The organism is Xanthomonas codiaei (assembly GCF_002939785.1).
In the GTDB taxonomy this organism is placed as follows: domain Bacteria; phylum Pseudomonadota; class Gammaproteobacteria; order Xanthomonadales; family Xanthomonadaceae; genus Xanthomonas; species Xanthomonas codiaei.
This window is the reverse complement of the sequence record NZ_MDEC01000030.1, coordinates 1-57,671: the sequence shown is the minus strand read 5'-3', so window position 1 is coordinate 57,671 and position 57,671 is coordinate 1. Positions and strand designations below refer to the sequence as shown.

At 67.5% G+C, this 57,671-nt stretch carries 46 protein-coding genes, 1 other RNA gene and 2 pseudogenes; 28 read left to right on the top strand and 21 right to left on the bottom strand.

Annotated elements, in window-relative coordinates:
- Positions 1-333 precede the first annotated feature (333 nt).
- The gene (locus XcodCFBP4690_RS18125) at positions 334-1,791 is read left to right on the top strand and encodes an OprO/OprP family phosphate-selective porin (protein WP_104543116.1); all 1,458 of its coding nucleotides are present in this window, start codon (positions 334-336) and stop codon (positions 1,789-1,791) included.
- 406 nt (positions 1,792-2,197) lie between these two features.
- Here XcodCFBP4690_RS18125 and XcodCFBP4690_RS18120 read toward each other — a convergent pair whose 3' ends face one another.
- Positions 2,198-2,566 carry a winged helix-turn-helix transcriptional regulator gene (locus XcodCFBP4690_RS18120; RefSeq protein ID WP_104543114.1) on the bottom strand — a complete coding sequence of 123 codons (369 nt, stop codon included), beginning with the start codon at positions 2,564-2,566 and terminating at the stop codon, positions 2,198-2,200.
- A gap of 190 nt (positions 2,567-2,756) precedes the next feature.
- On the opposite strand from XcodCFBP4690_RS18120, the gene XcodCFBP4690_RS18115 reads away from it, so the two are divergent.
- Positions 2,757-3,740, top strand: coding sequence for a quinone oxidoreductase family protein (locus tag XcodCFBP4690_RS18115; RefSeq protein ID WP_104543112.1), 984 nt, complete (start codon positions 2,757-2,759; stop codon positions 3,738-3,740).
- A 60-nt stretch (positions 3,741-3,800) separates the two neighbouring features.
- Positions 3,801-3,876: non-coding RNA, sX9 sRNA (locus XcodCFBP4690_RS18110), on the top strand.
- A gap of 569 nt (positions 3,877-4,445) precedes the next feature.
- Here XcodCFBP4690_RS18110 and XcodCFBP4690_RS18105 read toward each other — a convergent pair.
- The 6 genes from XcodCFBP4690_RS18105 to msuE all read right to left on the bottom strand — a co-directional run bounded on the left by XcodCFBP4690_RS18105 (position 4,446) and on the right by msuE (position 10,161).
- A complete protein-coding gene (locus XcodCFBP4690_RS18105) occupies positions 4,446-5,447 on the bottom strand; it encodes an NADP-dependent oxidoreductase (RefSeq protein ID WP_104543110.1) in 1,002 nt (333 codons plus the stop codon).
- Positions 5,448-5,505: 58 nt separating this feature from the next.
- A complete protein-coding gene (locus tag XcodCFBP4690_RS18100; protein WP_104543108.1) occupies positions 5,506-6,366 on the bottom strand; it encodes an oxidoreductase in 861 nt (286 codons plus the stop codon).
- 159 nt (positions 6,367-6,525) lie between these two features.
- Positions 6,526-7,257 carry a TetR/AcrR family transcriptional regulator gene (locus XcodCFBP4690_RS18095; RefSeq protein ID WP_244183700.1) on the bottom strand — a complete coding sequence of 244 codons (732 nt, stop codon included), beginning with the start codon at positions 7,255-7,257 and terminating at the stop codon, positions 6,526-6,528.
- Between the two features lie 103 nt (positions 7,258-7,360).
- Entirely contained in the window at positions 7,361-8,392 is a 1,032-nt protein-coding gene (locus tag XcodCFBP4690_RS18090) for a methionine synthase (protein WP_104543135.1), read from the bottom strand.
- 29 nt (positions 8,393-8,421) lie between these two features.
- On the bottom strand, positions 8,422-9,405 hold the full coding sequence (locus tag XcodCFBP4690_RS18085) for a DUF1852 domain-containing protein (RefSeq protein WP_104543104.1): 984 nt from the start codon (positions 9,403-9,405) through the stop codon (positions 8,422-8,424).
- Between the two features lie 162 nt (positions 9,406-9,567).
- On the bottom strand, positions 9,568-10,161 hold the full coding sequence (msuE, locus tag XcodCFBP4690_RS18080; RefSeq protein WP_104543102.1) for an FMN reductase: 594 nt from the start codon (positions 10,159-10,161) through the stop codon (positions 9,568-9,570).
- Between the two features lie 178 nt (positions 10,162-10,339).
- Between msuE and XcodCFBP4690_RS18075 the strand changes: the two genes are divergently transcribed.
- The 3 genes from XcodCFBP4690_RS18075 to XcodCFBP4690_RS18065 all read left to right on the top strand — a co-directional run bounded on the left by XcodCFBP4690_RS18075 (position 10,340) and on the right by XcodCFBP4690_RS18065 (position 14,574).
- Entirely contained in the window at positions 10,340-11,254 is a 915-nt protein-coding gene (locus XcodCFBP4690_RS18075) for a LysR family transcriptional regulator (protein WP_104543100.1), read from the top strand.
- Positions 11,255-11,426: 172 nt separating this feature from the next.
- Positions 11,427-12,308, top strand: coding sequence for a methylenetetrahydrofolate reductase (locus tag XcodCFBP4690_RS18070; protein WP_410049738.1), 882 nt, complete (start codon positions 11,427-11,429; stop codon positions 12,306-12,308).
- Between the two features lie 316 nt (positions 12,309-12,624).
- Positions 12,625-14,574, top strand: a complete 1,950-nt coding sequence (locus XcodCFBP4690_RS18065; RefSeq protein ID WP_146091955.1) for a choice-of-anchor X domain-containing protein — start codon at positions 12,625-12,627, stop codon at positions 14,572-14,574.
- A gap of 211 nt (positions 14,575-14,785) precedes the next feature.
- Here the strand turns inward: XcodCFBP4690_RS18065 and XcodCFBP4690_RS18060 are convergent, their stop codons facing one another.
- The 6 genes from XcodCFBP4690_RS18060 to XcodCFBP4690_RS18035 form a co-directional block, all read right to left on the bottom strand.
- Positions 14,786-15,280, bottom strand: a complete 495-nt coding sequence (locus XcodCFBP4690_RS18060; RefSeq protein WP_146091954.1) for a hypothetical protein — start codon at positions 15,278-15,280, stop codon at positions 14,786-14,788.
- 125 nt (positions 15,281-15,405) lie between these two features.
- Positions 15,406-16,257, bottom strand: a complete 852-nt coding sequence (gene purU, locus XcodCFBP4690_RS18055; protein ID WP_104543094.1) for a formyltetrahydrofolate deformylase — start codon at positions 16,255-16,257, stop codon at positions 15,406-15,408.
- 212 nt (positions 16,258-16,469) lie between these two features.
- Positions 16,470-16,862, bottom strand: coding sequence for an XVIPCD domain-containing protein (locus XcodCFBP4690_RS18050; protein WP_104543092.1), 393 nt, complete (start codon positions 16,860-16,862; stop codon positions 16,470-16,472).
- A 783-nt stretch (positions 16,863-17,645) separates the two neighbouring features.
- Positions 17,646-18,521, bottom strand: coding sequence for an NAD(P)-dependent oxidoreductase (locus XcodCFBP4690_RS18045; protein WP_104543090.1), 876 nt, complete (start codon positions 18,519-18,521; stop codon positions 17,646-17,648).
- Positions 18,522-18,556: 35 nt separating this feature from the next.
- Positions 18,557-19,654 (bottom strand): NADH:flavin oxidoreductase/NADH oxidase, encoded by a 1,098-nt coding sequence (locus tag XcodCFBP4690_RS18040; RefSeq protein WP_104543131.1) that lies wholly within the window; start codon positions 19,652-19,654, stop codon positions 18,557-18,559.
- A gap of 83 nt (positions 19,655-19,737) precedes the next feature.
- A complete protein-coding gene (locus XcodCFBP4690_RS18035) occupies positions 19,738-20,619 on the bottom strand; it encodes an NAD-dependent protein deacetylase (protein ID WP_104543088.1) in 882 nt (293 codons plus the stop codon).
- Positions 20,620-21,128: 509 nt separating this feature from the next.
- Between XcodCFBP4690_RS18035 and XcodCFBP4690_RS18030 the strand changes: the two are divergent.
- Positions 21,129-21,227, top strand: a pseudogene (locus tag XcodCFBP4690_RS18030) (MerR family transcriptional regulator); the annotation flags it as partial.
- 72 nt (positions 21,228-21,299) lie between these two features.
- Here XcodCFBP4690_RS18030 and XcodCFBP4690_RS18025 read toward each other — a convergent pair.
- Positions 21,300-22,568: an MFS transporter gene (locus tag XcodCFBP4690_RS18025; RefSeq protein ID WP_430523614.1), complete on the bottom strand. Its 1,269-nt coding sequence runs from the start codon at positions 22,566-22,568 to the stop codon at positions 21,300-21,302.
- Positions 22,569-22,665: 97 nt separating this feature from the next.
- Between XcodCFBP4690_RS18025 and XcodCFBP4690_RS18020 the strand changes: the two genes are divergently transcribed.
- Positions 22,666-23,553, top strand: a complete 888-nt coding sequence (locus tag XcodCFBP4690_RS18020) for a LysR family transcriptional regulator (RefSeq protein WP_104543084.1) — start codon at positions 22,666-22,668, stop codon at positions 23,551-23,553.
- 154 nt (positions 23,554-23,707) lie between these two features.
- Positions 23,708-24,376 (top strand): VOC family protein, encoded by a 669-nt coding sequence (locus XcodCFBP4690_RS18015; RefSeq protein WP_167394697.1) that lies wholly within the window; start codon positions 23,708-23,710, stop codon positions 24,374-24,376.
- Between the two features lie 135 nt (positions 24,377-24,511).
- On the opposite strand, the gene XcodCFBP4690_RS18010 is transcribed toward XcodCFBP4690_RS18015, so the two are convergent.
- From XcodCFBP4690_RS18010 to XcodCFBP4690_RS18000, 3 genes and pseudogenes are all read right to left on the bottom strand, one after another.
- The gene (locus tag XcodCFBP4690_RS18010; protein WP_104543082.1) at positions 24,512-25,318 is read right to left on the bottom strand and encodes a TatD family hydrolase; all 807 of its coding nucleotides are present in this window, start codon (positions 25,316-25,318) and stop codon (positions 24,512-24,514) included.
- A gap of 361 nt (positions 25,319-25,679) precedes the next feature.
- Positions 25,680-25,793, bottom strand: a pseudogene (locus tag XcodCFBP4690_RS18005) (LysR family transcriptional regulator); the annotation flags it as partial.
- 285 nt (positions 25,794-26,078) lie between these two features.
- On the bottom strand, positions 26,079-26,996 hold the full coding sequence (locus tag XcodCFBP4690_RS18000) for a LysR family transcriptional regulator (protein ID WP_104543080.1): 918 nt from the start codon (positions 26,994-26,996) through the stop codon (positions 26,079-26,081).
- 140 nt (positions 26,997-27,136) lie between these two features.
- On the opposite strand from XcodCFBP4690_RS18000, the gene XcodCFBP4690_RS17995 reads away from it, so the two are divergent.
- The 8 genes from XcodCFBP4690_RS17995 to gvpU all read left to right on the top strand — a co-directional run bounded on the left by XcodCFBP4690_RS17995 (position 27,137) and on the right by gvpU (position 37,791).
- On the top strand, positions 27,137-28,189 hold the full coding sequence (locus XcodCFBP4690_RS17995) for an aromatic ring-hydroxylating oxygenase subunit alpha (protein ID WP_104543078.1): 1,053 nt from the start codon (positions 27,137-27,139) through the stop codon (positions 28,187-28,189).
- 17 nt (positions 28,190-28,206) lie between these two features.
- A complete protein-coding gene (locus XcodCFBP4690_RS17990; RefSeq protein WP_104543076.1) occupies positions 28,207-29,166 on the top strand; it encodes a PDR/VanB family oxidoreductase in 960 nt (319 codons plus the stop codon).
- Between the two features lie 258 nt (positions 29,167-29,424).
- On the top strand, positions 29,425-30,738 hold the full coding sequence (locus XcodCFBP4690_RS17985) for an NCS2 family permease (RefSeq protein ID WP_104543074.1): 1,314 nt from the start codon (positions 29,425-29,427) through the stop codon (positions 30,736-30,738).
- Positions 30,739-31,069: 331 nt separating this feature from the next.
- Positions 31,070-32,614, top strand: coding sequence for an adenosine deaminase family protein (locus tag XcodCFBP4690_RS17980; protein WP_104543072.1), 1,545 nt, complete (start codon positions 31,070-31,072; stop codon positions 32,612-32,614).
- Positions 32,615-32,763: 149 nt separating this feature from the next.
- The gene (locus XcodCFBP4690_RS17975; protein WP_104543070.1) at positions 32,764-33,948 is read left to right on the top strand and encodes a nucleoside hydrolase; all 1,185 of its coding nucleotides are present in this window, start codon (positions 32,764-32,766) and stop codon (positions 33,946-33,948) included.
- Positions 33,949-34,056: 108 nt separating this feature from the next.
- Entirely contained in the window at positions 34,057-35,517 is a 1,461-nt protein-coding gene (locus tag XcodCFBP4690_RS17970) for an AtzE family amidohydrolase (RefSeq protein WP_104543068.1), read from the top strand.
- Positions 35,517-37,097: a gamma-glutamyltransferase family protein gene (locus tag XcodCFBP4690_RS17965; RefSeq protein WP_104543066.1), complete on the top strand. Its 1,581-nt coding sequence runs from the start codon at positions 35,517-35,519 to the stop codon at positions 37,095-37,097. Before XcodCFBP4690_RS17970 ends, XcodCFBP4690_RS17965 begins: the two co-directional genes overlap by 1 nt.
- A gap of 226 nt (positions 37,098-37,323) precedes the next feature.
- Positions 37,324-37,791, top strand: coding sequence for a gas vesicle accessory protein GvpU (gene gvpU, locus XcodCFBP4690_RS17960; protein ID WP_104543064.1), 468 nt, complete (start codon positions 37,324-37,326; stop codon positions 37,789-37,791).
- A 286-nt stretch (positions 37,792-38,077) separates the two neighbouring features.
- Here the strand turns inward: gvpU and XcodCFBP4690_RS17950 are convergent, their stop codons facing one another.
- Complete coding sequence (locus XcodCFBP4690_RS17950) at positions 38,078-40,579, bottom strand: S9 family peptidase (RefSeq protein ID WP_104543060.1); 2,502 nt, start codon at positions 40,577-40,579, stop codon at positions 38,078-38,080.
- A 111-nt stretch (positions 40,580-40,690) separates the two neighbouring features.
- Entirely contained in the window at positions 40,691-41,578 is an 888-nt protein-coding gene (locus tag XcodCFBP4690_RS17945; RefSeq protein ID WP_104543127.1) for an alpha/beta fold hydrolase, read from the bottom strand.
- 365 nt (positions 41,579-41,943) lie between these two features.
- Between XcodCFBP4690_RS17945 and XcodCFBP4690_RS17940 the strand changes: the two genes are divergently transcribed.
- Entirely contained in the window at positions 41,944-42,885 is a 942-nt protein-coding gene (locus tag XcodCFBP4690_RS17940; RefSeq protein WP_104543125.1) for a LysR substrate-binding domain-containing protein, read from the top strand.
- A 416-nt stretch (positions 42,886-43,301) separates the two neighbouring features.
- On the opposite strand, the gene XcodCFBP4690_RS17935 is transcribed toward XcodCFBP4690_RS17940, so the two are convergent.
- Positions 43,302-44,195: a LysR family transcriptional regulator gene (locus XcodCFBP4690_RS17935; protein WP_104543058.1), complete on the bottom strand. Its 894-nt coding sequence runs from the start codon at positions 44,193-44,195 to the stop codon at positions 43,302-43,304.
- Between the two features lie 318 nt (positions 44,196-44,513).
- On the opposite strand from XcodCFBP4690_RS17935, the gene XcodCFBP4690_RS17930 reads away from it, so the two are divergent.
- The 9 genes from XcodCFBP4690_RS17930 to XcodCFBP4690_RS17890 all read left to right on the top strand — a co-directional run bounded on the left by XcodCFBP4690_RS17930 (position 44,514) and on the right by XcodCFBP4690_RS17890 (position 52,195).
- Positions 44,514-45,800, top strand: a complete 1,287-nt coding sequence (locus XcodCFBP4690_RS17930) for an allantoate amidohydrolase (RefSeq protein WP_104543056.1) — start codon at positions 44,514-44,516, stop codon at positions 45,798-45,800.
- On the top strand, positions 45,790-47,046 hold the full coding sequence (locus tag XcodCFBP4690_RS17925; RefSeq protein WP_104543054.1) for a pyridoxal-phosphate-dependent aminotransferase family protein: 1,257 nt from the start codon (positions 45,790-45,792) through the stop codon (positions 47,044-47,046). The genes XcodCFBP4690_RS17930 and XcodCFBP4690_RS17925 overlap by 11 nt, the downstream gene beginning before the upstream one ends.
- On the top strand, positions 47,043-47,933 hold the full coding sequence (gene puuE / locus XcodCFBP4690_RS17920; RefSeq protein WP_104543052.1) for an allantoinase PuuE: 891 nt from the start codon (positions 47,043-47,045) through the stop codon (positions 47,931-47,933). The genes XcodCFBP4690_RS17925 and puuE overlap by 4 nt, the downstream gene beginning before the upstream one ends.
- The gene (hpxZ, locus tag XcodCFBP4690_RS17915) at positions 47,930-48,325 is read left to right on the top strand and encodes an oxalurate catabolism protein HpxZ (protein WP_104543050.1); all 396 of its coding nucleotides are present in this window, start codon (positions 47,930-47,932) and stop codon (positions 48,323-48,325) included. The genes puuE and hpxZ overlap by 4 nt, the downstream gene beginning before the upstream one ends.
- Positions 48,322-48,813 carry a 2-oxo-4-hydroxy-4-carboxy-5-ureidoimidazoline decarboxylase gene (uraD, locus tag XcodCFBP4690_RS17910; RefSeq protein ID WP_104543048.1) on the top strand — a complete coding sequence of 164 codons (492 nt, stop codon included), beginning with the start codon at positions 48,322-48,324 and terminating at the stop codon, positions 48,811-48,813. Before hpxZ ends, uraD begins: the two co-directional genes overlap by 4 nt.
- On the top strand, positions 48,810-50,231 hold the full coding sequence (hpyO, locus tag XcodCFBP4690_RS17905; RefSeq protein WP_104543046.1) for an FAD-dependent urate hydroxylase HpyO: 1,422 nt from the start codon (positions 48,810-48,812) through the stop codon (positions 50,229-50,231). The genes uraD and hpyO overlap by 4 nt, the downstream gene beginning before the upstream one ends.
- Entirely contained in the window at positions 50,201-50,560 is a 360-nt protein-coding gene (uraH, locus tag XcodCFBP4690_RS17900; RefSeq protein ID WP_104543044.1) for a hydroxyisourate hydrolase, read from the top strand. Before hpyO ends, uraH begins: the two co-directional genes overlap by 31 nt.
- A 118-nt stretch (positions 50,561-50,678) precedes the next feature.
- The gene (locus XcodCFBP4690_RS17895; protein ID WP_104543123.1) at positions 50,679-51,152 is read left to right on the top strand and encodes a YehS family protein; all 474 of its coding nucleotides are present in this window, start codon (positions 50,679-50,681) and stop codon (positions 51,150-51,152) included.
- Positions 51,153-51,952: 800 nt separating this feature from the next.
- Complete coding sequence (locus tag XcodCFBP4690_RS17890; RefSeq protein WP_244183699.1) at positions 51,953-52,195, top strand: hypothetical protein; 243 nt, start codon at positions 51,953-51,955, stop codon at positions 52,193-52,195.
- Between the two features lie 341 nt (positions 52,196-52,536).
- Here the strand turns inward: XcodCFBP4690_RS17890 and XcodCFBP4690_RS17885 are convergent, their stop codons facing one another.
- Positions 52,537-54,654, bottom strand: coding sequence for a methyl-accepting chemotaxis protein (locus XcodCFBP4690_RS17885; RefSeq protein ID WP_167394694.1), 2,118 nt, complete (start codon positions 54,652-54,654; stop codon positions 52,537-52,539).
- A 183-nt stretch (positions 54,655-54,837) separates the two neighbouring features.
- Here XcodCFBP4690_RS17885 and hrpB point away from each other — a divergent pair, with 183 nt between their 5' ends.
- Positions 54,838-57,339 (top strand): ATP-dependent helicase HrpB, encoded by a 2,502-nt coding sequence (gene hrpB / locus XcodCFBP4690_RS17880; RefSeq protein ID WP_167394693.1) that lies wholly within the window; start codon positions 54,838-54,840, stop codon positions 57,337-57,339.
- Positions 57,340-57,671: the final 332 nt, after the last annotated feature.

The window sequence follows — 57,671 nt, the reverse complement described above, 5'->3', positions numbered from 1 at the left end:
ACGCTATGCCGGCGCGACCGCCACAGGCTGTGACCTCCCCGCCACGATGGCGGCACTGTTCCCGCACGCTGCCGGTCCAACTGGAGCGGACGGCGCGTGTTGCGCCGGTCGCATAACTGACACCGCACTGACACGCTGGTGACACAAGCGCCCCAAGGGATGCGCCGGGCCTGTCACCAAACTGACATCAAATCTAAATATAACTGCTGTCATTGCCGCGCCGTCAGGGACGACCGGGCATCTGGGTAGAGGGTCCACGCCGTGTCTGCAGCCTGCTGGCGCACCGGCCTGACCGCTCCACCGCCCTCGATTTCCCTTGTACGAGCCGGATCCATGAAAAAACGCAATCTCGCCACCGTCCTGTGCGCTCTCAGCGCGACTGCCAGCGGCAGTACGCTGGCCGCCGAGCTGGAGCTGTACGTCGACCGCAAGACCAAGCAGATCTTCGCCGAGCCGGCGCCGGGCCGCGACAAGCTGGGCAAGTTCGTGCAGGTGGACGAAAACGGCAAGCTGCCGGTGTCGGCAATGCCCGCCGCGCCCGCCCAGCCGCTGCCACCGGCGCCGGGTGCCACAACGCCGGCCGATACCGCCATCGCGCAGACCGCTCCTGCTCCCGCTGCGGCACCGGCGCCCGCACCGGCCAAGTCGGCCGACGCCAGCAAGAAGTGGTACGACAAGCTCAGCCTGCGTGGCTACACCCAGATCCGCTACAACCAGGGCATCGGTGGCGATGCGCAGGACCTGCGCGCACCGGGCGACCGCTTCATCGGCAACGACCAGAGCCTGGGCATCCGGCGTGCGCGCCTGGTGCTGAGCGGCGATCTCAATGAGCACGTGTCGTTGTATTTCCAGCCCGACTTTGCCAGCACGCCCTCCGGCTCGACCACCTCCAATTTCGCGCAGCTGCGCGATGCCTACGCCGACATCTTCTTCGACAAGAAGCGCGAATACCGCGTGCGCGTGGGCCAGTCGAAAATGCCGTACGGCTGGGAAAACCTGCAGTCCAGCCAGAACCGCCTCACCCTGGACCGTGCCGACGCGCTCAACTCCGGCCTGCGCGACGAACGCGATATCGGCGCGGTGTTCTACTACAGCCCCACCGTGGCCAAGGGCCGCTTCCAGGACCTGGTCAAGTCCGGCCTGAAGGGTTCGGGCGACTACGGTGTGATCGGCGCGGGCGTCTACAACGGCCAGGGCGCCAATCGCGCCGAGCGCAACGACAGCATGCATGCGGTGGTGCACGCCACCTACCCGTTCAAGTTCGCCAACGGGCAGTACCTGGAAGTGGGCGCCGACGCCTACAGCGGGCGCTTCGTGCCGACCGCGGCGGCAGTGAACATCGGTGGCCGCAGCTTCACCCCGGCCATCACCGACCCCAACGGCTACACCGACCAGCGCGTGGCCGCGCACGTCATCTACTACCCGCAACCGTTCGGCCTGCAGGCCGAGTGGACGGTGGGCCGCGGCCCGGAGCTGGATGTGGCGCAACGTCGCATCCGCACCCGTTCGCTGAGCGGCGGCTACGTGCAGGCGATGTTCAAGCACGACTTCAACTACGGCACCCTGCTGCCGTATCTGAAATGGCAGACCTACCGCGGCGGCTCCAAGTTCGACACCAACGCGCCGCGCATGCGCCTGGACGAAGTGGAAGCCGGCGTCGAATGGCAGCCGATGGATGCGCTGGAGCTGGTGTTCGCCTACGCGAAGATGAAGCGCACCGATGTCACCACTGCGCCCTATCCGGTGGTGGAAGGCGATCTGCTGCGGCTGCAGCTGCAGGTCAATTACTGAGCCACGTCACGTGGCCTGCGTCGCGCGCGCGCGATGCAAGCATCGGCATGAGGCAACACTGCCGTGCCGATACTGCAAACGCCCCGCTCAGGCGGGGCGTTCGTGTTGTGGCCTGTCATCGTCTCGCTGCGCTGTCGACACTCGCTGCGCGTGGAGTGCATGCATCGCGGTCGATTGCTGCCGCAAAAAGGAACCGTTCCATAACGCACAGCGTGTCAGCTACAGGCGCAAGACGCGTTGTACGGCGCGTCTTGCGTTGCGGTTGTCCTCGCCTGCCAGGTCGTGGCACGTGTGGATGCATCGCCACGCATTTCGATGCCTGCCATCTGGCATCGCAGCGGTACTGTCCATGCCTGAGCTGCATACCGCCACAGGCATGCCATGCTGCCTACCGCCACATCGGCGCCTACGCCGCTTCGCGGTCGAATGCTTCCCGCGCCTGTGCGATGGCATGCTGATTGTCGAGCGTCCAGGCGCATAACAACTGAATCGGCTCCTTCAACCGCAGACCGAGCGGAGTGATGCGGTATTCCACCGCGATCGGCGAACGCACGATCACCGTGCGCGCAATGATGCCGTTGCGCTCCAGCCGACGCAGGCACTGGGTCAACGCCTTCTGCGACACGCCCTCGAGATTGTGCTTGATGGCGTTGAAGCGCAGCGGCATCACCAGCAGGCAGGCCAGCACCATCACCGACCATTTGTCCGCAAGTTGCTCCAAGGTTTCACGGCCCGGGCAGTCGAATTTGAAGGCGGGTTGCATTGCTGTATTCATTGCAAGTGTCTCGTGGGATACCTAGTGGACAACTGGTATCTGATTGACATCAGGTTTACAGAAATACCGTGTGATGCGTCCCTCGACGATCGGCTGCACAGCCTTGCGCCCGGGACAGCATCGCCTGCCGATACACGATTGCGGCAGGCGGCTCCGGCCACCCGGCCTCCTGACACAGCGAGCATGCATCATGAAGGCAGTACGGTTTCACCAGCACGGCGACGCCAATGTGCTGGTCTATGAAGAGGTTGCGCAGCCGCAGCCCGGCAAGGGCGAAGTGCTGATCAAGATCGAAGCGGTCGGCCTGAACTTTGCCGACGTCATGCGCCGGCGCGGCGATTACATCGAGTCGTCTCCACTGCCGTACACCCCCGGGATCGAGGTGGCCGGTACGATCGACGCCCTCGGCGAGGGCGTCACCGGGCTGGAAGTCGGCATGGCGGTGCTGGCCACGCCGGGCGTAGGCGGCTATGCGCAGTACATCGCCTTTCCCGCTGCGCTGGTGATGCCGTTGCCGCCGGGCGTCAGCGCGATACAGGCCGCCGCCGTGGTCGCGCACGGGCTCACTGCAGGCGTTGCGCTGCGGCAAGCCGCGCGGCTTGCGTCGGGCGAGACGGTGTTGATCGAAGCGGCGGCCGGCGGTGTGGGCTCGTTCGCGGTGCAACTCGCAAAGCTCTACGGCGCCGGTAAGGTGATTGCCGCCGCCAGCACCCCGGAAAAGCGCGCACTCGCCGAGCGCCTGGGCGCCGATGCGTCGGTGGACTACACGGCGCCAGACTGGGCCGACCAGGTGCTGGCACTCACGGAGGGCCGCGGCGTGGATGTCGTCCTGGAAAGCGCCGGTGGCGATAGCGTGACCGAAGCGCTGCGCGCGCTGGCTCCCTTCGGCCGCATGGTGTTCCTGGGTCAGTCCAGCGGTGAGAACACCTTGCTGGACCCCTGGCAACTCACGTTGAAGAACCACACCGTCACCAGCTTCTATATCGGCGGCTACATGGCGCTTCCACAGCTGATGCAATCCACGCTGGGCGAGATCATGGGGTTCATCATGGCTGGCAAACTCGCGCTGCAGATCGGCACCGCATTGCCGTTGTCGCAGGCCGTCCAAGCACATCGCCTGCTGGAAAGCCGTCAGACCACGGGCAAGGTGGTGCTGCAACCCTGGGCGGAATAAGGGCAGCTAGCAAACCTACTGCGCGGCCGCCGGGCGGGCGCGGTCGGTGCTCGGTGCGGCATGTACCACTCGTACACTGCGGTTCCTCCGCGCCGTCCGCACCCACCTGACGACCGCTCGCTACGTTTTGTTAGCCGCTCTAAACCCCCGCTGACAGAACGACCGCGCCGGCCATCGGCTGCGGTCTTTGCCGGCAGTCGCCACGCAACAGGGCTGCATGGCGAAGCTGCCGCTGAGCTTCGACCTCATTGCAAGACTGGACGCAACTTGGGCATGGGCGACGGCACCGTAGCACGGTTGCTTGTACGACATGACGCCCGCAGCAACCGTCAGATGGGGGTTGCTGCGCATGTTGCGTATTGCGTCTGGCACGCGTCATCCGTACTGCACTGCGCGAAGGGCGACAAGCTGTACTGGAGTGTTGCGCGGCTGACGTGCTATCCGAAAGCAACCCGGCGTCGCTGCGTGTGCATCGGCAGCTGTTGCCCAAGCAGACCGCTGAGGTGACGGCCTTTGGCGCGCATTGCTGCAGAAGTGGCTCGCCTGGCGACCAGGGCGCAACACGCAGGCACGACGCGCGTGCAGCGAAGACGCACACGGCGTGGATGAATGCCTACGCCGTCATCGATGTCCATGTCCATGTCGTCATGTTTGCCGACACACTTCCAAAACCTGTCTCCGATGCCGCACCGCAAGGCCCCGCCACTACGCCAAGGTGACCACGACCTTGCCCTTGGCGCGGCCGGTATCCACGTGCGCAAGCGCTTCTTGCGCGCGCGCAAGTGGATACACCGAGTCGATCACTGGACGAAGCGCACCGCTGTCGAGCAATGCCGCCAACGTGCGCAGCTGCGCGCCATTGCCGCGCATGAACAGGAAGGTGTAGGACACCTGCCGCTTTCTGGCCTGCGCACGCACCTGACGGCTGAGCAGACGCATCGCCAGCCTGAGCGGAAACGCCAGCCCGAGCTGCTGCGCAAAGGCCGGCGTCGGCGGGCCGGACAGCGATATCAACGCACCGCCGGGCTTGAGCACCTGCAGCGAGGTGAGTAGCGTCGGGGTATCCAGGCTGTGCAGCACGACATCGTAGTCGCGCAACAGCGTCTGGAACTCCTGCTGCTTGTAGTCGATCACCAGATCGGCGCCCAGCGACCTGACCAACTCCACATTGGCAGTGCTGGTGGTAGCGGCTACATACGCTCCCAGATGCTTGGCCAGCTGGATCGCGATGGTGCCCACCCCACCGGAGCCGGCATGGATCAACACCTTCTGCCCGGGCTTGAGCGCAGCGGTCTCCACCAGCGTCTGCCAGGCGGTCAGACCGACCAGCGGAAACGATGCGGCTTCTTCCATGCTCAGGCTGGCGGGTTTGGGCGCCACCACCGCCGCATCGATCGCCACATACTCGGCCAGAGTGCCGATGCGGCCCGGCTCGATCTTGGCGAACACCGCATCGCCAACCGCGATGTCGCGCACTGCGGTGCCGACCTGCGTCACCACGCCGGCCACATCGTTACCCAGCACGAACGGAGTCTTGAACGGCAGCAGCAGTTTGAATTCGCCATCGCGCACCTTGGCGTCCAGCGGATTCAGGCTGGCGGCGCTGACCTTGATCAATACATCGTTGGGGCGCAGCTGCGGCATCGGCATGTCGCCGATCCGCAGCGGGCCATGTTTCTTGTACTGGTCGACCATGACGGCTTTCATGCGTGTCCCCGCCGGGCGCGTGCCCCTGGCTTGGCATCGGTGCGATCGGTCCTGTGCATCACGCGCGTGCTCCGGCAGCAGCCGAGCCGCTGCCGCGAGCTGGCGATGCGACCTGATCCAGCTTGAGTTCCTTGCGCAGCGCATTGCCGAGCATGCGATTGGGCAACAGGCGACGCAGCAGGCTCATCTGCCTGGCCACCTTGCCGGCGGTGTAGCGCACCTTCGGTCGTGGGTCCTGCGCTGCCTTCAGTACGACCTCGGCTACGACGCTCGGTGCATCGGCCTTCTGCATCACGTCAGCCACGTGTGCGGCCAGATGCGCGCGCATGTCACGGTAGATCTCCAACGGTGCATCCGGCTGCAGCGAATTGGCGTCGAATGGCGTCCTGGTGTACGCCGGCTCGATCACCGAGACCCGGATGCCCCAATCGCGCAGTTCGTGATCCAGCGATTCGCTATACCCCTCGATCGCATGCTTGCTGGCCACATACAGCGCCGTATACGGAATCGGCACCAGCCCCAGCACCGACCCGATGTTGAGGATGCGTCCACCGCCTTGCTTGCGCATCTGGCCGATCACCGCATTGGTCATGCGCACGGTGCCGAAGAAATTGGTGTCGAACACCGACTGTGCCTGCGCGATGGAGCTTTCTTCTGCCGCGGCGGGCGCGACGCTGAAGCCGGCATTGTTGACCAACAGGTCCAGGCGGCCCTGCTTGCGCAGCACGGCGTCGATGGCGAGGGCCACCGACTCGTCGTTGGTGACGTCTAGCGACAGCATCTGCACGCCGGGCGTGCTCGAGCGGCCACCACGGCGGCTGGTGCCATAGACGGTGTAGCCGGCCTTGGCCAGGTGGGCGGCGGTGGCTTCGCCGATGCCGGAGGAGGCTCCGGTCACGAGTGCGATCTTGCTGTTCATAGGTGCCTCTTTCTCGGGGTGAGGGGCTGCGGCAAGCCAGTGAGTGCTGCCGTCGCACGCGGTGATGGTGAGAAGCCGCGGACGCGGCGGACTGCGATCTGCACATCAAAATATTACGAACATCATATTTTTGGGCAGCACTCGATCCGGGCATTTTGCTCAGGCTGCGCCGAAGTGTTCGAGTGCCACCTTGCGCATCGCAGCCGACAGGGCGGGGTCGTCCACGGCGCGCGCCAGCATCAAGGTGCCCGCCATGGCGCAAACCGTCACCAGTGCACGCGCATGCGCTTGTGGCGTTCCCCAGTCCGGCGACTGGCGGGCGGCCAGGTCGATCATTTCCTTGATGCGACGCGTTGCCGCCTGGCGCACTTCCGGTGCCTGACGCGGCATCTCCGAACCCAGCGCAGCGATCGGACAGCCGGATTCGACGTTGTTGACGTGCTCATCGGACAGATACGCCCGCATCAACGCCCGCGCCGCCTGCTCCGGCGGGACTGCAGCCACGATCTGCGCAGAGTTGGCAACCGTCTGCGCGCCCGCGTGGTCGGCAGCCTCGGCCAACAATGCATCGCGCGATGCGAAGTGCGCATAGAAGCCGCCGTGGGTCAGCCCGGCCTCTTTCATGATGTCGGCCACGCCGGTGCCATCGTAGCCGGTGCGCCGGATCGCACGTGCAGCGACTTCGACGATGCGTGCATGGCTGTCAGCCTTGCGGCCTGACAATGTGCGGGAGCGTGGTGAGGTCTTTTTCATGATGGTCATCATACATGGGCGCTGCAGCGATGGAAGCCGTATCGCCTGCTGTCCGACGAGCGGTAAGCGCATAGGGCGGGGTCCCGCCTGCTTTCGTGGCCCAGCGGCGCCGCTGCTCGCCGCCTGCCACTGGCGCATCCTCAAACGTACCGCAACCGGGGGGCCTCACCGGGCTGAGCGCCACATGGAATGCGCCGCCCAGCCTTTCTTCAGGCCCCTGGTCTACGCAGGCACAGGCGCGTTATTGCGCCGACAGCTCCGCGCGAATGATGTTTGCGCCTGCACTGAGCGCCTTGAGCTTGCCGCGTGCGACGTCACGCGCAAGCGGTGCCATGCCGCAATTGGTGGACGGGTAGAGCTTGTCGGCATCGACAAACCGCAGTGCCTTGCGCAGCGTGTCTGCCACCTCTTGCGGGGTTTCGATCGTGGAGCTTGCCACGTCGATGGCGCCGACCATCACCTTCTTGCCGCGGACCAGTTCGATCAGATCGATCGGCACGTGCGAGTTGTGGCACTCCAGCGAGATGATGTCGATGCTGGAGGTCTGCAGCTTGGGGAACGACTCTTCGTACTGGCGCCACTCCGACCCCAGGGTCTGCTTCCAGTCGGTGTTGGCCTTGATGCCGTAGCCATAGCAGATATGGACGGCAGTCTCGCATTTGAGTCCCTCCACCGCGCGTTCCAGCGTTGCAACGCCCCAGTCGTTGACCTCGTCGAAGAAGACGTTGAAGGCCGGCTCGTCGAACTGGATGATGTCCACGCCGGCGGCTTCGAGTTCCCTGGCTTCCTGATTGAGGATCTTGGCAAATTCCCAGGCCAGCTTTTCGCGGCTCTTGTAGTGCGCGTCAAACAGCGTATCGATCATGGTCATGGGACCGGGCAGCGCCCACTTGATGGGCTGGCCGGTCTGTTCACGCAGGAATCTGGCATCGTCCACGAACACCGATTTGGGGCGGCTGACTGCACCGACGACGGTCGGCACGCTGGCATCGTAGCGATTGCGGATCCTGACCGTCTGGCGCTTTTGAAAATCGACACCGCTGAGATGTTCGATGAAGGTGGTGACGAAATGCTGGCGGGTCTGCTCGCCGTCGCTGACGATATCGATACCGGCGTGCTGCTGTTCCTGCAGCGACAGGCGCAAGGCGTCCTGCTTTCCTTCCACCAGTGCCTCGTCCTGCAGTTTCCAGGGCGACCACAGTGTTTCCGGTTGCGCGAGCCAGGACGGCTTGGGCAGGCTGCCGGCGGTTGAGGTGGGGAGCAGCTTTTTCATGATGGGTGATGTCTTGCCTTGGGGGGTGATCAGGACGCGTGGCGGGATGCCCATTGCGCAAGCAGGTTGCCGTAGGGCTGGATGAAGTGCTCCTGGGTGAACCTGCCCTGCGTGACGGCCAGCCGGCTGCGCTCTTCGCGGTCGTAGACGATCTGGGTGGACGAATAATCCTGGTGCTTCAGGCTTGGCTGATAGCTCGCCCCCGCCGCGGAATTGGCGTTGTAGATTTCTGGCCGGTAGATCTTCTGGAAGGTCTCCATCGTGCTGATGGTGCCGATCAACTCCAGGTTGGTGTAGTCACCGAGCAAATCGCCGAAGAAGTAGAACGCCAGCGGGGCAACGCTGTTGGGCGGCATGAAATAGCGCACCGTCAGGCCCATCTTTTCGAAATACTGATCGGTCAACGAAAACGCATCCTGCCTGTATTCGATTCCCAGGATGGGGTGCCGGTTCCCGGTGCGGTGATAGGTTCTGCTGGTGGAGACGCTGATGCAGATGACCGGCGGCTTGTCGAAGCGCGCGGTGTACGCATCCGAGTGCACGAAATGCTTGAACAGGGTGCCGTGCAGGCTGCCGAAGTCCTCGGGGATGTTGAAACCGGAGCTGTCCTGGTTATGCGCTGGCAGCAGCACGCTGAAATCGTAGTCGCGCACGTAGGACGAAAAATTGTTCCCCGCAATGCCGTCGATGCGCGCACCGGTGTGTCGATCGACGATGGTGGGCTTCAATATCTCGATCAACGGAAAGGCATCGCCCGCGTCACGGCCGCCGATGTGCATCTCGGCGGAGACGATGTCGAGTTCGACACCGTAGCGGTCACGCGCGGGGTTGTCCCAATGCGCCAGGTCGTTGAAGCGGTTGTTGATCATCGCCAGCGTGTTGCGCAGATTCTCCTGGCGGCGCTGGCCTCTGGCCAGGTTGGCGAAGTTGGTGGTGTTGCGCGTCGTGGCCGAGGGTTGGTAGTCCTCGTCAAACTTGAGGCTCTTGATGGTGAAGGTGAAGTCCTGAGTCATTGCAACTGACGCCTGGTTTCGTTGAATGAGACGCGCGCCCTGCGGCGCAGCGGGTGTTGTCGGCTGTGCACGCGCCTGGCATCTGGATCGGCCGGCATGCCCCAACCAATCCGGTCGCGGCGGGCACAGGTGGCCCGCACGCAGCCATGAAGCGGAGGGCGCTCAGGCCGCGGCGACCGCGGTGGCGGCGCTGGCGCGTGCCTGCCGCGTCAACGCGATCAGCGGCAGTGCCCGTTGCACCGCCAGCCTGGCCCGCTCGGCCAGTGCGTCGTTGTGCACGCGGTAGTCCAGGAAATCCCGGTCGGTGGCGTAGACGCCCAGCGGCAACGTACGTGCCTGGAAAAAACTGAAAAGCGGCCGCAGTTGATGGTCGATCACCAACGCATGACGTTCGCTGCCGCCGGTGGCCGCCAGCAAGACCGGGACGTCGACCAGGGCATCCTGGTGGACGAAGTCGAAGAAATGCTTGAACAGCCCGGTGAACGAACCGCGATACACCGGCGTTGCCACCACCAGCACGTCGGCCTGCTCCACGGCGGCAAGTGCCTGCTCCACCGTGTCATGCAGCTGCGAGCGCCACAGCGCACCGGCAAAGTGCGGCGCCAACGCCCCGAGTTCGACCAGCTGTGGCTCGCACGCCATCTCGTCGCCGATCAGGGCCATCAGGTGCTGTGCCAACGCGGCAGCCTTGGAAGGGCGTTGCAATCCGCCGGAAACGGCGACGACGCGGAGCGGGTGTGGCGGGTTTGCAGTCATGCGCGGAGACCTGAGCGGTGGGGAAGCGTATCGCCGCCGGAGATGCAGGCCGGCCCCAGAGGATCCTGGCGCAGGCGTGTTCACACACGGACCAACGACGACGCACTCGATGCTAGGGGTCGCATCCAATGAAGTAAAATGGTGTTATTTCACCAATCCATGAATTCGGATCATCTGAATGCTTGAGCGCATCCACCTCACCATCGTCCAACAGGTCGAGCAGCAAGGCTCGCTGACGGCCGCTGCAGGCGTGTTGAACCTCACCCAGTCCGCGCTGAGCCACAGCATGAAGAAGCTGGAGCAGCAGCTGGGCACCGACGTGTGGCTGCGCGAGGGGCGCGCCCTGCGGCTGACCCAGGCCGGGCAATATCTGCTTGCGGTGGCGAACCGGGTGCTGCCGCAACTGGATCTGGCCGAAGAACGCCTGCGGCAGTTTGCGCAGGGCGAGCGCGGCGCGCTGCGCATCGGCATGGAATGCCATCCGTGCTACCAATGGCTGCTCAAGCTGGTGTCGCCGTATCTGGCCACGTGGCCGGATGTGGATGTGGACGTGAAGCAGAAGTTCCAGTTCGGCGGCATTGGCGCGTTGTTCGGCTACGAGATCGATCTGCTGGTCACGCCCGACCCGCTGTTCAAGCCCGGGCTGCGGTTCGAGCCGGTGTTCGACTATGAGCAGGTGCTGGTCGTGGCCAAGGGCCATGCGCTGGCATCGGCCGCCTACGTCAAGCCGCAGCAGCTGACCCGCGAGGTACTCATCAGCTATCCGGTGGACCTGGAGCGCCTGGATATCTACAGCCAGTTCCTGCTGCCGGCCGGTGTCACGCCCCGCCGCCACAAGGCGATCGAAACCACCGACATCATGATGCAGATGGTGGCCAGCGGCCGCGGCGTGGCCGCCATGCCGCGCTGGCTGGTCGAGGAATATGCGGCGAGGATGGACGTGGTGCCGGTCCGGCTGGGTGCGCGCGGCATCCCCAAGCAGATCTTCCTGGGCGCGCGCGAGGCCGATCTGGGCATCGACTATGTGCGGGCCTTCATCGAACTGGCACGCCAGCCAGCAAACGCCTCCGCCCGTCCGCCGGGAGCCAACTGATGGGTGCTATCGCCCGGTGTGCGCCGTATCTCCTGCCTCGCCGCCACGCCGCCATGGGCTGCATGACTGTTGCGCCGCGCTCTGGCGCAGCGATGACAAGGCCGCTATCCGGCGACGTTCAATCCGCGTGCGCGTGCCGGAGCCTGCCGCTCTTCGAAGAACGGCACAACCGTTGATGCATCCAGACATCTCCAGACCTGCAAGCGCACGCATCGACGCCTATTCGTTGGAAGTGGGCGCGAACGACATCGACGCATTGGCCGCAGTGGCAGCGCGGATCATGCCCGGCTCCCTCATCGCCATCCCGTCCCTGCCCGGCCAGGACAACGCGACGCGCCTGGCGGCCGCACGCAGGATACGCGCGCTTGGCTTTGCGCCCATGCCGCACCTGGTGGCGCGGCGCATCGCCTCGCTAGAGGACTTGCGCGCCGTCGTCGGGCGCGCCGTCGATGACGCCGGCGTCGAGCGCTGCCTGGTGATCGCGGGTGATCCGTCGACCTCGATCGGGCCGTTCCAAGACAGCCTGTCGCTGATTGCGACAGGCGTCTTCGAGCGCGCAGGAATCAAGTGCATCGGCGTGGCCGGACACCCGGAAGGCCACCCTGCCCTGCCTGCAAGCGCTCAATGGGATGTCCTGGAACGCAAGTGTCGCAACATCGCCGAGCGCGGCATGGCGCCGCTGATCGTTACCCAATTCGCGTTCGATGCCGATCGTGTGTTGAGGTGGTTGGAGGCGCTGCGCGCGCGTGGCATCGACCATCCGGTGCGTGTGGGCGTGCCTGGTCCTGCCGGCGTTGCGGTACTCGCCCGCTATGCCGCCAGGTGCGGTGTTGGCGCAAGCGCGGCAATGCTCTCCGGCTACGGCGCCTCGATCGGCAAGCTGCTTGGAACGGCAGGGCCGGACCGCTTTGTCGATCGCCTTGCCGCCGGCCTCAGCAACGCGCATGGCGATGTCCGCCTGCACCTGTTTCCGTTCGGCGGGATCGCGCGCTCCATCGGGTGGGTGGAGCAGTACCGCTCCCGGAGCAGGCTCACACACCCCATCGACCAGTAGACGCATCGGCCAGATGGCGCGCGTCCAATAGAGCCGCCGAACGCACGCGGGACGCTGTGCTCGACGTCAATCCCGCGCAGCCGTTCGATACGCGGTGATAAAGCGCAATTTCAGGCATGTCCGCGACTCGTATCACAGTCTGTACTATTCATTACTGACGTTTCTTGCTGCATGCGTTGGGTGTTGCAGCGCACAGCAGGCTTGTCATACGAGCGATGTATAACCTTTGGTGAATCGCGGCGAGGGGGCGCCGCATCCGATGCCGTTGCTGTGCGCGATGGCATCGCATCCGCAACGTCCAAGGAGAGATGTCGCCATGCCCAAGCCCTCGTTGTTGTCCGTGATGTGCGCCCTGTCGCTGGTGTCGATGCCGCTGGCGGCGGCCGAGTTGCAACCCAAACAACTGGCCGGCCCGCCCGAGGAATTCGCGCAGATGCGCGCGCCCGATCCGGCCGAGTCGGCGATCCTGTCCAAGAGCGCCTTGTTGCCGGTGGAACTGACGCCAGCCGGTAAGGCCGCGCGTTGGCAGGGCACGCTGCCGGTGGAAAATGGCAAGCTGCGCTTCATGGTGCTGGCCGGCGATCAGGCATGGGACGCCGCCGTGGCGGCACCACGCGTTGCCGGGGTACACGCCACCGCCGCGCCGCAGGTGCAGGCACAACGCACCGTGCTGGGCACGGCAGACAACGGCACCGCCGGCATGCGCTACGCGGTGGACGCCGCACAGAACGGCAACTGGTCGTTGACGCTGCAATCGGCCTCGCCGCTGACGCAGCGCGGCTATGTGCTGATGGAAGGCGATGCCCGTACGCAACTGGCCTCGTATCCGCGCGACCGCCAGCACCTGGTAGGCAAATCGCTGACGCTCAATGCGATGCTCAGCGGCAGCGATGCACGCGGTGCGACCTTGCTTGCCAGTCAAGCCGGGCAGATCGATACCGCCAGCCTGCGGGTGATCGATCCGCAAGGCGCAGTGCGCGTGCTGCCGATGGCCGACGACGGGGCGCACAACGATGGCGCGGCCGGCGATGGCGTGTATGGCGGCAACTTCCAGCCGGGCCGCGAGGGCACCTGGATTGCGCAGGTCATCGTGCGCGGCCGCGATCAGGCGGGGCAACCCTTCGTGCGAACCAGCGAACATGTGATGCCCGTGCTGGATACCTCCCTGCGCCTGATGGGCAATGCGCTCAGCGCACGCGCGGCCGATGGCACCCGGCTCACGCTTGCACTGCCGGTGGCTGCGCGCGGAAAGGCACCGTCGCACTATCGTGTGTTCGGCCAGGTCTGGGGCACCGATGCCAAGGGCCGCGACGTGCCGGTGGCGTGGATCGGCGGCATGCTGGCACCGCAGCAGGGACAGCTGCCGCTGAGTCTGGACGAGCGTTGGATTGCACGTGCCGGCGCACGCGCGCCGTTCTCGCTGCGTGGGCTGCGTATCGAAGACCCCGATTACTACATCCCGTTGGCGCAGGCCGACAGCTTGCCGCTGCAAGTGCCTGCGTTGCGGCGCGCCAGCATCGCGCGCGCCACCGGCGCCATCGACGAAAGCATGCGCATGGGGCCACGCCCATCGACGCTGGCCGCTGCGATGGCACAGCCGCAGGCGGCCGGCTCGCAACTGGTGCTGGTGCACGGCTATTGCTCCAACGGCGTGTGGCCGCAGGCGCAGTTCACCAACGCCTCCACCTTCCTGGACGCCAAGCAGAACCGCAGCAACGACCAGTTCGCACAGCGCATCGCGCAGTTCGCCAGCCAGTGGTCGTCGTTTTCCACCGTGGCGCACAGCCAGGGCGGCATGGCCGCGCTCCACCTGTACACCTACTACTGGAGCGGCCTGGATAACGCCAGCGGCGGGCGCGTGATGCAGTCGGTGGGCACGCCGTATCAGGGCACCAACCTGTCCGGCATTCTCGCCGCGGTGGGTTCGTGGTTCGGCGTTGGCTGCGGCAGCAATACCGACCTCACCTACGACGGCGCCAAGGCCTGGCTGGCCGGCATTCCCGCCGACGCACGCGCCAAGGTCAACTACTACACCACCTCGTTCGCCAAGACCAATTGGTACACCAATGACTACTGCAATGCCGCCTCGGACCTGGTGTTGAACGACCCGGAAGACGGCACCGTGGAGCAGGCCAACGCGCAGCTGCCCGGCGGCGTCAATCGCGGCCACACCACCGGCCAGTGCCACACCACCGGCATGCGCGACCCGGCGCAGTATCTGGACGCCAACCGCAACGCAGTGATGAATTCCAACGCGGCGAGGTGATGCAGACGTAAGCGGCAAGTGCCATGGCCGGCCCGAAAGAGCCGGCCATTTCCTTGACTGGAATTGCAGTCATCGATCAATGGACATGCCACGTAAATTAAATCATTCTCGACGCGGGTACCCATTGACGACCTCAAATTCAGTGGACGTCGCGCTCCGTGCCCGCCTCACGGAACAAGCTCCTACTTCAATTGAATGCTGCGCCAACTACCTATCCACCCTGCGGGCATCCGGTCCCACGACTGATCGAGTCACCGTTCAGCGAATAGCATTCGAAAATCAGCATCCCTTTAGCGTCGAATTTTCCGGTAAACACCAGGAAAAGCGCCTTGCTCTTAGATAATGCGATGACTTGACTGGGTGCACCGGGGAGCCTTCTCACCAATGCGGCCGTGACAAGGCCGCGCTCGTCACGGTTGATCCTGTACATCTGCCCCTCATTGAGACCCAGGTGGGCTAAGCCGGTAAATACGAAGACCCCGTGCGTGTTTTCAACGATACCCAGTACGTTTTCTTCTAAAAGCACACGGACATTTCCGGACGCATCCTTGAACTGGAGACGACCGATCCACTCCCCGCGATCGGTGCCGCTGAGCAATCCACCAAAGGCGTATGCGGAATGATCCGGCTCAGGGGGTTGCGTCCAAGCTGGCGTATCCGCCGTAACCAAGGCAAAAGCCAACATCCATGCGGCAGGGAAACTCATGTGCCTCTGAGCCCATATTGATGGCGGCAATGTCCGACGCTGTGTGAGTAGGGATGCATCTGTTAGCCCGCTTTGAGCATGAGGCCGGGAGGTTACCCAAGCTTCCGCAGACGGCAGGCACGTCGTCAGCGAAACACCACCGTGCGATGTCCGTTGAGCACGATGCGATGCTCGACGTGGCGGCGCACGGCGCGGGCCAGCACCAGCGATTCGGTGTCGCTGCCCACGCGCACCAGATCGCGCGGGGTCATGGCATGGTCCACACGGGCGATGTCCTGTTCGATGATCGGGCCTTCGTCCAGGTCTTCGGTAACGTAATGGGCGGTGGCGCCGATGATCTTGACCCCGCGTGCGTGCGCCTGGTGATACGGCTGCGCGCCCTTGAAGCTGGGCAGGAAACTGTGGTGGATGTTGATCGCACGGCCGGCCAGTGCGCGGCACAGGGCGGGCGAGAGGATCTGCATGTAGCGCGCCAGCACCACCAGGTCCACGCGCAACTCCTGGACCAGCGCAAGCAGCTGGGCTTCCTGCGCAGCACGGGTGTCTGGGTTGACCGGCAGGTGGTGGAAGTCGATGCCGTAAGACGCGGCCAGCGGCGCGAAGTCGGCATGGTTGGAGACCACGGCCACGATGTCCACCGGCAGTTGCCGGCTGTGCATGCGAAACAGCAGATCGTTGAGACAATGCCCCTGCTTGCTCACCAGCACCAGCAACCGCGCGCGGCGGCGCGCATCGTGCAATTGCCAGGCCATCTGGAACTCGTTGGCGAGCAGTGCGAACCGCTGCTCCAGGCTGGCGATCCCAGTGCCGGGCGGTTTGTCGAAATGCACGCGCAGGAAGAAGCGGCCGCTTTCGTCGTCGCCGAATTGCTGCGCGTCGAGGATGTTGCAGGCCAGGTCGAACAGCAGGCCGGTGACGCGATAGACGATACCGGTGCGGTCGGGGCAGGAGAGCGTGAGGATGTAGTCGGAGCGCATCGGGCGATGATAGCCAATGCATGTGGCCACCGGCGCAGTGCTTGCGTCGGTAACTTTTGCGACAAGCAGAGGCGCGACATGCCATGCAGCGGAGCTGCAGATGGGCGCGCGGCCGCAACCCGCGGCATTGTGGTCAATCCCGATCGCGGCGGTTGGCACTGTGCAGACCGCGTGCGCAGCGACTTGCGGCAGGGTCACTCGTCGGTCGGGTGTCAGCGTGGCGGCAAGCGCAGCATCAGGCGACGGTTGATTTCCTCCAGCTGCGCCAGCGAATCCTCCACCGAGGTCTCCATCGCATCCTGGGTGGTGATGTGCGCACGCAGGTGCGCCGGGTCGGACAACTCGCCACGCACCAGAAACACGTTCTCGCCCACTTCGCCGACATGCCGGCTGAGTACCACGTGGTCCACCTGATCGAAGCCATGCTGCTTGGCCAGCGACAACAGGCGTGCGGCCATGCGTTCGCTGGCCGCGTCGGTGGGCTTGTTCAATTCGGCATCGAGCACGGCAACCGCCTCGCGGACCTGCGCGAACAGGTAATGGTCCGGATGCTCGGGATGGTCCGGGCCGACCTGGCCTTTGTCGATGACTGGCGGGGTGGTCATGATGCGTCACCGGCATAGGCCGCTACGCGCGGTGGGCGCGCGGAAGAACCGGGCCTGATGTGCAGGTGTCGCATCGCATTCTCCCTGAAGGCGCTGGTGGTGGCTGCAACGCCATGCGCATGGCGCAGATCGTTACCGGATCGAATCGAGCAGGCACCTTAGCCGCTTGCGGAGATTGCCTCAAGCCAGCCGGTGCCTGGAGAACGCCATCAAGCTGCCACGGCCCTGCGATGCGCCGTGCGGCGGCGTTCGTTCATCTCGTGCGCCTCGTATGGTGGCCTGGATGCCAGCGTAAGGGGACGCTGCATGGAGGGCTTGTGATGGGTGGCAGCAGCGGATGTCGCTCTGCTTTGAGGCAGGTCACCGCAGGACTGGATTGCCATGTGCCTGCAAGTGACTGCGCGCGGACTGCGCACCTGTGCCTGTGGGTTTAGCTGTGCAATAGGCTCGCAGCGGCGTGATTGCTTGCCGCTCAACGCACATGGTGGGCTGCGCTTCAGTGTGTGGGTTGACGTACCCTCACCCCAACCCCTCTCCCGCGGGGAGAGGGGCTTCATTTCACTAGCGGTGTTTGTGCTGACGTGCAAAGGCTGTGCTTTGCGCGCTCATCGCATGCGACGATGCGTCGTGGCCAACCCGGTGCGTGGTATTCAAACGCAGGCATGGAGTGGGCGTTGGACGCAAGGCGGCTCCACAGCAACGCCTACGTTCTTCGCGCTGCCGGACTCGCGCCGGCAAGACGCTTCGCCACAAGCACACTGCCGCCATCGTCTCTCACTTGCGCTACGCCTGCCCCGCCCGGCGCGCTGCCACCTCGGCCAGTACCGCCCAGTCGGCATCGCCGTCGCCATCGGCGATCGCCTCGTCCAGGCTGGCGCGCAGCAGCTCACCCAGCGGCATGGGCACCTGCTTCCCGGCGCCGGCCTGGATCGCCAGATCCACGTCCTTGCGCCCGAGAGTGGCGGTAAAACCGGCGGGGCTGTACTGGCGCTGCATGATCAACTTGCCGTAGCCCTGGTACGCCGGCGCGGCGAACAAGGTGCTGGTCAGCATGCCCAGGAACTGGGTTGTGTCCACGCCATGGCCGCGGACCAGCGCGCTGGCTTCGGCCATGGCGCCGATGGCGCTGGCCAGGCAGACGTTGGCCGCCAGCTTCACCGCATTGGCCTGCTCGGGCGCACGACCGATATGCCAGGTCTTCTGCCCCAGCGCATCGAACATCGGCTGCACGCGTGCCAGCGCGGCATCGTCGCCGGCGGCCAGGATGTTGAGCTTGCCCGCTTCGGCCACATCGACACGGCCGAGCACCGGTGCCGCCACGTAGGCGATACCGCGCTCGGCGTGCAGGGCGGTCAATTCATGCGCCAGCGCCACCGAGATGGTGGCCATGTTGACGTGCACGCTGCCGGCCGGCAGCGCATCCAGCACCCCGCCTTCCAGCATGGTCTGGCGCACCGCGTTGTCGTCGGCGAGCATTGAAAACAGCAACGGGCCATGCGCGGCCGCCTGCGCTGCCTCCACCACCGTGGCACCTGCAGCGTGCAGCGGCTGCGCGCGTTCCGGCGAGCGGTTCCACACGCTCAGCGCGAAGCCGGCGCGCAGCAGGTTATGCGCCATTGGCAGGCCCATCGTGCCCAACCCCAGAAATCCTATCGGCATGCGTGTCCTCTTCGGTATGGCCTGCGTGTCGGGCGTCAGCTGGCGAACACGCCGCGCGCCTGACGCGGCTCGCTGCGCAGATATTGCGGTGCCGGCGTGACGCTGGCACCCAGTGCCGCGGCGGCATGCCAGGGCCACCGGGGGTCGTACAGGATGCCGCGCGCCAGGGCGATGGCGTCGGCCTGGCCGTCCTGCAGAATTGCCTCGGCATGCGCCGGCTCGGTGATCAGGCCGACCCCGATCACCGGCATGCCCACCTGCGCGCGGATCGCCTGCGCAAACGGGATCTGGTAGCCGTCCTGCAGTGCGATCTGCTGGCGCGGATCCAGCCCGCCGCTGGAAACGTGGATGTAGTGCGCGCCGCGTGCATCCAGTGCCTTGGACAGCGCAATGCTCTGCTCCAGATCCCAGCCACCGTCCACCCAGTCGGTGGCCGAGATGCGTACGCCCACCGCCATCCGTGCCGACACGGCCGCGCGCACCGCATCGAAGATGCGCAGCGTCAGCCGCATGCGGTTCTCCAGCGAGCCGCCATAGGCATCGCTGCGCTGGTTGCTCAGTGGCGAGAGAAACTGATGCATCAGATAGCCATGCGCGGCGTGCAGCTCGATCAACTGCAGGCCCAGGCGTTCGGCACGGCTGGCCGATTCGACGAATGCGGCCACCACCGCATCGATGCCGGCCTCATCCAGCGCCTGCGGCGAGGGCTGGCCGTCGCGGAACGGCAGCGCCGAGGCGGATACGGTCTGCCAGCCATTGGCGTGGTCGGGCGCGATCGCCTCGCCGCCTTTCCACGGCAGATCGGTGGAGGCCTTGCGCCCGGCATGTGCCAGCTGGATGCCGATCGGCATCGGCGACCAGCGGCGTACCGATTGCAGCACGTCGCTCAAGGCCTGCTCGGTGGCGTCGTCGTACAGCCCCAGATCGGCGTAGCTGATGCGCCCTTGCGGCAGCACCGCGGCCGCTTCCAGGATCAACAGGCCCGCGCCCGATTGCGACAGGGTGCCAAGATGGATGCGATGCCAGTCGTTGGCGCAGCCGTCCTGTGCGGAGTACTGGCACATCGGCGCGATGACGATGCGGTTGGCGAGCGCAAGCGGGCCGAACGCGATGGGAGTGAACAACTGGCTCAAGGCAACATCCAGGCGCAACGGGGGGGGGCGCCCATTGCACTGCGTGCCGCGCCGCCGCACAACCACTGCAATGGATCACTGCGTCATGCGCAGCGCGCACTGTCGTCGCTGGCCGCTGCGGTGTGCAGCGGATCAGGCGGTGGCTGCAGAAAGGCCAGCGCATCGGCACAGGAGCGTTCCACCTTCAGGCTCAACAGCGCATCGGCGCGCGTGCGCCCGAAATTCAGTGCCGCGATCGGCACCCCGTTGCGTGCCGCGGCCTGCACGAAGCGGAAGCCGGAGTAGACCATCAGCGACGAGCCCACCACCAGCACCGCATCGGCAGCCTGCAGATGCGCGAACGCGCGCTCCACTCGCTCGCGCGGGACGTTCTCGCCGAAGAACACCACGTCCGGCTTGATCACGCCGCCACAGGCCGGACATGGCGGCACCACGAAGCTGTCGAACGCCACATCGTCCAGATCCGCATCGCCGTCGGGCGCCTGGGCGGCCTCCAGGTCGGCCCAGCCGGGGTTGGCCTGCTCGAGCAGCAGCTGGAACTCGGTACGCGGCATGCGACGTTCGCAGCCCATGCAGCGCACCACGTCCAGCCGGCCGTGCAGGTCGATCACCGCCTGGCTGCCGGCGGCCTGGTGCAGGCGGTCCACGTTCTGGGTGAGCAGCAATTCCAGTTGGCCACGCGCTTCCAGTGCGGCGAGTGCGTGATGGGTGGCATTGGGCTTGGCCAGCCCGAAGCGCGGCCAGCCCACCAGGCTGCGCGCCCAATAGCGCTGGCGCGTGGACAGCTCGCCCATGAAGGCCTGGAACGTCACCGGTTGCGGACGCTTCCAACCACCTTGCAGATCCCGGTAATCGGGAATGCCCGAATCGGTGCTGCACCCGGCGCCACTGAGCACGAACAGGCGTTGGTGACGCTCGATAAATGCCTGCAGCGCATCGTCGGCTTGGGCAAGGACAGCGGTCATCGAACAACTCCAATTTCCATAGGATCACCTTGCAGACACAGCCTGGGCGCAACGCGCGACGCACTGCAAACTCTACCGGACCGACTGCAGCGCACGCTTGCTCGATGCTGCAGCGAACCGGGTGGATGCGGTACGCAAGGTCATCGCGCATGGCTCATGCATCCAGTACGCACCGCTGATGGCGTTGGATGCATCCAGACGGTAGCTATCTGCTACTGCGGGCGAGTCATGACATGGGGCCGGGGCGGTCGATTCCAAGCAACCGCCTGGAGGTCGTCGCGTCGTCATGGCAGGGGCCGCCACCCAGAAGTGCAGCAGTCGGCCGGCGGCGTTGCGATCACCGACAGGCCGGTTGTACGAGCGTGACGCAGCATCCTGGAGATGTACTCCAGAACCAGGGAGCGCGCGTCTTCGTGCCCGACGCCAAGGGGAGGGTCAAGCGTGGCGTGCCGCGTATCCTCGGCAGATGGTGACCTCTGCCACATCGACACCCACCCTGAGGATCGGCGCGCCGGCGCGCGCGTCTGCTGGCCACCCTGGCGCAGCAACTATCTGCGGTTTCCGCGCCGCAGCGCGCGCGCGGCAAGCGCGTCACCTCGTCCGGCTAGTGCACGCGCCGAGGCGTGCCGTGGGTGCCCTGTGCCGCTGCTGCGATCGCTGCACTGCCCTGTCGGCCTGGCTCATCGGCCACGCGCTGGATGCGGCGCGAAGCGGCCGTAGGGGCGGGCATCGTCCGCGCGTTGGCGCAAGACATGCGCCGCAGCAAACGCCAGCGCAAGCAGCGTCAGGCACATGCCGACCAGCCCGGCCCACCCACCGTGCTGCCAGAACCAGCCGCCCAGCGCACCGATGACGCTGGAGCCGGCGTAATAAGCCAGCAGATACAGCGACGCGGCATGGCTGCGATGCGCGCCACCGAGCCGGCTCACCCACGCGCTGGCCGCCGAATGGGCGATGAAAAAGCCGATCGTCAGCAATACGATGCCGGCCACCACCAGCGCCAGCACAGGCGCCAGGGTCAGCGCCACGCCGACCACGCAGCACACGATGCCGGTGCTGACCACCGGCCCGCGACCGAAGCGATCCGACGCCGCGCCGGCCACCGACGAGCTGACGATGCCGAACACATACGCGCTGAAGATCAGGCCGATCTGGCTCTGGCTCAGCGCGAATTCCGGCCCGCCCAATCGGAACCCGGCGTAGTTGTAGAGGCTGACGAACACGCCCATCAACAGAAACGGCAGCGCGAACAGCCACGGCAGGTTGCGGTCGCGCAGATGCCCGGCCCAGGCACGCAGGTGGAAACGCAGGTTGACCCCATGCCGACGCACGAAATGGCGCGAGGGCGGCAACAGCCACAGAAAGGCGAACGCGCACAGCAGGTCGAGCCCGCTCAGCAGTGCCAGCGCGGTGCGCCAGTCGGTGTGGTCGGTCAGCACGCTCATCACGATGCGCCCGGTCATGCCACCGAAGGCATTGCCGGCCACATACAGGCCGGTGGCCGCGCCCAGCTTGCTGGCGGGCAGTTCTTCGCCCAGGTAGACCATGGCCACCGCCGGCACCCCACCCAGCGCGATGCCGGACAAGCTGCGTACCACCACCAGCGCATGCCAATCGGGCAGGAAGGCCGCCACCAGATTGAGGACCGCAGCCAATGCGATCGAGGCGAACATCAACCCGCGCCGGCCCAGGTTTTCCGACACCGCGCCGGCACAGAAGATGGCCAGTGCCAGGCCGCCGGTGGCCAGCGACAGCGGCAGCGAAGCCACCGCCGCATCCACGCCGAAACTGCGCGCGAATTCCGGCAACACCGGCTGCACGCTGTACAGCAGCGAGAAGGTGGCAAAGCCGGCCAGGAACAAGGCCAGCCGGATGCGGCCGGTGGCCGGCGCGGTGGTATCGACAACCGCGGCAGCGCCACGCAGTGGGCGGGGATCGGACGAAGGCACGCGGACTCGGTGGAAACGTGGGACGGCGAGTATTCGCCCGCCACCACCCCCTGTCCAATATATGATACTCGCAGTTGCCATATATGAAACAGATACCATGGAACTGCGTCACCTGCGCTATTTCCTGGCGGTTGCCGAAGAGGGCAACTTCACCCGTGCAGCCGTGCGGGTCGGTATCGGCCAGCCGCCGCTGAGCCAACAGATCCAGACCCTGGAGCGCGAACTGGGCACACCGCTGTTTCGCCGCACCCACAGTGGTGCCGAGCTGACCCCCGCCGGCGAAGCCTTCCTGGGCGAGGTGCGCCGGGTATTGGCCGATGTGGAACGCGCCGCCGAAACCGCCCGGCGCGTGGCGCGCGGAGAATCGGGCCGCTTGCGCATGGGCTTCACCGCCTCGGCGGCCTTCAGCCCGGTGGTGCCGCAGCTGATCCGCGATTTCCGCCGGCAGTGGCCGCAGGTGGAGTTGCTGCTGGAAGAGACCAACACCGCCAGCCTGCTGGTGGGGCTGGCCGAAGGCCGCCTGGATGCGGCCTTCGTGCGCTATGGGTTGAGCACCCCGCCGGACCTGCACCTGCTGCGCTTTGCCGATGAGCCGATGAAGATCGCGGTGCCGGCCGCGCACCCGCTGGCCGCGCGCAGCAGCGCACCGCTGGCCGCGCTGGCCGGTGAACCCTTCATCCTGTTTCCGCGCAGCTTCGGCTCCAGTCTGTACGATGAGATCCTGGCGGCCTGCCGCGAATCCGGCGTGACCTTGCGCATCACCCAGGAAGCACCGCAGATGTCCTCGATCATCAATCTGGTCGCTGCCGAACTGGGCGTGTCGGTGGTGCCTGCCTCCACCGCGCAATTGCAGCGCCCAGGCGTGCGTTACCTGGATATCGATGGGCGCATGCCGCTGGCGCGGCTGGCGCTGGCGGCGGCTCCCGGCGCGCTGGAGGATGCGCCATTGGTGCGCCATCTGTGGGCGCTGGCGGAAGCGATCTGAGCGCTGCTGCGCCGGCGATGCCACGCCCCAGGCACTAGCATCGCGACCGAACACCACGACAACGGCGCGACGTTGCAGGACTCACCACGCGCCTCTTGACCTCAACTGCGATTGAGGTTGTCCAATGCAGGCCCCTCCCATCGACTTGAATGCCATGCATCTTCGTCACCTCGTCCTGCCCTGCCTGGACCCCGATCTCACCCTGCGCTTCTATCGCGACGTGCTGCAGCTGACGCCGCACGGCAACAGCGTGCGCATTGGCTGGAGCACGCTGGAATGCGTGCAGGCGCAACATCCGGTGGGCAGCATGCACCTGGCCTTCAACGTGGCCCCGTCGCGGTTCGAAGCCGCTGCGCACTGGATCGGCGCACGCGCCACGCTGTTGAGCGACCCGCAGGGGCGGCAACGTTTTGCGCTGGATGGCGTATGGCAATCGCAGTCGGTGTACTTCGCCGGCCCGGATGGTGCGGTGCTGGAGTTGATCGCCCGCAACGCGTTGCAGCAGGCAGCCACCGGCCAGGGCGCGTTTGATGGCGAAGAATTGTTGTGCCTGAGCGAGATCGGCCTGCCCAGCAACAACGTGGCGACCGTCATCCGCAGCCTTGGGCATCACTTCGGCGTGCAGCCCTTCGCACCCGCCGTGGACGGCTTTGCCGCGCTGGGCGACGACCATGGTCTGTTGATCGTGGTGGACCAGGCGCGCCGCTGGTTTCCGCAGCAGCGCCAGCTGCCCTGGGCAGACGGCGTGCGCGTGAGCGTGGATGCGCCCCAGCCCGGCCTGCATCTGCGCGATGCGCAAGGGTGGGAGCTGCTGGCGGCTTAGAGCGGCGAGCAAGACGACTGGGCCACCTCCAGGTGACAAACCGATGCACGGCGCGTCACTGTATCGATGTTCGGGGCATCTTCGTGCAGGCATTGCACTTGCGCAGTGACGCGGCCGCTGCGCATAGCCGCTGACTCAATCGGCTGCGGCAGAGACCGGCAGACGGAAGAAACTGCGCGCCGCCGCCGTGCTGTTGGTGGCGGTCACGGCCACCGTTTCGCCACGGTCGCGTGCCAGCTCCTCGACGATATGCGACAGGAACATCGGCTCGTTGCGGCGGTCCTTGGGCATGGGCTTGAGCGTGCGTGGCAGCAGGTAAGGCGCGTCGGTTTCGATCATCAACCGGTTGGCGGGGATGTTGCGTACCAGTTCGCGCAGGTGCGCGCCGCGCCGCTCGTCGCACAGCCACCCGGTGATGCCGATGTAGTAATCGCGATCCAGATAGGCGAACAGTTCTTCGCGCGTGCCGGTGAAGCAATGCACCACGGCCGCACCCAGCTTGCCGTCGAAACTGCGCATGATCGACAGGAAGTCCTCGTGCGCATCGCGCTGGTGCAGGAACAGCGGCTTGCCGTTGTCGGCCGCCAGCTGCAGTTGACGTTCGAAGGCCTTGTGCTGGGCCGGGCGCGGCGCGAAATCGCGAAAGTAATCCAGCCCGCATTCGCCCACGGCCACCACCTGCGGATGCGCGTGCAGGGTACGCATTTCCGTTTCGCATTCGGCGGTGAATTCCACCGCATGATGCGGATGCACGCCGGCGGTGGCGTACAGGAAACCGGGATACTGCTGCGCCAGCTGCAGCGCCAGCGGCGAATGCTCTCGGCTGGCGCCGGTGACCACCAGTTGCGACACCCCGGCCTCGCGGGCGCGTTGCAGCACCGCTTCGCGATCGCGGTCGAAGGAGTCATGGGTAAGGTTCGCGCCGATATCGATCAATTGCATGGTGCGGGTGTGGCCTGAAAGAGCAGATACGATTGTACTGGGTGGGCATTGCCCTCATCCGCCCTGCGGGCACCTTCTCCCGCAGGCGGGAGAAGGAACAGTTGCTGCGGCATCTGCATGCTGTTGGTGGTATCGGCGGCTGTCAGTGGTATCGGCGGCTGTTGGTGGTCTGCGCGCGCGGCAGGCAATGTCTGCAGACTCTCGTCAGCATCTGCACGCTCTGTACGTACCCGAACACGGCTGACAGCACTGCATGGCGCCCGCAGCGCCTGCACACCATCGCCCTGCAGCGCGTGCGTTGCCGTTCCCCTCTCCCGTCTGCGGGAGAGAGGCAGGGGTGAGGGCCGCCCGCACAACACACTCACCCCACCGCCGGCACCGCCATCGCATCGATCTTCGCCGCCACCAGAGGGATCACCATCTGCGCCGAGCGCGACAGCCGTCGCGGCGGAGCCACGCACAGCGCCAGCGTCACACCATCGGCCTGCACGAACGCACCGCCGCTCCCCTCTCCCGCCTGCGGGAGAGGGGCAGGGGTGAGGGCCGCCCGCACAACACACTCACCCCACCACCGGCACCGCCATCGCCATCGATCTTCGCCGCCACCACCTGGATCACCAGCTACGCCGAGCGCGACAGCCGTCGCGGCGGAGCCGCGCGCAGCGCCAGCGTCACACCATCGGCCTGCACGAACGCACCGCCGTTCCCCTCTCCCGCCCGCGGGAGAGGGGCAGGGGTGAGGGCCGCCCGCACAACACACTCACCGCACCGGCGGCACCGCCATCGCATCGATCTTTGCCGCCAGCGCCTGGATCGCCAGCTGCGCCGAGCGCGAGAGTTGCCGTTGCGGGGCCACGCACAGCGCCAGCGTCATCGGCTTGGTCAGGTGCTGGCGGAATGGGACGAAGGCCAGGCGTCCGTCGGCCACATCGGGTGCGGCGTCCAGCCACGACATCAGGCCTACGCCGGCACCGGCACGCACCAGGCCGCGCAGGGTGCGCACGTCGTTGCAGTGGGTGAGCCGCTTCACGTCGATGTGTTGGCGCTGGTACAGCACCTTGGCATGCTCGCCCACGATCAGCGGCGCGGCCGGCAGCAGCAGGCGGTGCTCCAGCGTTTCGCTCAGCTGCAAGTCGCTGCGGCCGCTCAGCGGGTGACCTACCGGCATGGCAATGCCCAACGGAATGTCGGCGAATGCGCGCACCTCCAGGTCCACGCTGCTCACCGGGTCCAGCAGCAGGCCGATGTCCACATCGGCGGAAGTCACCATCTCCATCACCCGCTGGTTGCGCGCGGTGGACAGGTTGAAGGTGATGCCCGGGTACTCCTGCACCAGCGATGCGACCGCCTCCGGGACCACGCCCTCGCTGAGCGCGTCGATCATGGCGATCTCCACATGGCCGCGGCGCAGCCCCTTGAGCTCGTCGAAGCGCTCCAGCGTGCGCGCATACGCCTTTTCCCAGCCGCGCACATCCACCAACAGCAGTTCGCCGGCGGCGGTGAGTCGCAGCCGGCCGGGCAGGCGCTCGAACAACTGGGCGCCCAGCTCTTCCTCGGCCTTGAGGATCTGCCGGTCGATCGCCGAGGCCGAGACGTGCAGCACCTCCGAGGCCTTGCGGATGCTGCCGCAGCGGGCCACTTCGATGAAGTAACGGGTGAAGCGGGAGAAGGTCAGCATGGGGTGGAACTCGCGTGGCGTTGCATTTTTTGCAATGACTGGACGGAAAAACGATGTTTGATCACACACCCCCGGCTTCCTAGAGTCAATCCAGGCCCCTGCGACGGGTGCCGCTCCCGCCTCACGCCAGAGACCGCCCCATGGATGTCGCCGTCCCCGCCCTGCCCCTGCACTGCACCTTCGCCGCCGCCGACTGGCAGCTCCTGGCCCAGCACTGGCACGCGGTGGCGCTGAGCAGCGAGGTGGGGCAGGCGCCGTTCAAGGCCACCCTGCTGGACGAGCCGCTGGTGCTGTACCGCCTGGGCAGTGAACTGGTGGCCGCGCGCGATGTCTGCCCGCACCGCGGGGTGCCGCTGAGCATGGGCACGGCCGATGGCGGCGGCGTGGTCTGCGCCTACCACGGGTTGCGCTTCGGCGCGGGCGGGCGCTGCAATCACATTCCGGCCAGTCCCACCCAGAACATCCCGGCCAGGATGCGCCTGCACACCTACGCGGTGGCCGAGCGCTACGGCCTGATCTGGGTGTGCCTGGCCAAACCGGCCGGGGTGAGCGAGGCCGAGGTGCAGATCCCGCCGATGCCGGGTTGGGACGAGGACGGCTTCCAGCAGATCGTGTGCCCGGCCTTCGACATCGCCGGCAGCGCGGCGCGGCAGCTGGAAGGCTTCATCGACGTGGCGCACTTCGCCTTCGTGCATACCGCCACGTTCGCCCAGCCGGACAAGCGCGAGGTGCCGGCCTACACCACCACCGAAACGCCGACCGGTTTCAACGCCGATTACCTCAGCAGCGTGGCCAATTATTCGGTGGACATGCCGCTGCCGGACGTGGACCCGAGCTTCCAGTGGCTGCGCCACTTCGAGGTGCATCTGCCGTTCACCGCCACGCTCACCATCCACTTCCCGGTGCCGGGCAAGCGGCTGGTGATCATGAATGCCGCCAGCCCGGTGTCCAAGCACAAGACCCGCCTGCTGGTGCCGATCGCGCGCAACTTCGACACCCATCTGCCGGTGGAGGACGTGCATGCCTTCAACCTGCGCGTGTTCGAGGAAGACCGGGCCATGGTGGAAGCGCAACGCCCCGAATACCTGCCGCTGGACCCGCTGCTGGAGGTGCATATCCCGGCCGACCGCAGCTCGATCGCCTACCGCCGTGGCCTGCGCAGCCAGGGCTATAGCGATTTCTTCCTGCGCTGATCGCCAAGGAGCGCGCCATGAGCCTGCATGAAGTGCGTGTTGCCGCCGTGGCCGAGCAAGGCCACCGCCAGCGTGCGATCCGCCTGGAGCCGATCGGCAACGAGTTGCCCGCGTTCGAGGCCGGTGCGCACGTGGACCTGCATCTGCCGGATGGCTTGATCCGCCAGTATTCGATCGCCAGCGCGCCGCATGTGCGCGATCACTATGTGCTATGCGTCAAATTGGCCGATGCCTCGCGCGGCGGTTCGCGGCATCTGTGCGAACAGCTGACGGCCGGCGACCGGCTGCGCATCTCCAGCCCGCGCAACCTGTTTCCGCTGCATCCGGGCGAGCGGCATGTGCTGCTGGCCGCCGGGATCGGCATCACCCCACTGCTGTCCATGGCCGAAGCGCTGGAAGCGCGCGGCGAGGCCTTCGTGTTGCATTACTACGCGCGTCGGCACGCCGACGTGGCCTTCGGGCAGCGGCTGCAGCAAGGCTTCGTGCACGGCCAGGTACATCTGCACCTGAGCGATGGCGGGCAGAGCCCACGCGTGCATGTGCCCGAGGAACTCGGCCAGGCACGCGCGCACGACCAGCTGTACCTGTGCGGGCCGGCGGCCTTCATGGACCACTTCACGCAGCTGGCCCGGGCGCATGGATGGAGCGCTGCGCAGCTGCATCGCGAACATTTCGCCGCCACCGATGCCAGTCACGGCCACACGGCGGATCGCGCCTTCGAAGTGGAGCTGGCCGCCAGCGGCCGCGTGCTGCAGGTGCCGGCCGATTGCAGCATCGCCAGCGCCCTGCTGGATGCCGGGATCGAGGTGCCGCTGTCCTGCGAGCAGGGCATGTGCGGGGCCTGCCTGACCGGTGTGATCGCCGGTGTCCCCGATCACCGCGACAGCGTGCTCGGCGATGCCGAACGCGCCAGCAATACGCAGATCACTCTGTGCTGCTCGCGCAGCCGCTCGCCGCGCCTGGTGCTGGATCTTTGAACCGGCAACATCGTGCGCGCACCGCATGCGTTGCACGGCTCCCGGCAGGCCGCGCACCGCTCCCCGGCCCCGGCCATCCTGATGCACGACGGCGATCACGCGCGGCAATGGCCCACGGCGATGGCAAATCCGCACGCACAAGGCAAGATGGGCAGCCTGCATCCACGGGCCGCGCTCTGGATGCCCTGCGTTGAAGAGAGCCTTGCCGATGCATGCCAGCCGTGTGATTCCCCTGTTCCATCGTGAGGCCGCACGCTGATGCGCTGGCCCGGATTCGCGCTGGCCGCCAATGGCAGCACTGCGTGCACGGAGCTGCTGGCCGGCGCCACCACCTTCCTGACGATGGCGTACATCGTCTTCGTCAACCCCGACATCCTGGCCACCACCGGCATGGACCATGGCGCGGTGTTCGTGGCGACCTGCCTGGCCGCGGCGCTGGGCTCGCTGCTGATGGGCGTGCTGGCCAACTACCCGATCGGCATGGCGCCGGGCATGGGCCTGAATGCGTTCTTCGCCTTCACCGTGGTGGGCGCGCTGGGTTACAGCTGGCAACAGACGCTGGGGCTGGTGTTCGTTTCCGGCTGCCTGTTCCTGCTGCTGACCGTCACCGGTGCGCGGCGCTGGTTGGTCGATGGCATCCCGGCCACGTTGCGCAGCGCGATCGCGGCCGGCATCGGCCTGTTTCTGGCGCTCATCGGCCTGCAGAAGGCCGGGCTGGTGGTCGCGCATCCGCAGACGCTGCTGACCCTGGGCGACCTGCATCGGCCCGAACCGCTGCTGGCGTTGGCCGGGCTGCTGTTGATCGGCGTGCTGGAAGCACGACGCGTGCGGGGGGCGATGTTGCTCGGCATCCTGGCCGTCACCACTGCGGCGCTGGCGCTGGGTCTGGTGCGCTACCAGGGCGTGCTGTCGCTGCCGCCCAGCCTGGCGCCGACGCTGCTGCAGCTGGATATCGCCGGCGCGCTGCACGGCCACGGCGGCAGCGGTGCGCTTGCGGCGGTGCTGCACGTGGTGCTGGTGTTCGTGCTGGTGGAGATGTTCGATGCCACCGGCACCTTGATGGGCGTGGCGCAGCGCGCCGGCCTGCTGCGCACGCAGGCGCAGCGCCGACAGTTCGACCGCGCGCTGCTGGCCGACAGCACCGCCATCCTGGCCGGTTCGTTGCTCGGCACCTCCAGCACCACCGCCTACGTGGAAAGCGCCGCCGGCGTGCAGGTGGGCGGGCGCACCGGCCTGACCGCGCTGGTGGTCGCCGCCTTGTTCCTGCTGGCGCTGCTGTTCTCGCCATTGGCCGCCATGGTGCCGGCGTATGCCACCGCGCCGGCACTGATCTATCTGGCCTCGGTGATGCTGCGCGAGTGCACGCAGATCCAGTGGGACGATGTCGGCGAAGCGTTGCCGGCGGCGATCTGCATGCTCGCCATGCCGCTCACCTACTCCATCGCCACCGGCCTGGCGCTGGGCTTCATCACCTACGCAGCGCTCAGGCTGGGCAGCGGCCGCTGGCGCGGTGTGCACCCGGCCACCTGGGCGATCGCCGGCCTGTTCGTGCTGCGCTATGCGCTGGAATGAACCGATGCTGGCATGCGCAGATGCGTGTTCGCGCAGTCGCGCCGCATATGGTCGTCACGGGCGCTGCATGGCACGCGCGACCGTGATTGCCTGGCCCGCGAACAAGGCTGCCGGCAGCGTGGTGCGGGGCGTCGGGCAGCGCCTGCGCACGGTCGGTGATGCGGTGTGCGCCAGTCCTCCGGCTGGCATCGCGCACGCCACCGTGCTGACATGGCGGCATGCCTGTCTCCGCCTTACCTGCGGGCCGTCGCCTGCGCTTCACTGCGTGGCGTCGCTGCGCAGACGCCTGCAGCCACCAGGCCCCCTGATGTCTTTACCGAGTTCATTCCGCATGTCGCGTCTGCATCGCTATCTGATCCTGAGTCTTTGCACGTTGTTGCCCTGCATCGCCCAGGCACGCACGGTTCCCGCTCCTGCGCAGCAGCGCGAGCAGCAGGTGGCGCAGCTGTTCCACGCTGCCGCCGCGCAACCTGCACAGCTGCGCGCCTGGCTGCAGGCCATGCCCAAGGGCGGCGACCTGCACAATCACCTGTCCGGCTCGGTGTATGCCGAGGACTACCTGCAGTGGGCCAGCGAAGACGGCGCCTGCGTGCAGCTGGATGACCTGAGCCTGCATGCGCCGCCCTGCGGCAAGGGGCAGGAACCGGCCAACGGCCTGGCCGCTCGCAATGCAGCGTTGTACGGGCGGGTGGTGGACGCGCTGTCGATGCGCCGGTTCCTGCCCACTGCCGCGCAGCCCAGCGGGCACGGCCAGTTCTTCGGCAGCTTCGGCAAGTTCGATGCGGTGGTGCGGGCGCGTGTGGCCGATACCGTGGCCGCGGTACTCGACCAGGCCGCGCGCGACCGCGTGCCCTACGTGGAAATCATCGCCAACCCGCCGCAGATGGAGCAGGCCGCGCAGCGCATGCAGGCACTGCCCTGGCACGGCGATGACGACAGCGCCAACCTGGCCGCCCTGCAGCAGGCGTTGCCGCCGCTGGTGCAGGCCGCACAGGCGGCGCTGGCCGACACCGATGCGCAGGTGCGCCGCGTGCTGCGCTGCGACCAGGCCGATGCGCGCCCCGGCTGCCGGGTCGCCTATCGCTATGTGCCGTATGTGTTGCGCGTGCTGCCGCAGCCGGCGGTGTTCGGGCAGATGGCGCTGGCCCATGCGCTGGTGACCGCCGGTGGCAGCCGCGCGGTGGCGGTGAACATCGTTGCGCCCGAAGACAACCCGGTGGCGCTGGCCGACTACACGCGGCATATGGCGATGTTCGGCTTCTTCGCCACGCGCTATCCAGGCGTTGCGCTGTCCCTGCATGCCGGCGAGCTGACCCTGGGGCTGGTGCCGCCGGCACAATTGCGCTCGCATATCCGCCAGGCGGTGGACGTTGGCGCACGCCGTATCGGCCATGGCGTGGACCTGCCCTACGAGGACGATGCCGAGGCGCTGCTGCAACAGATGCGCCGCAAACAGGTGGCAGTAGAGATCAACCTCACCAGCAACGATGTGATTCTGGGGATCAAGGGCGCCGCGCACCCGTTGTCGATGTATCTGCGCGCAGGCGTGCCGGTGGTGCTGTCCACCGATGATGCCGGCGTGTCGCGCGCGGACATGACCCACGAATACCAACGCGCCATGCAGGAACAGGGCATCGACTACCCCACGCTCAAGCAGCTGGCGCGCAATGGCCTGACCTACAGCTTCCTGCCCGGTGTCAGCCTGTGGGCTGCCGATGGCAGTGCCCTGCAGGCCTGCCGCAACGCACTGCAACGCGAGGCGGACGATGCCGGCTGCCGCGCCTTTCGCCAGGCCAGCGAGAAGGCGCGGCTGCAATGGCAGCTGGAACTCGACCTGGCGCAGTACGAGCGCTCGCTGCTGACACAGCGCAGCTAGCGTCGGCAGCGGCACCCGTCGCTCGGAAGCGCGCCCTTGCGCGAACAGGCTTCACCCGCGAACGCCACCTCGCGCACAGGCATGTTCCTCCTCACGCAACGTCCGCTCCATCTCCGCTGCACCACATTTCACTCCACGACCGAAGCGCAATGACCGACCCCAACGCCGCCCCATCCAGACGCCGCGTCATCCTCGAAGACGACATCGATGGCTTCACGCCTGCGCATGTCCTGCTGTTGCAATCGACCGAGGTCGAGGTGCTCGGCATCAGTGCGGTGAGCGGCAACATCTGGCGCGACGAAGTGCTGGCCCATACCTGCCGCCTGCTGGAACTGGCCGGCCATCCGCAGATTCCGGTGCTGCCGGGCCCGGTGCATCCGCTGCTCAACAGCGAGGCCGCCACCGAGCGCTGGGAAGCGCTGTACGGCAAGCTGGTCTGGAAAGGTGCGTGGACGCGGCAGTGGGTGGATGGGGATACCGTGCAGAGCGCGCCGCGCTACCACGCGCACGACGTGGTGCCCGACCTGGCACTGGGCAATCCCAGCGTGGTGCGCCCGGCCGACGGGCCGGCCGCGTTGTTCATGCTGCGCATGGTGCGTCAATACCCGGGCGAGGTGAGCATCGTTGCCACCGGCCCGTTGACCAATCTGGCGCTGGCGCAATCGCTGGACCCGGCGTTCGCCACGCTCGCGCGCGAACTGGTGTACATGGGCGGCAGCCTCAATCCAAGGCAGCAGCGCAACAGCGTCAGTGCGCGGCAGTTCGCGCGCGAGTTCGTCCATTCGCCCCGCCGCGAATTCAATATCCGCTGGGATCCGGAAGCGGCCCGCATCGTCATGCACGCCCCGTGGCGCAGGATCACCATGGTGCCGGTGGACCCTTCCACCGCCACCGAACTCACCCCGCACCTGCTCGCGCGCATGAGCGCCGCCGACACCGTGATCGGGCAGGCGCTGCGGCGGCGCGAGCCGGGTTTTCCGATGTGGGATGAGCTGGCCACGGCGCTATGGTTGCAGCCGGAGTTGGCCACGCAGGTGGAGACGCTGTATGTCGACACCAACACTGCCTTCGACGCGGGCTATGGCGACATCCTGTCATGGGCGCCGGGCTACCAGCCGGGCCTGGGCGAGCAGGCGCAACGCGTGGTGCATGCGGTGGATGTGGAGGCGTTCGAGCAGTTGTTGATCGACCGCCTCACTGCAGCGCAGCCGCCAGCAGTCGGGTTGCCGCTCCCCCCTCTCCCACCGGGAGAAGGGGCCCGAAGGGCGGATGAGGGGACGCCAGCCGATAAAAATGCGATGCCCGCTGAGTACGACAACGAGCCAGCGGCATGAGCCGCTGACACACCTCCAACTCCCGGGGCACCCTCACCCCAACCCCTCTCCCGGCGGGAGAGGGGCCCGACCCGCACCAGCACCAGCACCAGCAACCCAAGGTGACCCATGCAACTCCCAGCGCAGTGGCAAGCCGGCATCGATCGCAATACCGATATCCTGCGCGGCCATGCGCACCTGTTGAGCAGTTTCAACCCACCACGTGCCGCGGGCCATGACACCGCCGGCCCACGTGGCCAGATCGCGGCCATCGTTGCCACCTCGCGTAGCCAGCCCGCGCAGATCGCGCGCCTGGCCACCCAGACCCTGGCGCGCATCCACCAGGCCAACGACCGCCTGTGTGCGGTCACCCGCCTGCTGCCGGCACGCGCCGCCGCCGATGCCGCGCGTGTGCAATCGGCGCTGAGCGGTGGCAGCGATGGCGGTGCGCTGGCGGGCGTGCCGTTCGTGGTCAAGGACCTGTTCGATGTCGCCGGCCAGGTCACCACCGCCGGCGCGGCGGTACGCGCGCACTGCGCGCCGGCCCACCGCGATGCGGCGGTGGTGCAGCGCCTGGGCGATGCCGGCGCGGTGCTGGTCGGCACTGCCAACATGGACGAATTCGCCTACGGGTTTGCCACCGTCAACGCGCACCACGGCACCACCGCCAATCCGCACGACCACCAGCATCTGGCCGGCGGCTCCTCGGGTGGCTCGGCGGCGGCGGTGGCGGCGGGGCTAGTGCCGTTCGCGCTGGGTTCGGACACCAACGGCTCGATCCGCGTGCCCGCCGCGCTGTGCGGCGTGTATGGCCTGCGCCCGACGCATGGCGCAATTCCGCTGGAGGGCGTGTTTCCCTTCGTCGATGCGCTGGACGTGGTGGGGCCGTTCGCGACCTGCGTGGCCGACCTGCGCCGCGTGCAGGAGGTGTTGCTCGGACAGCCGATTGCAGCCTGCACTGCCAACACCCTGCGCATCGCCCGGCTTGGCGGCTGGTTCCAGCGCAATCTCGATCACGAACTGGAGGCCGGCCTGGGCGCGCTGCTGCAGGCCTGCAACAGCAACGCGGTGGTCGAATTGCCGGAAGCCGAGCGCGCACGTGCGGCGGCCTTCGTGCTGACCGCCGCCGAAGGCGGCCACCGTCATCGCGCCGCCCTCGCAACGCAGGCCGAGCAGTTCGACCCGGCCACGCGCGACCGCCTGCTGGCCGGGCTGCAGCTGCCGGCCAGCGCGGTGGCCGATGCGCAGGCCTTCGCCCATTGGTTCGCCACCGCGATGCGGGCGCTGTGGGACGAGGTGGATGTGTTGATCGCGCCAGCCACGCCGTGCGTGGCGCCGCGCATCGACCAGGACACCATCCAGATCGACGGCCTGTCGGTCTCGGCACGCGCCAACCTGGGCATCTTCACCCAGCCGCTCGGCCTGGCCGGATGCCCAGTGCTGGCCGCGCCACTGCCGCGTCCGGGCCGCCTGCCGTTAGGCGTACAGCTGATCGCCGCGCCTGGCCGCGAAGACCGCCTGTTCGCCCTCGCCGCGCAGCTCGAACGCGATGGGCACCTGGCCTTCAGCCCACCGGCGGAGGGCCAGTGATGCTGCAGACCTTGCGCGCCTGCCGCGGCATGGTGGTGGCACCGCATCACCTGGCCGCGCAGGCCGGCCGCGATGTGCTGCGCGACGGCGGCACCGCCATCGAAGCGGCGGTTGCCACCGCCGCCTGCCTGGCGGTGGTGTATCCCCACATGACCGGTATCGGCGGCGACGGCTTCTGGCTGATTCGCGAGCCGGATGGCCACGTCCACGCCATCGACGCCTGCGGCCGCGCCGCGCGTGCAGCGACCCTGGACTACTACGCCGGCCAGGCCGGCATCCCCTGGCGCGGCCCCGCTGCGGCCAATACCGTGGCCGGCACCGTCTCCGGCTGGGCATTGGCGCTGCAACGGGCCGATGGCCGGCTGCCGCTGCAGCGCCTGCTCGCCGATGCCATCCATCACGCCGCCGCCGGTGTTCCGGTCACCGCCGGCGGCGCCCAGATAGCGGCCGACAAGGGCGGCGAACTGCGCTGCCAGCCCGGCGCCTACGCACGCATCTTCGAACCCCACGGCGTGCCCCTGCGCGAGGGCGCGCTGCTGCAGCAACCGCAGCTGGCAGACACCCTGCAGCGGTTGGCCGATGCCGGCCTGGACGGTTTCTATCGCGGTGCACTGGCCGCCGACATCGCCGCCGACCTGCAGGCGCTGGGCAGCCTGCTGCATGCCGACGACCTGGCCGCGCACAGCGCCGATCGCAGCGTGCCGTTGTCGGTGGGCATTGCCGGCGCACGCGTCTACAACCACGCCCCACCCACCCAGGGCCTGGCCTCGCTGCTGATCCTGGCGTTGTTCGACCGCCTGCAGGTGACCCAGGCCGACAGCCTTGCACATGTGCACGGCCTGGTCGAAGCCACCAAACAGGCCTTTCTGATCCGCGATGCGCATATCGGCGACCCGGCGTGGATGACGCTGGACACGCAGGCACTGCTGGACGATAGCGCCGCGCTCGATGCGCTGGCCGCACGCATCGACATGACCCGTGCCCTGCCCTGGCCGCAACCCTCGCAGGCCGGCGACACGGTCTGGTTCGGCGCCATCGACGCTGCCGGGCGTGCGGTCAGCTGCATCCAGTCCACCTACTTCGAGTTCGGCTCCGGCCTGGTGCTGCCACGCACCGGCATCACCTGGCAGAACCGCGGCTGCAGCTTCCGCCTGGCGGCGGACGGCTGGAACGCGCTCGCCCCGGGGCGCAAGCCCTTCCACACCCTCAACCCGGCGCTGGCCAGCTTCGACGATGGCCGCGTCATGGCCTACGGCACCATGGGCGGCGAAGGCCAACCCCAGACCCAGGCCGCACTGTTCTCGCGTTACGCCCGCTTCGGCATGCCGCTGCAGCAGGCGATCACGGCGCCGCGCTGGTTACTCGGCCGCACCTGGGGCGAGGACAGCACCACGCTGAAGCTGGAAGACCGCTTCGATCCGGCGCTGGTGCAGGCCTTGCGCGAGGCCGGGCACGCGGTGGAACTACTGCCTGCCTACAGCGCGGTGATGGGGCATGCCGGTGCCTTGGTGCGGCAGGCCGATGGCGTGATCAGCGGCGCGAGCGATCCGCGCTCGGACGGCGCCGTTGCAGGGTGGTGAGCACGGCGAGCGGTGCGCCACACGATGGCATTGCCTGCCGAAGCGATCCCGCGCGCATCCGGGGCAGGCGTCGATCCATCACAACACGGTGCTTTCGTCGCTGCCCGAGCGAACCCGGCCGCAGTCACTGCAGGAGGACGTGTGCCATGCTTGCGCACACCATGGCCGGTGACCTATATCCGGCATGGACATGACGCGTCGTCGAATCCACCCAGAGGAGAGCAACATGACAGACCAGGATCAACATCAACCGTCGCTGGAAGACGTCAAGCTGGCGTTCGACGGCCAGAGCGTGGATTGGTACCTGCAGAAGCTGGTCGGCATTGCCAACGCTTCCAATACGCAGTTCGGCATCACCCTGTTCGTGGAGGGCGTGGTCGTCTCGGGCCAGCTGGTGAGCGGCAAGCAATACTTCGAAGCCTTCGCGCAGGAATTTTCTGCGGCGTTTCCCGGCAGCGACGAGGAGAAGGAAGACATTCGTCTTGCATTCGCCAGCCATGCCAGCATTTACGACGCCGCCGCCGACGATGACGACGGCCAGCAGAGCAGCGCACCGCCGCAGTTCATCCACCTGATCGATGCGCGTTGCTTCTCACCCGGCGGCCAGCCGCTGCCCAGCAACCGTGGCGTGCTCTGGCGCGGCAAGGTCAATGCGGTGTCCGGTTTCACCCTGGGCTCGCTGTCCGCCGACTAATGAGTGTGATGCGGCCCCAGGTGATGCAAGGTAATGATCACGTCACCGGGCGGCAAGGCATCGCTGCGATCGCAGTGCTGCAAGCTCGGCGTTCCGCAGCCTGGCGCACACCCGCTGCGCAGCGCATGGCCGGTGGCATCACCGGCCATGCGATGGCTCGCAACCAGGCACGCCCTGCAGATGGGCCAGGAGCGCGCCTTGACCAGCAGCAGCGGCGCGCAAGCCACGCCCCATTCCCGCACCGACGCCATCGCGGTGTCAGCCAGCCTGCTCCAGGGTAGCGGGCCTAGCGATCCTGCGTGCTGCCCGCACCGCGTGGCGGCGCATTCTTCACGTAACGGTCGAACCAATCCAGCATCTCGGCCACCACGTCTTCCGTGGATTCGCGTGCGCTGTACCAGTGCGGCTCGAATGGCAGCAGCACCAGGCGTGCGGTGCCACCGTTGCCGCGGATGGCCTGAAACAGGCGTGGAGCCTGGGTGGTTTCGGTACCGGGGTTGGCGTCGTCCATGCCATGCACGATCAACAAGGGCTCGTCGATCTTGTCGGCGTGGAAGAACGCGGAGGCTTGCGCATAGACCTCCGGTGCGGCCCAGAACGAACGACGCTCGTTCTGGAATCCAAATGGCGTCAGCGTCTTGTTGTAGCTGCCGCTGGTGGCGGCACCTGCGCGGAACAGATCGGTATGCGCCAGCAGATTGGCCGTCATCAACGCGCCGTGGCTATGTCCGGTGACGCCGATGCGTTGACGGTCGACGACCCCCAGCTCCACCGCCTTGTCCACCGCAGCGGTGGCATCGTCCACCAGCTGCTGCAGATAGGTGTCGTAGGCGGTTTTGGGGTCGCCCACGATGGGGAAGGCGGCATTGTCGATGATGGCGTAACCGGCCAGCAGCAAGAGCTGGTAGTAGCCCAGACGGGTGAACTCGCGCTCGCTGGCGCCGCTGACCTGGCCGGCCTTGGAGGGGTCGGCATAGTCGAGCGGGTAGGCATACAGGATCGCCGGTACGCGCGTGCCTTCCTGGTAGCCGGGCGGCGTGTACAGGGTGAACGACAAGTCCACGCCATCCTTGCGCTTGTAGCTCACCAGACGCTTCTTGATCTGCCGCACCAGCGGGGTCGGATCGGGGAACCGGGTGATCTGCGTCGCGGTGGACGCAACGACAGCCTCGCCTGCGGCCGCAGCCGGTAGCGGTTGGCCCAGGGTGCGCAGATACACGTTGGGCGGATCGGTCAGCGACTGATGCCAGGTCAGCAGGCGCGACACATCGTCGCCGGCAAATCCGAAGAACACCTCGTCCACCTGGGCATCGCTGCGGAACAGCCGCTGGGTCTTGCCGGTGGCAAGCTCATAACGATCCAGGAACGGCCGGTCGCCGGCCGGCGAGGCGCCTTGCCCACTCAGGAACAATGCGCCCTGGGTCTGGCGCAGCACGGACTGGCCGTTGGCGAGCACCTGCATTTCAGGCAGGCCGGGATCGGCGTACAGGTCGTCTGTGGACAGATCGAACAACACCCGTCCGCCAGCGGCAGGGCGGTCGACATCCACCAGCGTGGTCCGCCGCCAATGGCGGTTTTCGTCGTACTCGTCCAGTAACGCCTGCCCGCCGTCGGCGAACCAGGACAGGCCTGCATACCGCTGCTGCACGCGCGCCAGCTCGCGCGGCCTGGCAGTAAACGGTGCCGCCAGCGTCATCAACCTGTCGCGTGCGGGCACGCTGGTTTTCCAGTCGCCGCCGTCCAGTGCCTCGGCCCACACCAGCGTGGCCGGCTGATTGGCGCGCCAGGAGTAGGCGCGGGGGCCGGTCGCCACACCCTGCACCGGCACCCGGTCAGCAACCGGCAGATTGGCCAGCACACGCTCACCGCCCGTTTCCAGATCCAGCACCGCGATAGCGTGGGCGAACCGCGTATACGTGGTGACATAGGAATACGGCGCCTTCAACCGTTCCACCAGCACATGGCGGCCATCCGGCGCGCCGTCGACCGTGTCGTACACCGCCGGGGTCCCGAGCTTGCGTTGGCGACCGCTCGCCGCATCCACCGTGACGAGTTGTGCGGTGGCGTAATAGGTGAACAACGCCTCGTCCTCTGGACTGGACAGCGTATCGCGGGCTTCGTAGGTACTGCTTTCACCCTTGCCCTGGATGGTTTCCTTGACCTCCGGGCCCGGCGGCAGCGCAGGCTTGCGCGGTGCGGGGCCCAGCTCGCGCGGCACGGTCTTCAGCAGCAGGGTGTCGCTGCCGCCCAGCCATTGGATCTCGCCCCCGAGCACAGGGTTGAGCTGCACATCGTCGATCCTGCGCACCTGTCCGGTGGCGGTGTCTCCCACCCAGAGCTCGACACGGTCGGCGGCGGTGTTGTTGAAGGCGAAACGGCGCCCGTCGGGCGACCACACCGGCAACGCCGGGCAGGCGTCGGCCGGCAGGGCCACGGCCGTCTGCGTGCCGGTGGCAATGTCCATCAGGCTGAAACCCTGCAGGCAGGCGCGAATGCCGTAGCCGTTGGACATGTCGTGGCGGCTATGCGTGCGCGGCTCCACCCGCACGCCGGCGAGCTTGAGATAGGGCTCGGCCAGCCGTGCGATCGGCGGATACGGGTTCCGCTGCACCAGCAGCAAGGTCCTGCCGGTGGGATCTAGCCGCGGCGATGGATTGAGCGGTGCACGCATCACGCTCAACAACGGCTCCGGCGGCTGTCGGTAGCCGCCCTCCGCGGTGCCTGCGAACGCAGGTGCTGGCAAGAGGCTGACGAGCAACAACCCTATCCATCGGTGCGAGGTGGCCATGCGGGACTTGTCGGGGGGAGAGTGGCGGCACGCTAGCACGCACAACCGCCAGCTCCCTGCGCGCGTACGCATCCCTGTCGCCGCTTTCGCATGCCAGGCCCGGTGCCCGGATTACGCCGATCCACCGAGCGCACGCGACAGGAAATCACGCAGGTACGCCGCGATCTCCGCCGCATGCGTTTCCAGCGCGAAGTGGCCGGTGTCCAGCAGGTGCACTTCGGCGTTCGGCAGATCGGTGCGGTAGGCCTGCGCGCCGGCCGGCACGAAGGCCGGATCGTGCCTGCCCCACACCGCCAGCAACGGCGGCTGATGGGCGCGGAAATACGCATGGAACGCCGGGTAGGCCTGCAGGTTGCTGCGGTAGTCCAGGATCAGGTCCAGCTGGATTTCTTCGGCACCCGGGCGCGTCATGTAGGCGATGTCCAGGGTGTAGCCGTCGGGCGAGAGCCTGCTCGGATCGGCACCGGTGCCGTACTGCCACTCGCGGATGGTCTGCGCCGACAGCGAGGCACGGCAGGCCTGGCGATTGGCGTCCGTCGGCTCGCGCCAGTACGCCTGCCAGGCATCCCATTGATCGCTGAAACCCTCCAGATAGGCATTGCCGTTCTGGCTGACGATGGCACTGACCTTGTGCGGGTTTGCCGCTGCCAGCCGCAGGCCCACCGGCGCGCCGTAGTCGAAGACATACAGCGCATAGCGGTCCAGGCCCAGGGCCTCGGTGAAGCCTTCGATCACCTTGTAGAGCGCCTCGAAGGTGTAGTCGAACTGCCCGCGCGGCGGCGCCTTGGTCATGCCGAAACCAGGCAGGTCCGGCGCGATCAGGCGGTACTGGCTTGCCAGCAAGGGCATCAGGTCGCGGAACATGTGGCTGGCACTGGGAAAGCCATGCAGCAGCAACAGCACCGGTGCATCCTGGCGCCCGGCTTCGCGGTAGAACACTTGGACATCGCCGACCTGTTGGGTGCGATAGCGGACACGCTGGTTGGGATCGTGGGACATGCTGTCTCCTGCAAGGGGTGGGACATGGCGGCCAGGCGTGTCGGCCGCCCGCAGTACGCCGGCACCCAAGGCCAGCGCGGTGCCGATCCAGGACGCGCGCAGGACACTGCGGCGCTCGCGCAGTGCCGGAACGTCGTGTGGAGTGAACGCGGTGCGTGACTCGGCGTGCATGGGATCCGGCAAGGGCGCGTGGAATGGCGGCCATGCTAGGTGCGCCGGCATGGCGCGAGAACCACCGTAGGGTTGAATGGAGCATTGCGTGGCGCGCAATGCCGCGCCCGGCGGTTGCGCTCGCATGCATGTAGGGCAGACGCACCTTGGCGGCTCGCTCACTGCGGGCTGCTAGGCTTCGCGCCTTGTCGAAGGTGATGGTCGAGCGCGAGGCATCGGTGGATCGCATCCAGGAAATGACGCTGTTCGCGGCGCTGGCCGAGCAGGCGAGCTTTGCCGGGGTGGCGCGCAAGCTCGGCATTTCCACCGCCACGGTCACCCGCACCATCGCGCAGCTGGAGCGCCGTCTCGGCGTGCTGCTGGTGGTCCGCAGCACCCGCAGCATGCGGCTCACCGAGGCCGGCCAGCAGTACGCCAGCGATTGCCGGCGCCTGCTGAGCGAGCTGGACGAGCTGGAGACGCGCGCGGCCGGGATGCACGCACTGCCTGGCGGCGTACTCACGGTGACCGCACCGCAGATGTTCGGCGCCCTGCACGTGATGCCGGTGGTGACACGCTTCCTGCAGCGCTACCCGCAGGTGCAGGTGCGCGCCGTCCTGCTGGATCGGGTGATGGCGCTGCTGGAGGAGGGCATCGATGTGGCCGTGCGGATCGGTGCATTGCCCGACTCGTCGCTGACCGCCATCCCGGTCGGCAGCGTGCGCCGCATGGTGTGCGCCACGCCCGGTTATCTGCGCACGCACGGCATTCCGCTGCATCCGGATGCGCTGATGCAACACGCCACCGTGACGATCTCGTCGACCGAGCGCGCACCGCGCTGGCCGTTCCGGGTGGATGGCCGCGAGCATCTGGTGGATGTGGGCGCGCGGCTCAGCGTCAGCGCCTCCAACGCCGCCATCCACGCCGCACTGCAGGGTTGGGGGCTGACCCAGGTGCCGTCCTACCAGGTGCGCGAGTACCTGCGCAGCGGGCAACTCGCCTGCGTGCTGGAAGAGTTCGAAATCGCGCCGGAACCGGTGCATGTGGTGCATGTGGAAGGACGTCGCGGCTCGTCCAAGGTGCGCCGCTTCGTCGACGAGTGCGTCGACGCATTACGCCAGGAACTTGGCGAGGCGCCTCCGGCCGGAGGGACGTAACGCTGCATCGGGCTGCAATCAACAGCGCCACGCACAGTGACATCGAACCCACCGCGCCCCAGCGCTGGCGCGTATCTGCAACCGCATCACGCGGTGCTGTGTCGGTGGCAACGGCATTGGCTGGCATCACGGGGCCTCACAAGAACGTGCAGAACGACCTCGCGCCACCGGCATCACCGATGGCCGGGGGCGAGGTCTGGGAATGGAATGGCAGCAGATGCCGGGCATCGGCTTCGGGCCGGCAACAGGACGACCGCGCAGTCTGGCTGTGCTGGCGTGCGGCGTGGCGGAGGCGAAGATTACGTAGGCCGCCGCCGGCGATAAAGATCGATCAGCCGCACGGGCCTATGAGGCGCACTCATGAGCCGTGCCTTGTCCTAACCGGTACGTGCGCCGTTGCGATGCCGCGCGCGGCATCACCCTTTGTAGCGCAGCGCGTCCAGCACCAGATTGAATGCCGGCGAAGAGTGCCGGCGGCTGGGATAGAACGCATGCAGGCCCGGCCAGGTCGGCGACCAGTCCTGCATCAGCCAGCGCAGCCGCCCGGCCTCCAGATGCGGGCGCACCAGGTCTTCCTGCACGAACGCAATGCCGAAACCGTCCAGTGCCGCATCCAGCGCTTCGTAGATCCCGTTGAAGATGAGCTGCCCCTCCACGCGCACGATGACTTCGCGGCCATCTTTTTCCAGCTCCCAGGCATACAGCCCGCCGGCGCTCTTCATGCGCAGGTTGATGCAGGTGTGGGCGGTCAGATCCTGCGGCGTGGTCGGCACCGGCCTGCGCGCAAGATAGGCAGGCGAGGCCACCAGCGCCATGCGCATGTCCGGCGCGATACGTGCGGCAATCATATCCTTTTCCACCTGGTCGCCCAGGCGCACGCCCAGATCGTACCGGTCGGCCACGATATCGGTCAGGCCGTTGTCCACCACCAGCTCCAGTTTGATGTCCGGATACTGGCGCAGCAGCACGGCCAGCCGCGGCCACAGGATTTCGCGCGCGGCATAGTCGGTGGCGGTGATGCGCACGCTGCCGGACGGAGTCTCGCGCATCACGCTCAGTGCCGACAGCGCTTCCTCGATCTCGGCGAACCGCGGTGCCACGGTCTGGATCAGGCGCTCGCCCGCCTCGGTCGGCGCCACGCTGCGGGTGGTGCGGGTGAGCAGTCGCAGCCCCAGCGTTGCTTCCAGCCCGCGGATGGTGTGGCTGAGCGCCGATTGCGATACGCCCAGCGTGGCCGCGGCACGCGTGAAGCTGCCTTCCCGCACGATGGCGATCAGCGCCAGCAGATCCTTGAAATTATCGCGTGCCATTGGTGAATCCGATTCATGCTCTGCAGGACTGTAGCAGCCTGGTCGTGGGCCACCCGCTGCTCCTGGCGATGACGGTGGTTGTCCATTCTCCCTGCCGCAGATTGGGCCGGCGCCTGCGCTGTCGCGTTTTTTGCAACGCCACCCTCGAAAAAAACCGCTTTGGGGCGACACGCCTGCCTTCGTATAGTCGAAACGACCGCCCTCCCGCCGTGGATCGGTCCCACGCCTTCCCTTTCAAGGACGCAGCATGTTCCCTTCCGCCACTGCGTTGGCCCTGCCGCGTGCAAGGCATCCGGATCGCTCTAGCCGGGCTGGCGCATGCTGAGTGCAGCGGTTGCCGTCGATCAGGCAGCGTCCGGACAGGCGGCATCCGGCGCGCGCGCGGTGGCGCGTTGCGACCAGCTGGGCGCAGCGCCTTTCAGCGACACGCCCGGTGGCCTGTTCCGCGCCTGGCTCAGCCCCGCACACCGCGCCGCGGTGGCGCAGGTGGGCGAGTGGATGCGCCAGGCCGGGATGCAGGTGCGGCTGGATGCGGCGGCCAACCTGATCGGACGCTACGAGGGCATGCACGCCAATGCACCGGCGCTGCTGATCGGCAGCCACCTGGACAGCGTGCGCGATGCCGGCCGCTACGACGGCCCGCTGGGCGTGCTGCTCGGCATCGAGTGCGTGGCCGCACTGCAGGCGCAAGCGCGCCGGCTGCCGTTCGCCATCGAAGTGATCGCCTTCGGCGACGAGGAAGGCTCGCGCTTTCCGGCGTCCATGTTCTGCAGCCGCGCGGTGGCCGGCACGCTCGATGCGACCACGTTGGCGGTGAGCGACGCGGCCGGCATCGATGTCGCCAACGCGTTGGCAGAGTGGGATCTGGACATCGCGCAGATCCACCACGCCGCGCGCGCGCCGGGCAGCGTGGTGGCGTATCTGGAGACGCATATCGAACAAGGCCCGGTGCTCGAAGCCGAAGGCCTGCCGGTGGGTATTGTCACTGCGATCGCCGCGCAGCGTCGTTTCGCGCTGCGTTTCCAAGGCCGCGCCGGGCATGCCGGTACCACCACGATGGCGCTGCGTCGCGATGCCTTGAGCGCCGCGGCCGAAGCGCTGTTGGCGATCGAACGCATCGCCCGCGATGGCGGCAACGATCTGGTCGCCACCGTCGGCAAACTGCAGCTCGCCCCCGGCGCGGTCAACGTGGTGCCCGGCCGGGTGGACTGCACGCTGGACGTGCGCGCCGGCGACGACCCCACCCGCGATGCCGCGGTGCGCGCGATCGAACACGCACTGGCCCGCATCGGCGGCGAACGCGGCATTGCGATCGCCATCGACCCACTGCAAACCCTGGCCGCCAGCCCCTGCGCACCAGCGCTGATGACCCGGCTCGAACACGCCGTCGCCGCGCAAGGCATCGCCCCACGGCGGTTGGTCTCCGGCGCCGGCCACGATGCGATGACGATGGCCGCGCTGTGCCCGACGGCCATGCTGTTCGTGCGTTGCGCCGGCGGCGTCAGCCATCATCCGGACGAACACGTCGACCCGGCCGACGCCGAGGTCGCGCTGGCGGTCATGCGCCACTTCATCGATCACCTGGGAGCGCCCCTTGTCACCTGACCTGCGTCACCTGCACACCTTCGCCGAACTCGACCCGCCACAGCGGCTGCTGATGGGCCCCGGCCCGGTCAATGCGCATCCGCGCGTGCTGCGCGCGATGGCCGCCGACCTGCTGGGGCAGTTCGACCCGGAGATGACCGGCTACATGAACGAGGTGATGGCGCTGTACCGGCCGCTGTTCGGCACCGACAACCGCTGGACGTTCCTGGTCGACGGCACCGCTCGCGCCGGCATCGAAGCGGCGCTGGTGTCGCTGGTGCAACCGGGCGACCGCGTGCTGGTCATCGACTTCGGCCGCTTCGGCCTGTTGCTCACCGAAATCCTGCAGCGCCTTGGCGCGCAGGTGCACAGCGTGGACGCGCCCTGGGGCGAGGTGGTGCCACAGCAGGCCATTGCCGAGGCGATCGAACGCGTGGCACCCAGGCTGGTGGCCACCGTGCATGGCGACACCTCCACCACCATGGCGCAGCCGCTCGACGGCCTGGGTGCGCTGTGTCGCGCCGCCGGTGCGCTGAGTTACGTGGATGCCACCGCCACCCTCGGCGGCATGGAGATCGCCAGCGACCGCTGGGGCGTGGACGTGGTCACCGGTGGCCTGCAGAAATGCCTGGGCGGGCCCTCCGGCTCGGCGCCGATCACCGTGTCCGAGCGCGCGGCCGAGGCCATCTTTGCGCGTCGCCATGTCGAACGCGGCATCGTGCGCGCCGACATCGCCAATGGCAGCGGCCCGCGCATCGCCTCCAATTATTTCGACCTGGCGATGATCATGGATTACTGGTCGGACAAGCGCCTCAATCACCACACCGAAGCCACCACCATGCTGTACGGCGCACGCGAATGCGCCCGCGTGGCATTGCAGGAAGGCCTGCCCGCACGCTTCGCCCGCCACGCCGCCGCCGGCCGCGCGGTGAGCGCCGGTGTCCGCGCGATGGGGCTGGAGGTGTTCGGCAGCGATGCGCACCGCATGACCAACGTCACCGGCGTGGTGATCCCGCCGGGCATCGACAACGATGCGGTGCGCCGGCGCATGCGCGAGGATTTCGAGATCGAGATCGGCACCGCATTCGGCCCGCTGCAAGGCAAGATCTGGCGCATCGGCGCAATGGGCTACAACGCGATGAAGCACAAGGTGCTGATCACCCTGGCCGCGCTGGAAGCGGTGCTGCGTGCCGAAGGCTACGCCTGCACGCCGGGCCTGGCAGTGGAGGCCGCGCTGGCGGCCTGGCACGCGGAGCCGGTGGCATGAGCGCGGCGCGCGACCTGGTCGGCTACGGCGCCACGCCGCCGGCGGCGCACTGGCCCGGTGGCGCGCGCATTGCCGTGCAGTTCGTGATCAACTACGAAGAGGGCGCCGAGAACTGCGTGCTCAACGGCGATGCCGGCTCGGAGGCGTTCCTGTCGGAAATGGTCGGTGCGCAAGCGCAACCCGGCGCACGCGCCATGGCGATGGAAAGCCTGTACGAATACGGCAGCCGCGCCGGCTTCTGGCGGCTGCACCGGTTGTTCGCCGCGCGCGGCGTACCGGTGACCGTGTTCGGCGTGGCCAACGCGTTGGCGAGCAATCCCGAGGCGGTGGCGGCGATGCAGGCTGCCGGCTGGGAAATCGCCAGCCACGGGCTGCGCTGGATCGACTACCAGCAGGTGGATGAGGCCACCGAGCGCGCGCATATCGCCCAGGCCATCGCCGTGCACACCCAGGTCACCGGCAGCCGCCCGCTGGGCTGGTACCAGGGCCGCACCAGTCCCAATACCGCGCGCCTGATCGCCGAGGAAGGCGGCTTCGTCTACGACGCCGACAGCTATGCCGACGATGTGCCGTACTACGACCGCCGCCACGGCCGCGCGCAGTTGATCGTGCCGTACACGCTGGATGCCAACGACATGAAGTTCGTCGCCTATAACGGCTTTGCAGATGGCGAACCGTTCTTTCGCTACCTGCGCGATGGCTTCGAGCAGCTGCGCAGCGAAGGCGGGCGCATGCTCTCGGTCGGCCTGCACGGGCGCATCGCCGGCAAGCCGGCGCGTGCCGCAGCGCTGGCACGCTTCGTCGATCACGTCTTGGCCAGCGGCGATGCCTGGGTGGCGCGACGCATCGATATCGCCCGCCATTGGCTGCAGGTGCATCCGGCATGAGTATCGATGCATCGCAGATCGATCTGCCCGAGGTGATCGCGCAAGTGACTGCCGCCTTCCACGCCTACGAGGACGCCTTGATGCGCGACGACATCGCCGCAATGGATGCGCTGTTTCATGCCGCGCCCAGCACCGTGCGCTACGGGGTGGGCGAGTTGCTGTATGGCATCGACGCGATCCGCGCGTTTCGCATCGGCCGCGGCGGCTCGCCGCAGCGCCGGCTCACGCATGTCGAGGTGCATGGCTTCGGCCAGGATCTGGCCACCACGCATGCCGAATTCGAGCGCGAGGGCAGCAGCGCGCGCGGCCGCCAGAGCCAGAGCTGGGTACGCTTTGCCGATGGCTGGAAGGTGGTGGCCGCGCACGTCTCGCTGCAGGGGAGCCACGCATGAGCGTGAGCGACGATCCCGTGCTGGACGATGCGGCGTTCGTCGCGCGCTACCGCGAGCTATTCGAGCACTCGCCGTGGGTGGTGGAACGCGCGGCGCGACGGCGCCCATTGGCGGACCTGCACCGCGGCTTGATGCAGGTGGTGGTGGAGGCCTCGGCCGAGGAGCAGATCGCGTTGATCCGCGCGCATCCGGAACTGGCCGGCAAGGCCGCGGTCGATCGCACGCTCACCGCCGCCTCCACCGCCGAACAGGCCTCGGCCGGGCTGGACCGGCTCAGCGAGGCCGAGTTCCAGCACTTCCATGCGCTCAACCAGGCCTACCGGCATCGCTTCGGTTTTCCGTTCGTGATCTGCGTGCGGCTGCACGACAAGGCCGGCATCCTGGCCGCGCTGGAACGCCGCCTGGATGCATCGCGCAACGAAGAGATTTCCACCGCCCTCGCCGAGATCGGCAAGATCGTGCAGCTACGCCTGGAGGCATTGCCATGAGCCTGGCCCAGCTCGAACGCGACCTCGCCCGCGACCTGCAACGCCTGGCCCACGGCGGCGATGCCTGGGTGGCCCCGCGCGTGCATCCGGCCGGGCATGTCTACGACGCCATCATCGTCGGCGCCGGCCAGAGCGGCCTGGGCGCGGCCTTCGCGCTGCAGCGCGAGCGCGTGCACAACGTGCTGGTGATCGACGAGAACCCGGCCGGCCGGGAAGGCCCCTGGGTGACCTACGCCCGCATGCAGACGCTGCGCACGCCCAAACAGATCACCTCGATCGACCTGGGCGTGCCGTCGCTGACCTTCCGCGCCTGGTGGGAGGCGCAGCACGGCGCCGCCGCCTGGGACGCACTGGACAAGATTCCGCGCGGCAGCTGGATGGACTACCTGCGCTGGTACCGCGCGGTACTGCGGCTGCCGGTGCGCAATGCCACCCGGCTGGTGCGGGTGGAGCCGGAGATCGCACCCGGCATCCACCGCCTGCACCTGGCGATGGGCGCACCGCTGCTGACACGCAAGCTGATCCTGGCCACCGGCATCCAGGGCGGCGGCCAATGGGTGGTGCCCGACTGGATCGGCCACGCCCTGCCCGCGCATCGCTACGCGCACACTTCCGGCCACATCGATTTCGCCGCGCTGGCCGGCAAGCGCGTGGGCATCCTGGGCGGCGGCGCATCGGCGTTCGACAATGCCTGTTTCGCGCTGGAGCAAGGCGTCGCCAGTGCCGAGGTGTTCGTGCGTCGCAGTGAGCTGCCGCGCATCAACCCGTTCCGGCACATGGAGCAGGCCGGCATCATTCCGCGCTTTCTCGCCCTGCCCGATGCGGACAAGTACCGCATGATGGCCAGCTTCTTCGCGCACAACCAGCCGCCCACCAACGACACCTTCCAGCGCGCCTGCGCGCATACCGGCTTCGCCCTGCACCTGGGCGCGCCGTGGCGGGAGGTGGCCGAGCGCGACGGCGCGGTGGTGGTGCGCACGCCGCAGGGCGAACACCGCTTCGATTTCCTCGCCATCGCCACCGGCCTGGTCACCGACCCGCAGCTGCGCCCGGAGCTGGCCGCGCTGTCCGGGCGCATCGCCTGCTGGGCCGACCGCTACCAGCCGCCGCCGGGCCAGGCCAATCCGGTGCTGGATGCCCATCCCTACCTGGGGCCGGGGTTCGAACTGCTGCCGCGCACGCCGGAGGATGCCGCGCTGCTGCACGGGCTGTTCGCCTTCAACTACTCGGCGCTGATCAACCACGGCCCGTCGGCCGCGGCGCTGTCCGGGCTGAAGGTGGCGCTGCCGCGGCTGGCGCGCGCGGTGGCCAACCAGCTGTTCCTGGACGACCGTCAGGCCATCGTCGATGGCTATCTGGCCTACGACCAGCCGGAATTCGTCGGCCAGTGGCCGCAACCCACCCAGGCGGTGGCATGAGCACGCTGTCCACCCACGTGCTGGATACCGCGCTCGGGCGTCCGGCCGCTGGCGTGCCGCTGCGCCTGTTCGCCGGCGACACGCTGCGGCTGGAGGCGGTCACCAATCCCGATGGACGCTGCCCGGCGCTGGCGGCGCTGGCGTTGTCGCCGGGCCGCTACCGGCTCGAATTCGATGTGGCCGCCTATTGGCGCAGCCTCGGCACGCCGCTGGCCGACCCGCCGTTCCTGGAGCAGGTACCGATCGCCTTCGGCATCGCCGACGACGGCCATTACCACGTGCCGCTGCTGCTCTCGCCCTATGGCTACTCGACCTATCGCGGCAGTTGAGCGCGCGGTGCGCAGCCGACCGGGTACTGCCGCGCCTGCGCCGGCGTGTAAGGCTTGTTTCACTCCGGCCCCGTAGACTATGCGCTTTCCGGCCACGGGCCGGGGCTCCGGAATGGTCATGATCCACAACGATGTACTGCGCAGCATCCGCTACATGCTCGACCTCAGCGACGACAAGGTGGTGGAGATCACCCACCTGGCCGACCCCGGGTTCGCGCTCGACAAGCCGCAGGTACAGGCCTGGCTGAAGAAGGAAGACGAGCCCGGCTTCGCGCCCTGCACCGATGCGATGCTGGCGCGCTTCCTCGATGGCCTGGTGCTGCGTTTCCGTGGCCGCGACGAAAGCCAGCCGCCACGCCCGCTGGAAACCCGCGTCGGCAACAACCTGGTGCTGAAGAAGCTGCGCGTGGCCTTTGAACTGAAGGACGTGGACATGCACGCGATCTTCGCCAGCGCCGGCTTTCCGCTGTCCAAGCCGGAACTGTCGGCGCTGTTCCGCCAGCCCGGCCACAAGAATTTCCGCCCCTGCGGCGACCAGCTGCTGCGCGCCTTCCTCAAGGGCCTGACCGCGCGGATGCGCGAAGCGGGCTGAAGGCTCGCACCTGCGCGACGCCGCTGTCTACAGTGGCGGTGTATGCAGGATCGATCCCTGATCCTTGCGCGCACCGTAGTGCGCGCAAGGCGTCTGTCGGGTCGACCGCGCCACGGCGCTGGCAACTGTTCTACGGATGCCAGGTGGCGGATTGGTCAGGTTAATCCAGGCATGCGATCTCGCTCGCAACCCAGGCTACGAGCTGCGATCACGCAGCGAACGACTGCCGCACTCAACATGCGTCGAGTCCTTCCGGTGACCAGCAAGCAGGATGCGCACACAGGCGTCTCGACGCATCAACATACCCGGACAGCGCGCCTGCGGATAACGCAAATCCAACAGCGCGTCGGTATTGTCGGCAGCAGACCACAGGGACGTGTGCGATGCAGGAATGTGCAATGCGGGATAGTGCAGCGGAGCAGCCTGCGTCTGCCCGCTGGCTTGAGCAGCTGGCGTCACTCGTGGTTGTGGTGCTGCTGCATGCCCTGTTTGCCGCTTGGTTGAGCTGGGTAAAACCGGCCGACATGCGCAGCGCGCGCGTCCCCTCGCCGTCGTCGCGCCTGAGCGTCAGGTTGCTGCCGCGTACCAGGCCGGCTCCTGCGTCGCCGCCGGCCAAGCCGACTGCGGTCGTCCATTCGGTGCCAGCACGCGTCCAGGCTGCACCTGCACTTCAATCCAACGCTGTGCAAGAGCACACAACTGGACTGCCCACGGCCGACACCGTGTCCGGCCCAGGCAGCCCCGCACTCGATCTGCGCCTGCCTGAAACGGCGCCGGTGATCGCTTCGCGTGCGCAACGCATGCTCGCACCGGGCACCACCGTGCCGGTCGAGACCACGCGCTTCAACCAACACTGGACACCGGATGGTGGCGAGGTCCAGCAAACCTGGGCGTTCCGCTCGAAGCTGGCAGGCGCGGCGCTTTCGATGACCGGCGCACTGCAAAAACCCTGCACCCGGAGCGAGCGCGATCAACGCCTGCGCAAGTGCTTCGGCAGGCAATACCAGGGCGATACGGACCCACCCGCAACACCAACGCCATGATACCCAGGCAACGTGTGCATTGCCGATCAGCGTCGCTTCCCAGCGCCTGCACTGCGGCCCACACCCAGGCGGTGTCCTGAAACCAATCCCCAGAGAAGAAGCGCGCACCCGCCCATTCGGGGCGTGCTTCGGCACGCTCGCAGCAACCGCAACCTACCTGGCGGTACCGCAGCCAGGCGAGCCTGAGCAGGCCGCCCGACATCAGCACATCAGCATGATCAATGAGGCCTGGAGTGTTTCTTCAACCACTTGATGCTGCGCTCAGCCCAGGATCAAGGCATCCATCACCGTGCCACGCGCGCATGCTGCAAGCACCTGGGAGGCCGACCTTGTGCCTGCAACTAGGCCGCAGCCGACAGCCGTGGTTGCCGTGTGTCCAGGCGAAAGACGGAGACCGCCTCGCTCAGCTCCACGGCCTGTTCTTCCATCGCACGCGCGGCCGCCGAGGCTTCCTCCACCAGCGCGGCATTGCGCTGCGTGGTTTCGTCCATGTCGTTGACGGTGCGCGCCACCTGTTCGATGCCGGCCGACTGTTCGCGCGAAGCGGCGGAGATCTCCGCGATCAGCGTGGTGACCTGCTGTACCGACTGCACGATGTCCTGCATCGTACGTTCGGCCTGATCCACGCGTGCGCTGCCGCGCGCCACGCTATCCACCGACGCATCGATCAACTGCTTGACCTCCTTGGCCGCGCCGGCCGAACGCTGCGCCAGCGCACGCACTTCTGAGGCCACCACGGCAAAACCGCGGCCCTGTTCGCCGGCACGTGCGGCTTCCACCGCGGCGTTCAAGGCCAGGATATTGGTCTGGAAGGCGATGCCGTCGATGACGCTGATGATCTCGGCGATCTTCCTGGACGAGCCTTCGATCTCGCCCATGGTGTCGACCACGCTGGCCACCATTTCACCGCCACGGCTGGCGATCTCCGCCGCCGCCTGCGCGCCACGGCTGGCCTGCTGCGCGGTCTCGGCGTTCTGCCGCACGGTGGAGGTCAGTTCTTCCATCGAGGCGGCGGTTTCTTCCAGGTTCGCCGCCTGCTGTTCGGTGCGCTGGGCCAGGTCGTTGTTGCCGGCGGCGATTTCCGCCGACGCGGTGCGGATGGTCTGCGCTGCCAGCGTGATGTCGCCGACGATATCGGTCAGGCGTTGCACGGTGGCATTGGCGTCGTCGCGCATCCGCGCGAACACGCCCTGCTGGTTGCCGTGCATGCGCGCGGTCAGGTCGCCATCGGCAATGGCCTTGAGCAGCTGCGACAACTCGGCCAGGTTGCAGTCCACGTTCTGCATCAAACCATTGAGGCCTTCGACCATGCCACGGAATTCGAACTGATACGCGTCGGCGTTGCCGCGGGTGGCGAAGTCGCCAGCGGCGGCGGCATCCACCAGGCCGCGGATTTCGCCATTGATCGCGGCCAGGTTGCGCTTGGTGGTGTCCATGGCCTCGGTGATCTGGGCCTTTTCGCCGGGCAGGCGCGGCATGTCCACCGACATGTCGCCCACCGCGTAATGCTGCATCACCTGCAGCATGGTACCGATCAGGCCGACCTGCGCACCGATCAGGCTGTTGGTGTCGTCCACCATGCGGCCGTAGGCACCAGGAAAGGCCTGTGCATCCATGCGGTAGCTCATCTGCCCGGCTTCATGGCGCTGGGCCATGTCGGCCTGCGCACTCGACACATCGGCCAGCGTGGTGACCACCTGCCCCATCGCCTGGCCGAGCAGGCCGATCTCGTCGCGCGTGGCGACCGCCGCGCGCGCCGACAGATCCCCGGCGGCCACCAGGCGCGCCGCCTGTGCAACGGTTTCGATCGGACGCACGATCGCGCGGCGTATCCACCACCCCAGCACCACCACCAGGCACAGCGCTGCGGCGATGGTGGCAACAGCCGAATACACCAGCTTGCGCTGCGCCGACTGCGAGCCGGCCAGCACCGCCGCATCGGCCAGCATCTTGCTGCGCTGGACCAGCGCTTCGAGCGTGTGGCTGGGCGCGCGGTCCTGGCCCTTGACCAGTTGGTCGCCCACCTGGGTGTCGTAACCGGCGGCAGCGAACTTGCCCAGCGCCGCTTCGTAGTTGGCCTGCAGGCGCAGGTGCGCGGTGGCGAAGTCCTGCGCCAGCGCGCGGACCTGCGGATCCTGCGCCGCCTTGGCCAGCGCCTCGGTGCTGGCTTGTACCTTCTTGCCCTGCTCGCGGAAGGCTGTCAGATGCTTGTCCAGCTGCGCCGGGTCGCGCCCGCGGATCAGCACGTTCTTCCACTCCTGCACCTGCAGGCGGAAATCGCGGGTGATCTCTTCGCTGCTGGAGGCTTGCGCGACCTCTGGCGGCACCTTGCCCGACAGGCTCAGCCAGGCCGTACCCAGGCCGCCGAGCGCGCACAGCAGGATGACAGCCAGGCCCAACGCAAGCGCGCCCAGCAGTTTGCTTTGCAGGCTGACGAACTTCGGCATGGTGGAGGACATGGTGACTTCAGTCGGAGGGGTTGTGAGGGTTATCGACATGCCGTCCCGGCTCTGAAGCCGGCGCAGGACCGGGACGGGCGCGATGGCGACGGACCGGCGCCATCCGGTGCGCATTCCCCGACAGCCTTCACCCGCGTACCCGACCATCGTGCAGGCGGCCACCCGCGGCGTATCCTGCCGCGCATGAATGACCCCGCGTTTCCGATCGCCCCACTGCTGCCCCAGCTGCTCGGCAGCTTGAACACGCATCCGCGGCTGGTGCTCGAGGCTCCGCCCGGTGCCGGCAAGACCACCCAGGTGCCGCTGGCGCTGCTGGATGCGCCCTGGCTGGCCGGGCGCCGCATCGTGATGCTGGAGCCGCGCCGGGTGGCCGCGCGCAGCGCCGCGCTGTTCATGGCGCGCCAGCTGGGCGAGCCGGTCGGCGAGACGGTGGGCTACCGCATCCGCTTCGAGAACAAGACCTCCGCGCGTACCCGGATAGAAGTCGTCACCGAAGGCATCCTGACCCGGATGATCCAGGACGATCCCCTGCTGGAGCGCGTGGGCGCGCTGCTGTTCGACGAATTCCACGAACGCCATCTGGCCGGCGACCTGGGCCTGGCGCTGGCGCTGGATGTGCAGGCGCAGGTGCGCGATGACCTGCGCATCGTGGCGATGTCGGCCACGCTGGATGGCGAGCGCCTGGCCGGCTTCCTGGACGCACCACGGCTCAGCAGCGCCGGGCGCAACTTTCCGGTGGAGATCGCACATTTTCCGGCGCGCCGCGACGAGGCCATGGAGCCGCAGACGCGCCGTGCGGTGGAACAGGCCTTGGCCACCCATCCCGGCGATGTGCTGGTGTTCCTGCCCGGCCAGCGCGAGATCGCGCGGGTACAGGCCGCGCTGGACGACGTCCTGGACCCGGCCATCCAGGTGCTGCCGCTGCACGGCGAGCTCTCGGTGGAGGCGCAAGGCCAGGTGCTGCAGCCGGACCCGCAAGGCCGTCGCCGCGTGGTGCTGGCCACCAACGTGGCCGAATCGTCGGTAACCCTGCCGGGGGTGCGCGTGGTGATCGACAGCGGCCAGGCGCGCGAGCCGCACTACGATCCCAACAGCGGATTCTCGCGGCTGGATGTGACCACCATCGCCCAGGCCTCGGCCGACCAGCGCGCCGGCCGCGCTGGTCGCGTGGCCAGCGGCTGGGCCTACCGGCTGTGGCCGCAATCGCAGCGGCTGGAGCCGCAGCGGCGTGCCGAGATCACCCAGGTGGAGCTGGCCGGGCTGGCGCTGGAACTGGCCGCCTGGGGCAGCGATGCGCTGCGCTTTGTCGATGCGCCGCCCGCCGGCGCCCTGGCCGCCGCACGCGAACTGCTGCAGCGCCTGGGCGCCCTCACCGACGGTGGCGGCGTCACCGCGCTGGGTCGCCGCATGCTGGCGCTGGGCACGCATCCACGCCTGGCCGCCATGCTGGTGCAAGCCGGCGACGCGACGCGCCTGGCCCTGGCCTGCGATCTGGCCGCGTTGCTGGAGGCGCGCGATCCGCTCCGGCAGGGCGGCGATGGCCTGCCCGCGCGCTGGCGTGCCCTGGCCGCGTTCCGCCAGGGCCGCAGCGCGCCCGACGCCAACCGTGGCGGCCTGGCCGCCATCGACAGCGCCGCCAAGCAATGGCGCCGCCGGCTGCGCTGCGACACCGCCCCGCCGGCCAGCGTGGAAGCGCATGTGTTGGGCGACCTGCTGTCGCATGCCTTCCCCGACCGCATCGCCGCCCGCCACCCGGCCGACCCGCTGCGCTACCAGTTGGCCAATGGCCGCAGCGCGCGCCTGTTCGACCATAGCGACCTGCGCGGCGAACCCTGGCTGGTGGCCAGCGAACTGCGTTACGAGGCCAAGGACGCCTTGCTGCTGCGCGCCGCCCCCGTGGACGAGGACTACCTGCGCGCCAGCCTGCCCGAGCGCTTCGTGCAGCAGGACATGGTGCAGTGGGACGCGGACAAGCGCGCCCTCATCGCACGCCGGCAGTCCAGCTTCGACCGCATCGTGCTGGACAGCCGCCCTGCCGGCCGCGTCGACCCGGCGCAGGCCGCCAGCGCCCTGACCGAGGCGGTGCGCCAACTCGGCCTGGACGTCCTGCCCTGGACCGAGACCCTGCAGCAATGGCGCGCCCGCGCGCTGTCGCTGCGGGTGTGGATGCCCGAGCTGGAGCTGCCCGACCTCACCGATGCGGCGCTGCTGGCCACGCTGGACAGCTGGCTGCGCCCGGCCTTCGCCGGCAAGACCCGGCTCGACGCGCTGGAGGACGCCAGCCTGGGCGAAGCGCTCAAGGCCGCCCTGCCCTGGGAGCGCCGCCAGGCCATCGACCGCCACGCCCCCACCCGCATCCCGGTACCGTCGGGCATGGAGCGGCAGATCCACTACGCGCTCGACCACGCCCAGCACCCGCTGCCACCGGTGCTGGCGGTCAAGTTGCAGGAACTGTTCGGCCTGGCCGACACCCCGCGCATCGCCGACGGCCGCATCCCGCTCACGCTGCACCTGCTCTCCCCGGGCGGCCGCCCGCTGCAGGTGACCCAGGACCTGAAGAGCTTCTGGGCCACCACGTATCCGGATGTCCGGAAGGAGATGAAGGGGCGGTATCCGCGGCATCCGTGGCCAGACGATCCGTGGACCGCCACGGCCACCCACAGGGCAAAGCCACGCGGCACCTGATGTGAGCCCTCTCCCCTGAGGCGAGAAGGCGCGGCACGCGCGCCACTGGCGCGTGTGCCTTGGAGCGCCCGCGCCGCACGCGCGGGCCGGGACGCAGAGCGGGGGTTGGGGTGAGGGTACGGGCGAAGCCGTCGTAGCGTCACTTCTGAAGGCGCGTGACGACGCGTTTTTCATTCCGGGCACTGGCAGATGCCTGAGGCGCACCCTCATCCGCCCCTGCGGGGCACCTTCCTTCCATGGAGGGGACTAGAGCGTGTTATGAACTTTGAAATAGAGACGCGGCATTTCCAAGCATGAGGATGGAGAAGACGACGAAGTGGAGTCCTGCCAGG

Coding starts and splice junctions, on each gene's coding strand:
- XcodCFBP4690_RS18100 (WP_104543108.1), bottom strand. CDS start 6,366: ATGAACAGCAAGATCGCACTCGTGACCGGAGCCTCCTCCGGCATCGGC.
- XcodCFBP4690_RS18020 (WP_104543084.1), top strand. CDS start 22,666: ATGGAACTGCGTCACCTGCGCTATTTCCTGGCGGTTGCCGAAGAGGGC.
- XcodCFBP4690_RS17990 (WP_104543076.1), top strand. CDS start 28,207: ATGAGCCTGCATGAAGTGCGTGTTGCCGCCGTGGCCGAGCAAGGCCAC.
- XcodCFBP4690_RS17985 (WP_104543074.1), top strand. CDS start 29,425: ATGCGCTGGCCCGGATTCGCGCTGGCCGCCAATGGCAGCACTGCGTGC.
- gvpU (WP_104543064.1), top strand. CDS start 37,324: ATGACAGACCAGGATCAACATCAACCGTCGCTGGAAGACGTCAAGCTG.
- XcodCFBP4690_RS18090 (WP_104543135.1), bottom strand. CDS start 8,392: ATGAAAAAGCTGCTCCCCACCTCAACCGCCGGCAGCCTGCCCAAGCCG.
- XcodCFBP4690_RS17935 (WP_104543058.1), bottom strand. CDS start 44,195: ATGGCACGCGATAATTTCAAGGATCTGCTGGCGCTGATCGCCATCGTG.
- XcodCFBP4690_RS18045 (WP_104543090.1), bottom strand. CDS start 18,521: ATGCCGATAGGATTTCTGGGGTTGGGCACGATGGGCCTGCCAATGGCG.
- XcodCFBP4690_RS18010 (WP_104543082.1), bottom strand. CDS start 25,318: ATGCAATTGATCGATATCGGCGCGAACCTTACCCATGACTCCTTCGAC.
- XcodCFBP4690_RS17975 (WP_104543070.1), top strand. CDS start 32,764: ATGACCGACCCCAACGCCGCCCCATCCAGACGCCGCGTCATCCTCGAA.
- XcodCFBP4690_RS17930 (WP_104543056.1), top strand. CDS start 44,514: ATGCTGAGTGCAGCGGTTGCCGTCGATCAGGCAGCGTCCGGACAGGCG.
- XcodCFBP4690_RS17885 (WP_167394694.1), bottom strand. CDS start 54,654: ATGTCCTCCACCATGCCGAAGTTCGTCAGCCTGCAAAGCAAACTGCTG.
- XcodCFBP4690_RS18105 (WP_104543110.1), bottom strand. CDS start 5,447: ATGAAAGCCGTCATGGTCGACCAGTACAAGAAACATGGCCCGCTGCGG.
- XcodCFBP4690_RS18075 (WP_104543100.1), top strand. CDS start 10,340: ATGCTTGAGCGCATCCACCTCACCATCGTCCAACAGGTCGAGCAGCAA.
- hrpB (WP_167394693.1), top strand. CDS start 54,838: ATGAATGACCCCGCGTTTCCGATCGCCCCACTGCTGCCCCAGCTGCTC.
- XcodCFBP4690_RS17970 (WP_104543068.1), top strand. CDS start 34,057: ATGCAACTCCCAGCGCAGTGGCAAGCCGGCATCGATCGCAATACCGAT.
- XcodCFBP4690_RS17950 (WP_104543060.1), bottom strand. CDS start 40,579: ATGGCCACCTCGCACCGATGGATAGGGTTGTTGCTCGTCAGCCTCTTG.
- XcodCFBP4690_RS18015 (WP_167394697.1), top strand. CDS start 23,708: ATGCATCTTCGTCACCTCGTCCTGCCCTGCCTGGACCCCGATCTCACC.
- XcodCFBP4690_RS18115 (WP_104543112.1), top strand. CDS start 2,757: ATGAAGGCAGTACGGTTTCACCAGCACGGCGACGCCAATGTGCTGGTC.
- XcodCFBP4690_RS18085 (WP_104543104.1), bottom strand. CDS start 9,405: ATGACTCAGGACTTCACCTTCACCATCAAGAGCCTCAAGTTTGACGAG.
- uraD (WP_104543048.1), top strand. CDS start 48,322: ATGAGCGTGAGCGACGATCCCGTGCTGGACGATGCGGCGTTCGTCGCG.
- XcodCFBP4690_RS18050 (WP_104543092.1), bottom strand. CDS start 16,862: ATGACCACCCCGCCAGTCATCGACAAAGGCCAGGTCGGCCCGGACCAT.
- XcodCFBP4690_RS17895 (WP_104543123.1), top strand. CDS start 50,679: ATGATCCACAACGATGTACTGCGCAGCATCCGCTACATGCTCGACCTC.
- XcodCFBP4690_RS18095 (WP_244183700.1), bottom strand. CDS start 7,257: ATGCGCCAGTGGCAGGCGGCGAGCAGCGGCGCCGCTGGGCCACGAAAG.
- XcodCFBP4690_RS18035 (WP_104543088.1), bottom strand. CDS start 20,619: ATGACCGCTGTCCTTGCCCAAGCCGACGATGCGCTGCAGGCATTTATC.
- XcodCFBP4690_RS17965 (WP_104543066.1), top strand. CDS start 35,517: ATGCTGCAGACCTTGCGCGCCTGCCGCGGCATGGTGGTGGCACCGCAT.
- XcodCFBP4690_RS17980 (WP_104543072.1), top strand. CDS start 31,070: ATGTCGCGTCTGCATCGCTATCTGATCCTGAGTCTTTGCACGTTGTTG.
- hpxZ (WP_104543050.1), top strand. CDS start 47,930: ATGAGTATCGATGCATCGCAGATCGATCTGCCCGAGGTGATCGCGCAA.
- XcodCFBP4690_RS18060 (WP_146091954.1), bottom strand. CDS start 15,280: ATGAGTTTCCCTGCCGCATGGATGTTGGCTTTTGCCTTGGTTACGGCG.
- puuE (WP_104543052.1), top strand. CDS start 47,043: ATGAGCGCGGCGCGCGACCTGGTCGGCTACGGCGCCACGCCGCCGGCG.
- XcodCFBP4690_RS17995 (WP_104543078.1), top strand. CDS start 27,137: ATGGATGTCGCCGTCCCCGCCCTGCCCCTGCACTGCACCTTCGCCGCC.
- XcodCFBP4690_RS18000 (WP_104543080.1), bottom strand. CDS start 26,996: ATGCTGACCTTCTCCCGCTTCACCCGTTACTTCATCGAAGTGGCCCGC.
- XcodCFBP4690_RS17890 (WP_244183699.1), top strand. CDS start 51,953: ATGCTCGCACCGGGCACCACCGTGCCGGTCGAGACCACGCGCTTCAAC.
- purU (WP_104543094.1), bottom strand. CDS start 16,257: ATGCGCTCCGACTACATCCTCACGCTCTCCTGCCCCGACCGCACCGGT.
- XcodCFBP4690_RS18125 (WP_104543116.1), top strand. CDS start 334: ATGAAAAAACGCAATCTCGCCACCGTCCTGTGCGCTCTCAGCGCGACT.
- XcodCFBP4690_RS18120 (WP_104543114.1), bottom strand. CDS start 2,566: ATGAATACAGCAATGCAACCCGCCTTCAAATTCGACTGCCCGGGCCGT.
- XcodCFBP4690_RS17945 (WP_104543127.1), bottom strand. CDS start 41,578: ATGTCCCACGATCCCAACCAGCGTGTCCGCTATCGCACCCAACAGGTC.
- msuE (WP_104543102.1), bottom strand. CDS start 10,161: ATGACTGCAAACCCGCCACACCCGCTCCGCGTCGTCGCCGTTTCCGGC.
- XcodCFBP4690_RS18065 (WP_146091955.1), top strand. CDS start 12,625: ATGCCCAAGCCCTCGTTGTTGTCCGTGATGTGCGCCCTGTCGCTGGTG.
- hpyO (WP_104543046.1), top strand. CDS start 48,810: ATGAGCCTGGCCCAGCTCGAACGCGACCTCGCCCGCGACCTGCAACGC.